Here is a 57671-nt window from a genome sequence, read left to right on the forward strand (position 1 = left end):
GGGTACTATGCGGTAAGGAGACTGCTGTTCCTCTTTCCTGCATCTTTTTTGATAAGCATCCTGTTATATATACCATTCTCCACACTTCTGGGCGATCCGATGTATAAATGGATAGCAAAAAACAGGCATAAATTTCTAAAGAAAAAGTGTGACGATGGAAGCTGTTCTCTGTAAGGGTGAAGCTGAATTTTCCAAGTCGAAATTTTACTGTGAAAAATAATGAAAATCTGTTGACATGGTTCGATAAAATACGGTATGATTCAACCTTGAACGGATACTCTCTTATCCCGAGCTGGTGGAGGGACAGGCCCTATGAAACCCAGCAACCTGCTAAAGGCAATAATCAGCAAAGGTGCTAACCTGACGCAAGGACGTAATTCCTTGAACGATAAGAGTGAAAGGCGCGAATCGATTTGCTTTCAACCTTTTCACTAATGAGAAGGTTTTTTATTTTGCTTATCTAGCTCCAGCACCCAGCTCCTCTATGGTCTAGCCATTCCCTTGCAGAAGGCGACAAACGCCTTCCTCCAAGGCCTGTCTTATGCTTGTCGGAGCTACCCGGGTGCTTACGCTTTTTAACTGGCAATGGGATGAACGGCTTTTGGAATGTACTATTTATGTGAGTTTTTGGCATGCATATGATAAATGGAAACCTGGCATTCCTGCTTGCGCTGTCTATTTTTCTAATAAAAACTCCATGTTTATTTCATACTACTAAGGGAATGAGTTCCGTATCAAACAGAGATCCATGAAATGACAGGGAAAACGCTTCCCCATTTCTTATTTCTCGCTCAATTTTCTATTTATAAGGAGGAAGCCAGATGTCAACAAAACGTCGTTTGTTTACTTCTGAATCAGTTACTGAAGGTCATCCGGATAAAATCTGTGACCAAATTTCTGATGCAATCTTAGATGCGATTTTAGCTAAAGATGCGAATGCCCGTGTTGCTGCAGAGACTTCTGTAACAACTGGACTTGTATTAGTTGCAGGTGAAATTACAACATCTACATACGTAGATATTCCAAAAATCGTTCGTGAAACGGTAAAAGAAATCGGTTATACTCGTGCTAAATATGGTTTCGACTCTGAAACATGTGCAGTTTTAACTTCCATTGATGAGCAGTCTGCAGATATCGCAATGGGTGTTGACCAGGCACTTGAAGCACGCGAAGGGCAAATGAGCGATCAGGAAATCGAAGCAATCGGTGCAGGAGACCAGGGCTTAATGTTCGGTTTTGCCTGCAACGAAACGAAAGAGCTTATGCCTCTTCCGATTTCTTTAGCACATAAACTTTCCCGCCGCCTGACTGAAGTTCGTAAAGAAGAAATCCTTCCATACCTTCGTCCGGACGGAAAAACTCAGGTAACCGTTGAGTATGATGAAAATGACAAGCCTGTCCGCATTGACACAATCGTTATTTCTACTCAGCATCATCCTGAAATCAGCCTGGAGCAAATCCAGCGCAACCTGAAGGAACATGTTATTAACCCGGTTGTTCCGAAAGAACTAATCGATGAGAATACAAAGTACTTCATCAACCCGACTGGACGTTTTGTTATCGGCGGACCACAGGGGGATGCTGGTCTGACTGGACGCAAAATCATTGTTGATACTTACGGCGGATATGCACGCCATGGCGGCGGCGCGTTCTCCGGTAAGGATCCTACAAAGGTTGACCGCTCTGCTGCATATGCTGCACGTTATGTAGCGAAGAACCTTGTAGCAGCCGGCTTGGCAGAAAAAGTTGAAGTTCAGCTTGCTTATGCAATCGGTGTGGCACAGCCTGTTTCCATCTCTGTTGATACATTTGGAACTGGCAAAGTGGATGAAGATGTATTAGTTGATTTAGTAAGAAAGCATTTTGATCTTCGTCCTGCAGGAATTATTAACATGCTTGGCCTTCGCCGCCCAATTTACAAGCAGACAGCTGCTTACGGACACTTCGGACGTACAGATGTTGACCTTCCTTGGGAGCGTACTGACAAGGCAGAAATTCTTCGTTCTGAAGCTTAATAGAAAAGCGGGAGTTGCATTTACTGTGTAACTCCCGCTTTCTTTTTTGCGTCATAATACATAAAGGGTGTAATTCACTTTTCGGTCTTTATGCTCTATAGCCGTTTATAATTTTATGGTATCGTATAAACTTCGGATAATGGCTTAATTTTCCGTACAGAAACATTTTATATTCTGCGTGCTAATTATTAGCGATTAGTGGTAGTATTATAAGGTATGTTTTTTAAGACAAAGGAGCCGTTAAGGCTATATCTAAATATTGAGAATAGAATGGAGTAGGTGACGTACATAATGTGTGGTTTTATTGGTTGTGTACATGAAAAAGCACAAAATTACCGTGACGCAGATAAAGAACAATTCCAAAATATGAATGATATCATTACACACCGGGGTCCGGATGACTCAGGCTACTATTTTGATGATCATATTCAATTTGGCTTCCGCCGGCTGAGCATTATCGATATTGAAAGCGGACACCAGCCTCTGACTTACGAGAATGAGCGTTATTGGATTATCTTTAATGGTGAAATCTATAACTATGTGGAACTTCGTGAAGAACTTCTCAAAGCTGGCTTAAGCTTTGAAACAAGCTCAGATACAGAAGTCATCATTGCTCTATACAGCCATATGAAAGAAAAAGCTGTTGAAAAATTGCGCGGTATGTTTGCGTTTGTCATATGGGATAAACAGGAGCAGTCTTTATATGGAGCCAGAGATCCATTTGGGATTAAACCTTTCTTTTATTACGATAAGGGAGACCGCACGTTCTTTGGATCAGAGAAGAAGAGCATTTTACTGGCACTTCAGAATGATGTATTAAACTATGACTCGCTGCAGCATTATCTGACCTATCAGTTTGTGCCTGAGCCAAGCACGATGTCAGAGGGAATCCACAAGCTTGAGCCAGGCCATTATTTTACTAAAAAAATCGGTGCTCCGATGGATATTAAGCGCTATTGGAAAGCTGCTTTCCATCCAGTGCAGAAATCAGAAGCTGATTTTACAAAAGAAATTAGAGATGTGTTATTCGACTCGGTCAAAATGCATATGCGTGCCGATGTTCCTGTAGGTTCTTTCCTTTCAGGCGGAATTGATTCTTCCATCATTGCGTCGATTGCGAAGGAATTCCATCCTGCTATTAAAACATTCTCTGTTGGTTTTGAACGCAATGGCTTCAGCGAGGTGGATGTAGCGAAAGAAACAGCAGAAAAGCTGGGTGTCGAAAACATCAGCTATATCATTACTCCTGAGGAATACATGAACGAGATTCCGAGAATCATGTGGCATATGGACGATCCGCTTGCTGACCCGGCATGTGTGCCTCTTTATTTTGTTGCAAGAGAAGCACGCAAGCATGTAACGGTTGTACTTTCAGGTGAAGGAGCCGATGAGCTATTTGGCGGCTATAATATTTACCGTGAACCACAATCCCTGGAAGTCTTCAATAAAATCCCTGCCATTGGCAAAAAGCTTCTTCGCATGATTGCAAACATGATGCCGGAGGGGATGAAGGGTAAAAGCTTTATCGAACGCGGTGTCACGCCAATGGAAGAGCGCTACATCGGAAATGCAAAAATGTTTACAGAACAAGAGAAGCGCAATCTGCTTCATGTCTATAAAGACAGCTTAAATTATACGGATATCACGAAACCTTTATATGAAGAAAGCCGAGGCTATGATCCGGTTGACCGTATGCAGTATATCGACATTCATACCTGGATGCGCGGAGACATTCTATTAAAAGCGGACAAAATGACGATGGCGCATTCTCTCGAGCTTCGTGTTCCGTTCCTTGATAAAGAAGTGTTTGAAGTGGCTTCCAAAATCCCTACCAGCCTGAAGACGGCAAATGGCACTACGAAATATATTCTTCGCAAAGCTGCCGAAGGAGTCGTTCCGGACCATGTACTGAACCGCAAAAAGCTTGGATTCCCTGTGCCAATCCGCCACTGGCTGAAGGATGAGATGAATGAGTGGGCAAAAAATATCATCCGTGAAAGCAATACTGATCACCTGATTAATAAAGACTATGTATTGCAGCTGCTTGAAGACCATTGTCAGGATAAAGCGGATAACAGCCGCAAAATCTGGACAGTTCTTATGTTCATGGTGTGGCATCAGGTGTATGTGGAGAAAAAATACTCCTTTGAAAAAGAATACTTGTTAGATAAAGATTTGCAGCCTCTTAAAGGCTAAAATAAAACGTCCATCAGATGAAAACCTGGTGGACGTTTTTATTTTGGGAGATAAGTAATAGCCTGCTTTCCCATCTGCACCCATGCTTTTTCAAAATCGAGTATGGGGGCTTTTTTATTTTTCTCGCCTGTGAGCGGGTCGTTGAAGTACAGGTATTCCTGGTCATAGCCCGTTAGCAGGACAGAATGCTCTTTATAGGTAATCTGGATTTTTCCGCTCGGCGTATGCCAGGTCTGGAAAAAGTCATCAGACAGCTGTTTATAGGCTGTGTTGATAATGACCCATACAGGTCTGCCGTCTGACAAATGGATCTTTAAGTCTTCAAAATCGGATCCGGTAAGATCTTCAATCGAGCCGGGCATGTACTTTTCCGCAAGCTCTTTTACGGGTTCATGATAAACGCCGAGACCGGGATTATCAAAGGAGTACATATCGCCAATGAAGCCTTCATTCGGATGCCCGAAATAGATTTTTCCGTCTTCTATGCGATAAGGCTCAGGATTTTTCTTTATTTCTTTAGCCAGTGTCATTTTATCAGCCTGGATCCCCGCGTGATGCAGGAGCATGGATAAGCTAGTGACTTCACATCCTCTGGGGAGCTCAGGAAACTGATTGATTGCGGGCACATCTATAATTATTTTTTCTTTAATCTTAATTACAGCTGTGCTGTTTCCAAGGAAAGCACTGGCTTTCTCATCTGGTTCAGACAGCCATGATTTTATTTTGTTCACGGGTGAAGGAGGACTGCTTCCTGCAAGGTTGTCATAAACAAATGCTGCAGAAACAAAGATGAAGACCATTAAAAACATGGGTGCCGTTTTTACCATTATTTTTCTGAATATTACTATTAATAATAAGAAAAGAACAATTGCCCCGATATAAATCTTCAATTCCTTCACCTGCCAATTGGTATTGCTTTTTGTTTAATATCGGCCTATTTTCCATTCTATTAAGGCTGGAGAGTTATTTTTGCTTTTTCTGCAAAGACTTATAGTATTGGCCTTTTTCAGCGTATTCCCTGCTGATCCGTTCCATATCTTTTATATCTTCAGGCGTCAGCTCACGGATCACCTTTGCAGGCCTGCCGAACGCAAGCGTATTGGGCGGAATTTTCTTTCCCTGCGGAATAAGGCTGCCTGCACCAATAAATGCTCCCTCCCCGATTTCTGCCTGATCTAAGACAATCGAGCCCATTCCAATTAGAGCTTTCTTGCGGATAATGCAGCTATGAAGGATTACCTGATGGCCTACTGTTACTTCGTCTTCCAGTATAAGCGGGTTATTCGGGCTCTGATGAAGGACGGAATTGTCCTGGATATTGACCTTCCTGCCGATGATGGTTGGTGCTACATCTCCGCGTATGACGGAGTTGAACCAGACACTGGAATCCTCCCCAATTTCAACATCGCCGGTAATGGTAGTAAAATCTGCAATAAATGCGGATTCTGCAATTTTAGGTTCTTTATCTTTATATGGATAGATCATGGAAAAAAACACTCCTGTATGCAGTTTGATTATTTTGATTTTATCATATAAGGCATGGTAAACGTTATTTTGGTAAAAGAGTTTTAATGAGGAGCTGATTCATGAACAATTTTTGCATCTGGGCTATAATATATTTACATGAGATAGTACGTAAAAAGGCTGGGAGGATTGACTATGTGGAAGTGGGAAACTGAAGGAGATGCAAAAGGAGTTATTGTCATGGTTCATGGGGCAATGGAGCATCACCGCCGTTATGGCTGGCTGATTGAAATGTGGCGCTTGGCCGGTTTCCATGTCATTATGGGAGATCTTCCCGGCCAGGGGATGACTACAAGATCCAGAAGGGGCCATATTGATTCCTTTGATGAATATATCATTGAAGTTAAAGATTGGGTACAGGCTGCCTATGAATTTGAATTGCCGGTTTTTCTTTTAGGACACAGCATGGGCGGACTGATTGCCATTCGCCTGCTGCAGGAAGAAAGAATGAATCTCGCTGGAGTGATTTTGTCATCCCCATGTTTAGGTTTGGTTCAGCAGCCTTCGAAATTACTGAACTTTTTATCGCTTGGACTCAATTCAGTGATGCCGGGCCTGAAGATGGATGCAGGATTGTCAGTGGACATGGCGACGCGAAATCAGGATGTCCTTGATGCTGATTTAAATGATTCACTGTATGTAACAAAAGTTTCGGTCAGATGGTACAGGGAACTTGTTTATGCCATAAAGCTTGCCTTTGAGAATCTTGATAAGATCCAGGATGTACCCCTTCTCGTAGTACAGGGCGGCGATGATAAAATCGTGAATAAAACAACTGTCAGAGAATGGTTTAACCTTGCGCCTTTCTCAGAGAAAAGGTTCAAAGAATGGCCAAAGTGCTACCACGAAGTCTTCAATGAACCTGAACGTGAAGAGGTATTTGAATATGCGAAGGATTTCGTGAACAGCCAATTAAAGGCGCTTGGTTATGTGGTTTAAGAGTTACTGATTTACTTAAAATATTCACCAGACCTGATCAAAAGGAGGTTTCTGCTGTCATGAGTGTCCCTTCCATGCCAATTAGTTTAATGTCACATGTCTATCGGAAGGTTCTGCCTGCTGTCCATAAGGAGCTTGCATACTGGAGGAGCCGGGCGGAAGCAATTCCTGATCCGGAATTAAGAAAGCAGGCTCTTGCCAGCATTGAACATAAAACCTTTCACTGTGAAGGCGGAGCTATTATGTCCTTGATGGCAAAGGAAAAATATGAACAAGCGATTAAGTTTATTGTCGCTTATCAGACAATTAGTGATTATTTGGACAATCTTTGCGACAGGAGCACCTCGCTTGATCCCGGAGATTTTGCCGCACTTCATGAGTCAATGGAGGATGCCCTGGATATTGACGCAGCAGTGAAAAATTATTATCGGCTGAGAAGTGAGCAGGATGATGGAAACTATCTTGCAGATTTAGCAGCATCCTGCAGGGAAGTGCTGTCGGGTCTTGAGCAATATCCCCATATAAAAAACCACCTGCTTGAATTATGCCGTTACTATTGTGATCTGCAAATACATAAGCATGTCGTAGTCGAAGAACGTGTACCCCGTCTTCAGAACTGGTTCGACCAATATCGGTCAGATATACCCGAGATGGAATGGTATGAGTTTTCCGCCTGCTCGGGTTCGACACTCGGGATTTTCTGCCTTGTTTCCTACGCACTGAGAGATGATTTTAAAGCGGAGCATGCGGTTAATATAAGAAATGGATATTTTCCATACATCCAGGGACTCCACATTCTGCTTGATTATCTGATTGATCAGGAAGAGGACAAGGCCGGAGGAGACTTGAATTTCTGCTTTTACTATGAAAGCGAAGAGAAACTGTTTTCGAGATTGAAGCACTTTGTTGCAGAGGCAGATAAGCATACGGAAAAGCTGCCTCATAAACATTTCCATAAACTGATTAATCGCGGCCTGCTGGGGGTCTATCTCTCAGATGATAAGGTCCGGAAGCAGCGGAATGTTAGAAAATTAGCCAAAAGTATGATCAAAACAGGCGGAATGGTCAGCTATTTCTTTTATGTGAACGGAAGAGCTTACCGGATAGTGCAGAAGATGATGCCTCCCGGATTTGCAAAAGCCTTTGTGAAATAAGTAAAAGCCTGCAGTTTTTGCAGGCTTTTACATTATATTTATCGCTTTTCAATTGCAATGATAAACGGCGGGTTATTTTTTTGATTAATAAACTGATACTGCAAAACATGGACGAGGCTTTGATCCAGCTGCTTTACATATCGTAGCAGGTAATCGCGTTCAACAGCACCTTCTATATGGCCGTGATAAATCACCAAAAGAATAATCCCTTCCGGAGCCATCAGTTCCAAGAGCTGATCGATGGCAGAAATGGTTGTCTGCGGACGGGTGACAATATCTTTATCGCCCCCGGGCAAGTAACCTAAGTTAAATATGGCTGCCGTTACTTTTCCATGGTGGACAGGAGGTACATTCTCAAGAATGTGTTCATGACTTGTATGAAAAAGGGTAGCCCTGTCTGACAGTTCATGATCAGCCAGGCGTGTTTTTGTATTCAGGACAGCCTCCTCCTGAATATCGAATCCGTAAACTCTGCCGTTAGGTCCCACCAGATCAGCCAGAAATACGGTATCATGTCCGTTGCCCAGAGTGGCATCAATAACGATATCTCCAGGTGATACTGCTTTCTCAAGCAGCTGTCTTGCATATGGTAAGATTCTTTCAAGCTTCATGACAATGCCTCCACTTGGCTTGGATTGTAAAATTTACCTTGCCAGCTGTTTCTTCGCTTTAATTCTGCATCAATGCCATTAAGGACTTCCCACTTATTGACACTCCACATCGGCCCAATCATCAAGTCGATTGGCCCATCACCGGTGATGCGATGTACAATCATTTCCGGCGGTAAAATTTCCAGCTGATCACATACTAAATTTATATACTCATCAAGAGAAAGAAACTCAAGCATGCCCTTTTCAAATTGTTTAACCATCGGGGTTCCCTTTAATAAATGAAGGAGGTGGATTTTAATTCCCTGTACATCCAGCTTCGCAACTTCCCGGGCGGTTTCCATCATCATTTCCGGTGTTTCAAGCGGAAGTCCATTAATGATGTGGGAACAGATGCGGATTCCATGTTTGCGGAGCTTTTTTACTCCCTCCACATAGCACTGATAATCATGTGCGCGGTTAATTAAAAGGGCAGTTCGTTCATGTACAGTCTGCAGGCCAAGCTCTACCCAGAGATAGGTCCGCTTGTTAAGCTCTGCCAGATAGTCAACTACATCATCAGGCAGGCAGTCGGGGCGGGTTGCAATAGACAGCCCGACAACACCTTCCTGATCAAGCACCCTCTCATACATATCACGAAGCACCTCAACAGGGGCATGTGTATTCGTAAAGGCCTGAAAATAGGCCATATATTTTCCATCTTTCCATTTATGATGCATTTTTGTTTTGATTGCATTAAACTGTGTTTCCAAATCATCAGCGCGGTTCCCGGCAAAGTCTCCAGAACCGGCGGCGCTGCAGAACGTACAGCCTCCATATGCGACCGTGCCATCACGGTTTGGGCAATCAAAGCCGCCATCAAGTGCCACTTTAAAAACCTTATGGCCAAATTCATTGCGCAAATGATAATTCCATGTATGGTACCGTTTATTATCGGATGCATATGGAAAAGGATTTACTTTATCCACAATTATCCCTCCTTTTTCAAAGAGTAATTTATGAGGTGAAGAAGTATATATCAGTAGGTAAACTTCCGCTGATTGAAGTTTCACTTTATCTTATCAAATCGCAAAACCTTATTAAAGGGGAATTGGCAGGAAATACAGTGGTAAGGATTACAGAAAAATGAACAAACTAATTCATGAAGCATGCAAGCTTCTAGACCCATTCTTCAAGGAGGGGAACATACAATGGCAACACGTGAATCGATGGATACACTCCTTCAGCAGTGTGAGGATGCAATCCGTTTTGCGCAGGAGCAGTTTGAATCAGGGAGAACGCAGGAGCATTTCAATGATCTCGAATACTCCAATGCACTCCAATCTTTGGAAGCTGCCTATAATGATATAACCCAGATGGCACACAGCGCGAACTCCCAGCAGCGTGAACAGCTTCATCGGATGAGGCTCCAGCTGCAGCAGCTCCAAAATCAGATGATAATTCTTCCTCATTAAGGAGTGATCCACAGATGGTAAAAAAACGTTCAAAACAAAACAATCCGGAACAAAAGACCCGCAACGGCGCCAATAGCCAGGATGTTGAATTTGGCCGGGATTTCGATGCGGTAAAGCAGTCGAAAAAAAATTATGAAAAATCAGGCGGTCAGCCTGTTAAATCTAAATTTCATCCTGAACCGGAACAATCTTCATAAATAATTATGGCAAAGCCCCGATCCCCCGAGGATCGGGGCTTTACTTTATCTGAAATCTTCATAGCAGCTTTAAGTGAAAAAGAAGAAGTATTCTGTCTATTAAAATCGATTGAAAACCTATTGCAAGGACAAGAAAAACCAACTAAAATTATTTTGGATTTCGAAATAGTGTCCGGGAGATAATGTTCCGGCTAAACATAAAAAATACGAAAAAAGGGGCGTTATCTTATGCCGCGGACCTTATGGCTTTTAATTATTGGCATGGCAGTGAATGTAACCGGATCTTCTTTTTTGTGGCCTCTTAATACAATCTACATTCATGACCACTTAGGCAAATCCTTATCGGTAGCCGGCCTGGTTCTAATGGTGAATGCAGCTGCCAGTGTCGCGGGAAATCTAATAGGGGGAAGCCTCTATGATAAAATAGGCGGCTATCGTTCGATTCTTCTTGGAATTGTCATCACGGTAATGGCGCTCCTCGGCTTGACCTTTTGGCATGGCTGGCCTGCATATGTGGTGTTCCTTACCTTTGTCGGATTTGGATCCGGGATTGTTTTTCCTTCTATGTTTGCGATGGCGGGATCAGTCTGGAAAGAAGGAGGACGCAAAGCCTTCAATGCCATCTATGTAGCTCAGAACGCAGGTGTTGCCATTGGTGCTGCTCTTGGCGGTCTTGTGGCCTCGTACTCTTTTCAGTTAATTTTTCTGGCCAATACTGTTATGTATATCATTTTTTTATTGATCGCTGTTTTTGGCTACAGGGGAATAAACACAGTTTCCGGTCAGCAGACCTCCATCCTTCAGGAAAATGGCCTGGTTAAAAATCATACCAAGCTGTATGCACTGCTCATATTATGTGCGGGATATTTATTGTGCTGGGTCGGATATGTACAATGGCAATCGACTATTGCCGCTTATACACAGGAGTTGAACATTTCCTTAAAGCAATACAGTTTGCTGTGGACTATTAATGGAGCCCTGATTGTCTTGGGGCAGCCGGTTATCAGTGCAATGGTAAAATGGTTTAAAACATTAAAGATTCAGATGGTCGCGGGAATGGTTATATTTATTGGCTCGTTTGCTGCTGCGGCGATCGCAGAACAGTTCTCCGCATTTGTCACTAGCATGGTTATTCTTACAGTAGGCGAAATGCTAATATGGCCAGCTGTTCCGACCATTGCCAACCAGCTTGCCCCTAAAGGGAGAGAAGGGTTTTACCAGGGAATCGTTAACAGCACAGCTACAGGCGGAAGGATGATCGGCCCTTTACTGGGGGGGATTCTGGTTGATCTTTATGGAATCTCCATGCTGTTTGCTGTATTAATGGTTCTATTTGTTTTTGCCATTCTGACGACTCTTGTATATGACCGGAAATTAAAGGAGTCTAAAGAATTGGCGCATGCTTCATAAGAATTAGCGGAAGAATGAAACCTGCAGTTTTGAGCTGCAGGTTTTAATGTTTCAAGTAATTAATTTAACCTGCGTCTTCAAGAGAGTTCTCTTTTGGGTTTGCGCAAAATACAACCTCATTGAAGAAGCTTTTCAGAATCAGCCATCTTGCCGGATAAGAATTAATAAAGTCTTCAAGGACCTCTTCAGAATAAAGAAGCAGGATATCCAGCTCTGCTTTCTTTTGCTTCAAATCATACAATAGGGCATGCGGAATGGTGTAATAGTCATTCAGCTGCCATTGATTTAGCTTTACTGTATAAATATTATGGTCCTCAATATAGGATTCCAGTGCCTGTTTTTGCAGCTGAATCCCTTCTTCTTTAGACTTGTTTAGAAATTGCCAGTGAGGATTGATCAGATATATGCCTTTCAGCTGAAACACCTCCCATATCTGCGCGGATTACTAATGGTATGGACAGTAAAAGCAATTAGAATACCTATTGAAATGAATTTGTTGTCAGAAAAATATGATAAAATAGTGTTTATAATATTAGAATGTCCTAAATGAGGGGATCAAAAATGAAAAGTGCATTATTTGATTTGCCTGTTCAAATGGTTGAAACCATTGTAGAAAACGCCTTTGGATGGCTTGTAGTTGTAAATAAAGAAGGAACGATCATTTACATTAATAAAAATTATTGCGATTTTCTTGAGGTGGAGAGGGAACAGGTTCTGGGGAAGCATGTATCCGGGGTTATTGAAAATTCGCGAATGCATATAGTGGCAGAATCAGGAAAGGAAGAAATTGCAGACCTGCAATTTATAAGAGGCAATTATATGATAGCAAACCGCATTCCCATTTTTTCGGATGGCGAAGTAATTGGCGCATTCGGGACGGTCTTCTTTAGAGATACAAAGGAATGGATGCAGATGAACAGCCATGTAAAGAGCATGCTCACAAAAATTCAGAGCTATATCCAGGGAATTGATCCAAGTGTAAAATACAGCCTCGATGATATATTGGGAAGCTCAAGCCAGATTCACAGCCTGAAAGAAAAGGTGAAAATGGTGGCAGCCAGTGATATTTCCGTTTTAATTCGCGGGGAAAGCGGGACCGGTAAAGAACTGTTTGCCCACAGCATTCATCAGCTCAGCAACAGGAGCCATCAGCCATTTGTAAAAATTAACTGCGGAGCCATTCCTGAGCATCTGCTGGAGTCTGAACTGTTTGGCTATGAAGAGGGAGCTTTTACAGGGGCGAAAAAGGGCGGTAAAAAAGGAAAATTTCAGCTCGCAGATGGAGGGACCTTGTTTTTGGATGAAATCGGGGATATGCCGCTTAATATGCAGGTGAAGCTATTGCGTGCCCTGCAGGAAGGCGAGATTGAAAGCGTTGGTTCAACTTCTCCGGTTAAAGTGGATGTCCGGATTATTGCTGCAACTAACAGACCGCTCGAAAAAATGATGGAGGAAAAGCGTTTTAGGGAGGACTTATTTTATCGGATCAATGTGGTGCCGTTCATGGTTCCTTCTTTGCGCGACAGGATGGAAGACTTACCGCTTCTAATTGACAGCTTTATCAAGAAAATAACGAAAAAATCGGGAAAGAGAATAAGTGCAATTGAAGAAGAAGTCATAGAAAAGTTTCATCAATACAGCTGGCCCGGAAATATCAGGGAGCTTGAGAATGTAATCGAGGCATCCATTCACCTGACAAGCAATGAAACTATCAGTACAGAATCATTGCCGGATTATATGAAAGAAACTGCTGTATATCCGGTTGGAAAAAAGAATTTGAAGGATATTCTGGAAGAAACAGAGAAGCGGATTCTGACGCAAAGCTTGAGCAAATATAATAATGACCGAATAGCAGCAGCAAACGCTCTTGGCATCAGTAAATCATCCATGTACGAAAAGTTAAAGAAATATGGAATTGTATAGGTTTAAATAGTCCAGAAATCCGGAATAAATTCCAGAATTCTGGACTTTTTTGATTCTAGGAATCTTTAATGCTGATAACCTTCTGTTAGACGGAATTATCAGAAAACTAGTCTATTAAATTTGAGGACTTGCTCCCTGCCCGTTCCAGATTTCCGGAAAAATAATTCATTAATTGTTCACCATTCCCTTCACCAAGAAGTATTTTATGTTGGCACACTTCTTGCATTAAAATTTCACAGCAAGTGATTTTTCTATTATTTTGCAAACGTTTACAAAAAGGGGGATGACAAGTTTATTTTCTTACATTTAAAACAAAGGGGGAAATGAAATGCTAAGTATGATTGGGTTAATAGGCGGGCTTGCACTGCTGATTTACCTGACGATGCGGGGAATGAACCTGCTGGTGGTCGGTCCGTTATCTGCACTGTTTGTAGCTCTTTTTAGCGGTATGCCTTTATTTCCGCAGCTGGCAGGTGAAGGAGAGGCCAACTTGGTCGGGAACTATATGTCCGGCTTTTCAGGATTTGTCACATCATGGTATCTGATGTTCCTATTGGGTGCTATTTTTGGAAAGGTAATGGAGGATAGCGGTGCGGCTGACAGTGTATCCAAAATGGTCGTGGATAAGCTTGGAATGAAATATGCCGTTCTTGCCATTGTCGCGTCCTGTGCCATTTTAACTTATGGCGGAGTCAGTTTATTCGTTGTTGCCTTCTCTGTATACCCAATGGCGCTGAGTTTATTTAAGCAGGCCAATCTGCCGAGAAGATTTATCCCTGCGGCACTAGCCTTTGGATCTGTAACATTTACGATGACTTCTGCAGGTTCACCTGAAATTCAAAACTGGATTCCGATTGAATTTCTTGGAACAACTCCATATGCGGGCTGGGAAGTCAGCTTAATTGTGGCTGTGTTCATGATGATCTTCGGCTACTGGTGGCTAAAGCGTATGATTACCAAGGCTGTAAACAAAGGAGAAACATTTGAATCCCGCAAGCAGGATCCTGTAACTGAAAATAAGGATTTGCCGCATCCAATTATGGGTGTTGTACCATTAGTTGTCGTTTTAATTATTTCCTTCGTTTTTCATGATTCACTTGCACAATCTGCACTTATTCTTGCCTTGCTGGGTGGAGTCATTGCCACATATCTATTGAACCGAAAGTATTTCACCAATTTCTGGAATGCTGTGTCTGATGGAACATTAGGTGCATTAATCGCTATAGGCAATACGGCTGCTGTCGTAGGGTTTGGAGGCGTAGCAAAAGCAGTGCCTGCATTTGCTACAGCAGTTGATTGGATGACGAGCATTCCTGGCAGTCCGCTGATAGGCGGTGCCATAGCAGTAAGTGTGATCGCCGGGATGACTGGCTCAGCTTCAGGCGGCCAGGCAATCGCACTGCCAATTCTTGCCCCGCATTATATGGACATGGGCGTTAATGCAGAAGCCCTGCACAGAACGGTTGCCATTTCTTCCGGAGCCCTGGACTCTTTGCCGCATAATGGCTATGTTGTTACCACTGTACGGGCAATCTGCGGTGAAACCCACCAGGCTGCATATGGCGCAGTGGCTGCTGTTACGGTAATTGTCCCGCTGATTGGTTTAGCCCTGGCGATTGTATTATTCTCATTCGGATTAGGAATCTAATTATGGCAGGGGCTCATTGAACAGAGCCCCGGCTTTGTTTTTGAAAGGAGCTTATTCATGGTACAAAATAAAGTCGTTTTTATAACTGGTGCAGCGCAGGGGATTGGCTATGAAATTGGCAAGAGGTTTGCTGAACAGGGCTCGAGAATTGTTCTGACGGATATTCAGGAAGCTGCTGTGAAGAAAGCTGCAGAGAACCTGCAGAATGAAGGTTTTGAAGCGCTTGGGCTAAAATGTGATGTGACATCAGAGTCTGATATTCAGGCGGCCATCAATGAAACTTTCAGCCGATTCGGTGCTTTGGATGTGCTGATAAATAATGCAGGGCTGCAGCATGTTTCCTTTATTGAAGATTTTCCCACTGAGAAGTTTGAATTTATGATCAAAGTAATGCTGACTGCTCCATTCGTGGCAATAAAGCACGCGATGCCAATCATGAAAAAACAAAAATCAGGCCGGATACTCAACATGGCTTCCATTAACGGGCTTGTGGGGTTTGCTGGCAAGGCAGCTTATAACAGTGCAAAGCATGGTGTTATAGGATTGACTAAAGTAGCTGCACTGGAGGCTGCTGAACATGGCATTACGGTTAATGCCATCTGCCCGGGCTATGTAGATACACCTCTTGTTAGAAATCAGCTGAATGACCTTGCTAAAACAAGAAATGTACCAATGGAAAAAGCACTGGAGGAAGTCATTTATCCGTTAGTGCCGCAAAAAAGGCTTCTGAAGGTGGAAGAGATTGCAGATTATGCGATTTTTTTGGCTGGTGATGCAGCTAAAGGAATTACTGGCCAGGCGGCAGTTATTGATGGAGGCTATACAGTTCAATAAGAATGCGCATATCAGTTTTTAGAGAGGGCAGAGAATGGCCCTCTTTTTCTCTTGTCCAGTAATGTGAATAAAACCTCTGAAACTATGGGTATATTGTTGATACTGAATTGATGGCAGATAATCGGTGGAGATATTGTGTATTTATTATTGGTTGTACTTGTCTATATTTTTTTTGCCTGGAAATTTGTTGATTGGAATAGATGGAAAGAATACTATCCAACTGTCCAATTTTATATCATTGCCAACCTTCTATATAATTTTTTATTTTATAATCATACTCTTTGGGCTTATAGAGCAGTTACGCTGGATTGGCTGAATCACACGTTGATTGAAATTACCTTCACTTTGGTGATTATTCCAGTCGTCGTCATGATTTACCTTCGTTATTTTCCGGAAAAAAATCTAAAGAAAAAGATTTTTTATATTGTCGTATGGATCGTTTATTTCTCAGTACTTGAGTATTTGTTTTCTAAAAAGGGATTGTTTGTTTATGATAATGGGTGGAATTTCTGGTGGTCTGTAATGTTTAATCTCATCATGTTCATCATGCTGCGAATGCATTATAAAAAGCCGGGAATAGCTATGGCAGTTTCGCTTCCCATTATTGTTATTCTATTATGGCTCTTTCATCCGCATCTAAGTGATTTGAAATAATGGATTGAATGGCTTTGTAAACATTCTGCCCTAAAGAAAGTGAAACATGGTGCACAATTCTTAAAAACATTGCATATTCTAAGTATTAAATTCCTGTCAGGATAAGCCTACTTGCATCCTGGCGGGAAATTTATTACAATAGTCATATTCTTATACTAAAATGCTTAGATAAGGAGCAGTAGTGGTGCAGCAGCCCGTTTTAAGAGAGTTGACGGCAGGTGCAAGTCAGCCGGGCACATCATGAACTCGCCTTTGAGCAGCAAGTGTGAAATACCAGTAATGCTTGCCGTTTTCCGCGTTAAGGATGAATGAAGCGAGTGACATGTTCACTAATGTGGGTGGTACCGCGGGAGATTTATACATAATCCTCTCGTCCCTTTTTTGGGATGAGAGGTTTTTTTATTGTATTAAAAAATGCAGTGCAAATTTTTGAAGTCAGAAAGCAGTCTAGCTCCGTGCGCCATCGGCTTGAGGTCATAAGCCAATCCGTCAAAAAGGTTAAAGAACAACCTTTCCGCCGGCTCGTCTTAGGCTTGAGGCCCGCAGGATGCGGGTCATGCAGACGTTGCCACAGGACGTGGCGGTTTTAGTCTGCGGCCCTTGGATAAGCGGCGCCCTGAGCTTTCTGATAATAGGAGGAAACAAAAATGAGTTTCAATCATAAGGAGATTGAAAAAAAGTGGCAAGGCCACTGGGAAGAAAATAAAACATTTAAAACAACTGAAGATAAAGGCAAGCGCAAGTTTTATGCGCTTGATATGTTTCCTTATCCTTCAGGTGCTGGTCTTCACGTTGGCCATCCGGAAGGATATACGGCAACAGATATCCTTTCCCGCATGAAGCGGATGCAGGGCTATAATGTCCTTCATCCGATGGGCTGGGATGCATTTGGTTTGCCTGCAGAGCAATATGCACTTGATACAGGGAATGACCCGGCAGAATTCACAGAACAGAATATCAACACCTTCCGCCGCCAGATTAAGGCGTTAGGCTTCTCCTATGACTGGGATCGTGAAGTAAACACAACAGACCCTGAATACTATAAATGGACTCAGTGGATCTTCTTAAAGCTTTATGAAAAAGGGCTTGCTTATATCGATGAAGTAGCTGTTAACTGGTGTCCCGCACTTGGAACAGTGCTTGCAAATGAAGAGGTTATTGACGGGAAAAGCGAGCGCGGAGGCCACCCGGTAGAGCGCCGCCCAATGAGACAGTGGATGCTGAAAATTACGGCGTATGCGGATCGCCTGCTTGAAGATCTTGATTTATTGGATTGGCCAGAGAGCCTTAAGGACATGCAGCGCAACTGGATCGGCCGCTCTGAAGGAGCCGAAGTGACATTCAATATTGAAGGACATGACGGCACATTCACCGTTTTCACAACACGTCCTGACACGTTATATGGTGCAACATATGCTGTACTTGCTCCAGAACACGCGCTTGTTGATAAAATCACAACAGATGGGCAGCAAGAAGCAGTTCAGGCTTACATTGACAAAGTAAAGAGCAAGAGTGATCTTGAGCGGACAGATCTTGCTAAAGAAAAAACGGGTGTCTTCACTGGTGCGTATGCGATTAACCCGGTCAACGGCGAAAAAATGCCAATCTGGATTGCAGATTATGTTTTAGTCAGTTATGGAACAGGAGCCATCATGGCGGTTCCGGCACATGACGAGCGCGACTATGAGTTCGCCAAGCAATTTGATCTGCCTATTAAAGAAGTCGTTGCCGGCGGAGATGTTGATAAAGAAGCTTACACTGGCGATGGCGAGCATGTGAACTCAGGTTTCCTTGATGGATTAAACAAAGAGGATGCTATTGAGAAAATGATTGCCTGGCTTGAAGAAAAAGGTATTGGCACTAAGAAGGTTACTTACCGTCTTCGTGACTGGTTATTCAGCCGCCAGCGCTATTGGGGCGAGCCGATTCCAGTCATCCACTGGGAAGATGGCACAATGACTGCCGTGCCGGAAGAGCAGCTTCCATTAGTGCTTCCAAAAACAACGGAGATCAAGCCATCCGGCACTGGTGAGTCACCATTAGCCAACATCGATGATTGGGTTAATGTTGTGGATCCGGAAACTGGCAAAAAAGGCCGCAGAGAAACGAACACAATGCCGCAATGGGCAGGCAGCTGCTGGTACTACCTTCGCTATATTGATCCAAAAAATTGTGAAGCTCTTGCAGATCCTGAGAAATTAAAAGAATGGCTTCCGGTTGATATATATATCGGAGGAGCTGAACATGCGGTACTTCATCTTCTATATGCCCGCTTCTGGCACAAGGTCCTTTACGATGTGGGAGTCGTCCATACGAAGGAACCGTTCCAAAAGCTATTTAACCAGGGTATGATTCTTGGGGAAAACAATGAGAAAATGAGTAAATCAAAAGGCAATGTCGTTAATCCGGATGAAATCGTAGAGAGCCATGGTGCAGATACTCTTCGTCTATACGAAATGTTCATGGGGCCGCTTGAAGCTTCCATCGCCTGGTCTACAAACGGATTGGATGGCTCAAGAAGATTCCTTGACCGCATCTGGCGCTTGTTTGTAGAAGAGACTGGTGAATTAAGCCCGAGAATTCAGGACATTGAAGAAGGCAGCAGCCTTGAAAAGGTTTACCACCAAACGGTGAAAAAAGTTACTGAGGACTACGAAGGACTTCGTTTTAACACAGCTATTTCTCAAATGATGGTATTCATCAACGAAGCTTATAAAGCAGATGTGCTGCCAAAAACTTTTGCAGAAGGCTTTGTTAAAATGCTTTCACCAATCGCTCCTCATATTTCAGAAGAGCTTTGGTCAAAATTTGGCCATGGTGAATCCATTGCTTATGAAGCCTGGCCGGCATATGATGAAGCCAAAATGGTGGATGACGAGGTTGAAATCGTTATCCAAATCAACGGCAAAGTAAAAGCGAAGCTTATGGTTCCGGCCGATGCCAAAAAAGACCTCTTGGAGCAAATCGCAATGGGTGATGAAAAAGTAAAAGAGCAAATTGACGGAAAAACTGTCCGTAAAGTTATCGCAGTACCGGGCAAGCTTGTAAATATCGTTGCAAATTAAGTTATATTGAGATGAAACCACCTCTATTTAAACAGGGGTGGTTTTGTATTTGTTTTAAAGAAACATCTCATTTATCGCAGTCTAACGGGCAGTAAGACACCCACTTCAAGACTCAGAGGAATCAAAGGAGGATAAGTGGGGGTCAAACTCCCCGTAAAGGCCCGAAAGAAGGACAAAGACTAAGAACGCCACATCCTGTGGCAACGTCTTTGTGACCCACTTCCTGTGGGCCTCAGCTAACAATCAGCGGGGAGAAAAGCATCCCCACAGATTGAAGTTTCATTTTATATTTTTCGAGCCATATAGGGTATTATAGGAGTGGCAGCACTAGCAGATGCAAAGTGCTATATAAAAAGTTTTCAGGAAAGGGTGTCAGAATTGGACCATATTGAAGAGATTACCACAGATGAATTGCAAAAAAAGCTGGAGGCTGGAGAGAAGCTCGAGCTTGTAGATGTTAGAGAAGATGAAGAGGTGGCATCCGGAATGATTCCTGGAGCCAGACATATCCGCATGGGCACGATCCCTGAGAATCTTGATAAATTTGATAAAGACACTGAGTACATTATTATCTGCCGCTCTGGCAATCGCAGCGGAAATGTTTGTCATTACATGCAGGACCAGGGATATAAGGTGCGCAATATGGCTGGAGGCATGATGAACTGGCAGGGAAAAACGGAATAATATTCAAACGGGGCCAATTATGGCTTCGTTTTTTTTTTAGCTTTTCAATTTTAAAAATTCGGAAAATTGACCAAACTAATAAAAAACGCTGGGAGGAGAATTCCTGTGATTAAGGTAAAATTATTCGATCACGAGCATGAAAAAGACCTGGAAAAGGATATGAATCATTTTCTGGAGAAGATTGAGGAGAAAAAACTGCTGGATATAAAATATAATGTGGCCGCAGTGCAGGAGGATGAAGACGAACAGATTTATTGTTTCTCTGCCATGGTTATATATAGAGCCTGATGTCTCTAGTGCATCAGGCTCTATCTTTATTACACGGTATGTGCAGCTGCAGCTGCGCTTAATCCGGCAAGCCTGCCTGTTACAAGTGCAGAAGTGATATTGTATCCGCCTGTGTAGCCATGGATGTCCAGGATTTCTCCGCAGAAGAAAAGACCTTCCATCATTCTTGAAGCCATTGTCTGCGGTTCGATTTCTTTGACGGAAACACCTCCGCCTGTAACAAAGGCTTTATCCAGAGGAAGCGTCCCATTTACTTTAAACTGAAAAGATTTGCAGCCTTTAACAAAGCTTCTGATTTTTTCATTGGAAATAGCAGCCCCTTGTGCAGATGGATCAATCCCGTTCTGCTCAAGAAGAAACAGAAGATATCTTTCTGGAAGCAGTCCTTTTAAGAGGTTTTTAATGATTTTTTTAGGTTCTTCTTTAATCTTTTTGGACACTTCCTGAAAAAGAGGTTCTTCCTTTGTATCCGGGAGTGCATCCAGGTTCATGGTTACTTCTTTCAAGTTCCACTTCTTCATCGCTTTCACAGCATACTGGCTGCAGCGCAAAACCGCCGGGCCGCTAATGCCGAAATGGGTGAAAATCATATCCATCCGATGGGTTATGAGTGCTTTTCCTTTAGGATTTAAAACACTAAGTGCCACACTCCGCAGCGACAATCCCTGCAGCGCTTTTTCTTTAATAAAGCTCTCTGAAGATGTCAGCGGAACCTCAGTTGGAAAAAGCTCTGTAATCGTATGGCCTGCTTTTTCCGCCCATGCATAGCCGTCACCGGTTGAGCCGGTGTGAGGAACTGATTTTCCTCCTACGGCAATCACAACAGAGTCTGCTTCATAAACATCGCCTGTTTTTAATTCCACCGATTTCACCCTGCCATTTTCATAGTGAACATCCTGGATCGGGCTGTCTGTTTTAATATCGACTTTCAGTTCCTTCAGCCTTGAAATTAAGGCATCAACAACCGATTGCGCTTTGTCGGTAACGGGGAACATTCGCCCGTGATCTTCCTCTTTCAGCTCAATTCCCAAATTCTCAAAGAAGCGGATAATATCTTCATTGCTGAAGATGGAAAATGCACTGTACAAAAATCTCCCATTGCCGGGAATATGCTTAATAATTTCATCTACTGGAAGCCTGTTTGTGACATTGCACCGGCCACCACCGGAAATGGCAAGCTTCCTTCCAAGCTTGTTTCCTTTGTCAATCAGCAGAACCTTTGCCTTCTTTTCCGCAGCACCGATTGCTGCCATCAATCCCGAAGGACCTCCGCCTATCACTATTACATCATATTTCATGTTTTCACCAACTTATCTTAATTCGCTAAATAAACAATAGCTTCATTATAAATCAAATATCCTATTTCTAAAAATAATGCCCCATTATACGGTATTGCAAGTGGAATTTCCCCGGCAAGAAGAGTACACTACAAATAGTGTGTCTAAAAAGATAGAAAATTGACGAACTTAGCTATGGCATTCATATACTTTTATAGTTTGCATGCTGCAGTTTTCTTAATAAGAAAGAACGCTTTGAAAGTCAATAATTGTCTAGCTCCACAAGTAACACTTCGACAGCTTTATCATCGCACGACTAAAAGCGCTAGCTTTTAGGAGGAGCGCCTACCTCCTCGAGGTCACAAGCTTGTCTAGTTGCGGCTCCTAGGGACTTGGGGTCATAAGCCGTTTCCTTTCAGAAGAGAAAACACCTTCTTACAGGAACCGCCTTATGCCTGTCGTCCCTGGGCAGTCGCCTCCACATTTCGGGCAATCCTCCCAAAAGGCAAAGAACGCCTTTCCGTGAGGATCGTCTTGTGCTTGTCGGGGTGGTCAAGGCGCTTCCGCATTTCATAAAGGAAGGGATTATATGTCATCTAAGCTTTTAAAGGGAACCTTCATCCTTACGCTTGGCACCATTATCTCGAAGGTTCTTGGTTTGTTTTATGTTATTCCTTTTTATCAAATAGTCGGGAAGGAAGGGACAGCCCTTTATTCCTTTTCGTATACACCTTATACAATCTTTATTAGTATCGCAACTGCAGGGGTTCCGCTGGCAGTTTCAAAGTTTATCTCTAAATATAATGCAATAGAGGAGTATGCTGTCGGCAGAAAGCTGTTCAAGTCAGGTTTGGTGATCATGACAGCAAGCGGAGTCATTTCATTCCTGATCCTGTTCTTCCTTGCTCCGGCTGTTGCCGAAATGACTCTGGCAGGGAAAGATGTGGAGGTAAGTGTTGAAGATGTAACAACCGTAATCAGAGCGGTATCCTTTGCCCTGATTATTATTCCCTTCATGAGTCTGATAAGAGGATTTTTCCAGGGGCATCAGTCCATGGGGCCTACTGCGGTTTCACAGGTGGTGGAGCAGATTGTCCGCATCCTGTTTGTGCTTGCAGGTGCATATGTTGTCTTAAATGTGATGGAAGGCTCGCTCACTGCAGCAATCAGTGTTGCGACCTTTGCAGCTTTTATTGGCGGACTCGGAAGCCTCGGGGTGTTATTCTGGTATTGGTATAAACGCAAACCGCATTTGGATAAAATGCTTGAAGAAGATAAAGGAACAGTGGATATTTCCCTCAGGGAAATTTATAAAGAAATCATTCTTTATGCTGCACCTTTTGTGTTTGTAGGTCTTGCTAATCCGCTCTTTCAGTTTATTGATCAGATTACATTTACAAGAGCGATGGACGCTATTGGCGAAGCAGGCAATGCTGTAGCAGCATTTTCTGTCCTGAACTTCGAGACCCATAAGCTGGTCATCATTCCTGTCTCACTTGCCACAGCCTTCTCGCTGACGCTTGTGCCGAGTGTGACGAAAGCATTTATGGAAGAAGATCGGGCAGACTTAAACCGCCAGCTGAACCAGACGTTCCAGGTGCTTCTATTCCTGACTCTTCCGGCCGTGGCAGGCTTGTCTCTGCTTGCGGAGCCAATCTTTACCCTATTTTATGAGCATAAAGATTTGGGTACTGAAGTGTTGAGGACTTATGCACCAGTGGCGATCCTCTTTGCTTATTTTTCGGTAACAGCAGCCATTCTGCAGGGTATCAATGAACAGCGTTTCACAATATTGAGTTTGCTGACAGGCCTGCTTGTAAAGCTGTCATTGAATATTCCGCTCATAAAACTGTTCGAAACACAGGGAGCCGTATTTGCAACTGCACTAGGCTATATTGCGGCGATCTTAATTAACCTTTATGTAATAAAAACATATGCAAAATATCCATTCAAGCTTGTCTTAAGACGCGGTATGCTGATTGTATTATTTACTGCATGCATGTACATTGCTGCAGGCCTGGTTTATCAGATTACCACCAGCTTCTTATCGCCTGCATCCAGTGTCCAGGCAGTAATTATTGTCATCATCTGCGCAGCAGCAGGTGCGGCTGTCTATTTCTACCTAAGCTTCAGAACAAAATTAATCTATCTCCTGTTCGGCTCAAGGGTTGATAGAATGCTGAAGAAATTAAGACTGAAAGCATAAAAAATAAAAGGTCTCCCTGATGGGGGCCTTTTTAAAGCGGAAGTCTGTTAAAACTTTCGCTCACTCAAAACTATTTTAGAGGAGGGGCAGTCATGAGAATAGACAAAATGCTCGCCAATCTCGGCTACGGCAGCCGCAAGGACGTTAAAAAGCTATTAAAAGATGGAGCAGTAACCGTTAATGATGAGAAAGTAAAGGATCCAAAACACCATGTGGATCCTGAACAGGATGCCGTTGTCATCAACGGCGAAAAAGTTGAATACAAGGAATTCATTTATTTAATGATGAACAAACCGCCTGGCGTCATTTCGGCAACAGAGGACTCACAATCTGAGACCGTGGTGGACCTGCTAGAAATGGAAGACCTTGTGTTTTCTCCTTTTCCGGTAGGGCGCCTCGATAAGGATACAGAAGGGCTTTTGCTGCTGACAAATGATGGCCAGCTGTCCCATCGCCTGCTTTCTCCAAGAAAGCATGTCCCCAAAACCTATTTTGCAGTCATAGACAGTGTAGTTACAGCAGAGGATATAGCCGCATTTCAAAAAGGGGTTATATTGGATGATGGCTATGAAACTAAGCCAGGGAAATTAAAAATTCTTAAGTCCGGCATCACCTCTGATATAGAATTAACAATAACTGAAGGAAAGTTTCATCAAGTGAAAAGGATGTTCGAAGCTGTTGGAAAAAGAGTTATTTACTTAAAGAGACTTTCCATGGGCCCGCTCGAGCTGGATGAGACATTGGAATTGGGAGAATATCGGGAATTGACGGAAGAAGAGCTTGATAAGCTGATGAATTATGAAGTGGAATAAGATGGAAAAATCGCCCTGGCAGCAGGGCGATTTTATATTTATTAGGCTGGTTTTGCTTTGAATATTAAGATGACATCTTTACTTTCTTTTGAGTAAGAGTCCATTTGCCTCTGCTCGGACTCTTAACCAAGTCATTGTAGGCGAGGACATTTAAATCTCTTTGAATGGTGCGAGGAGTGATGCCAAATTCCTCTACAAGCTCCTGAGTTGTTACAGTTCCGCGCTTACTTATAAACATGTAGACGGATTTTACACGGTTTAACATCCGGTTAGTCGAAGGTTTCAAAAAACCACTCCCTATCCTTTTTTCAAACCCCATGGCAATTTTCTGCAACCGACAGCTACATTGAAGGTTAACCTTCAATCGTATGTAGTTTTCTTTTCCCCAGACAACCCCTTTATACTCTTGTATTTAGTCAAGATGTCATACCTCTGACTATATTGTAACGCTATTATCTGATTATTTCTACTTTAAGGCTAAAATTTTACAAAATATTTATAATGGTGCTTCTGTATTTAGTCTTTACGTTCCCCTCCTTTTTAATGTATGTTTAATTCCCTAAATTTCCGCGATTAAACTTTGATGGGAAAAGGCACTGTTACTATACCTTATGGCAGGAGGGGTTTGTAATATGTACAGAAAATTCAAAAATATTTTCAAGAAATTTCCCTATATCCTAAAATTTGTTTTTTGATTATAATCAATTGGTATATTTAAAAGATTGAAAGGAAGAAATTTTATGGAAACTCACTCGCTGAGAGATCGCCTGGTATACCCGAAGGAAAGTATTTATTTTGCATTTGTTGCCTTATTCAGTATCGTGTCTTATATTTTTCTCGCATTTTCTATTATAGGGATTGTTATTATTTTAACTTTGATCCTTATATCTCTCCTGTTCCATGGGATTATGATGGGCGGCATCAGAAGAAACGGAGTAAGAATAAGTGAGAAACAGTTTCCGGAAATTTATGAAAAAGCCGTACTGACTGCGAAGGAAATGGGTTTACAGGATCTTCCCGATATTTACGTAATTGAGTCTGAAGGGGTCTTAAATGCCTTTGCCACCAGATTTTTCAGAAGAAATATGGTTGTCTTATATTCTGGTATTTTTGAGTTGGTTGAGCGGGGAGCTGAAAAGGAAGTGCTGTTCGTCCTGGCCCATGAGTTCGCTCATTTAAAAAGAAAACATGTTATCATAAGTCTCCTGCTCCTTCCTGCTATGTGGGTTCCATTCCTGGGTAATGCATACCTGAGAGCATGCGAGTATACATGTGATCGTTATGCTGCCTATTATATAAATTCTTTTGAAGCATCAAGGGATGCTTTAACCATGCTTGCCATTGGAAAAGACCTCTATCCTAAGGTTAATAAACAGGCATTTATGGAGCAGCTTCAAACAGAAACTGGATTTTTTGTCTGGCTGAATGAAAAACTATCCACGCATCCGCACTTGCCAAAAAGAATATATGCCCTATCGAAGTTTTTTGCCAATGAATCTACAGTTGAATTAAAAGAACCGAAGGGCAGAGTTTGGATTGGAGCAGCAGTGACAGTCCTGTCTTTGACGATTTTATCCGCAGGACTCTGGTTTGGTTTTAAAACACTTGAAAAAATGGATTTATGGACTGAAACGGTTATGGGGATTGAAGGTGCTACCGCACTAATGAACGCAGCGAGCGAAAATGATACTGACATGATTCACACATTATTGACTGATGGTGCGGATATTGAGGAAACGGATGCAGACGGCACTACTGCATTACACTGGGCTGTTTCTTATGGCCAGTATGATAGCGCTGCTCTTCTGCTCGAAAATGGGGCAGAGCCTAATACGGCAGATAATTATCAAACCACTCCTTTAATGGGTGCAGTAATTAATGAGGATGCTGAAATGGTCATGCTTCTTCTGGAGTATGGTGCTGATCCCGCTGTGAAAGATGCCGAGGGTTATACAGCCTATGATTACGCAAAGGACTTTGAAAATATAGAATTAATGGAAATCCTGCAGCCATAATGAAACTGCCTCTTTGAAGAGGCAGTTTTTATTATGGCTTTAAAAATTTTAAATAAGAGCAAACTTTTTCCAGTGATATTCGTATGTATAGCCAGGAGGAGAAAAAATGAACTTATTAAACGTTGAAATTGCATCAGCAGGCTATGAAAATGAAAAACCGATCATACATAATATTCGATTTGATTTACATGAAGGGGAATTGATCGGCCTTATAGGGCCCAACGGCGCAGGAAAAAGCACAACGATAAAAACAATTCTGGGATTGCTGGATCATAAAAAGGGGGAAGTGGAATTTAAGCAGGGAATTAAATATTCCTATATCCCGGAACGGCCTATTTTTCATGATGAGCTGACACTGTGGGAACACTTGGATTTTACAGCAGCAGTGGAGGGATTGCCGGAATTGCATTATAAGAAGAGAGCGGCGGAGCTCTTAAAAGAGTACAATCTGACTGAACACGCTCACAAGTTTCCCGGGACCTATTCAAAAGGAATGCAGCAAAAGGCTATGCTGATTCTTGCGATGATTGCCGATCCGGATGTCTATATCATTGATGAACCGTTTATTGGGCTGGATCCTAATGCAATGAAACTGTTTCTGGAATCAATTGATCGGGAAAGGCAAAGAGGCGCAGGCATTCTCATGTCCACGCATGTTCTGGATACGGCAGAGAAAGTATGCAGCCGCTTCTTAATTGTGCATGAGGGGCAGCTGAAGGCTTCAGGCACATTATCTGATATTAGGCGGCAATGCGGTCTTCCTGCTGGGTCACTTTATGAATGTTTTCATCAGATCGCAGAGGGGAACCGCAATGAAAAGTAACTCTCTCTTTCTCAGAAGGCTAAAAAACAGCTGGAGTTATCAGTTTGGTATTTTCCGTTCCATTGCAGATTGGACCATCATGGTCTATCTCATTGTTCCGGGAACTGTCATCTTTGGAATGACCTATCGCTCCTGGTGGCTGGAAACTCCGGAATGGATTGCTGGCCTGCCATTGTTTATCCTTTTCTATCTGTTCTATATTTTTTCATGGATGGGAAATCTTCGTCCATTTGTATTAGAGGCAGATAAGGTATTTCTGGTAAAAAATAAGACCCTCTTTATGGGAATGAGAAAATGGGGATTTGTTTACTCACTATTCTTTCAGGCAATGGGTACAGCCGCAATAATGGCTATTTTTCTTCCTTTTTTAAAGAATAGATACTTTTTGGAATGGAGCCAAATCGCTGCCTTGCTGCTCTTTTTCATCTCACTTAAATGGTCTATTATGATAGTTTCTTATTTTTTGAAAAGGATTGAAGGAAAATTAAAAAGATATGTGATCACCTTTGTGCTGTTTGTATTATTAAGCTGGTTCAGCCAGCTTGTATATTCACTCTGGTCTATCGGTGCAGACTTTCCGGTTATAATTGCATCAGCAGTGCTGCTTTCCGGCGCATTAATAAGAGCTTCCCAGCTGCTGAAAAAAATCTCGGCATTAGAATTTGATGTTATGCTTGAACAAGAAGAAAAAACAAAGTATATAAAATGGATTTTTATGATGGCTCCTGATCTGGAAAAGCCAGTTGTTTCAATGCGGACAAAACCGCTATTATTCAAAAACTCCAGACGGATCTTTAATAAGAGAACACCCATAACGGGACTGGCGGAATTATTTTTAAAGATTTTTATTCGAAACCCCTCGTATATTTTCAGTTATTTTCAAATCATTTCCGTAAGCGCTGCCGGCATTCTTCTTATACCGCCTTTATGGATAAAAGTGATTGTATCAGGTGTCTTTCTTTTCCTGATGTATTCTTGGCTCTCCCTTACTTGGGACAAAGCCATTATGTCTCATCCCTTTACTAAAAAATACAGTGAAAAGGATTTTTACTTTACTGCGAGAAATAAGACCGTCTTAGCCCTTTTCCTCTTCGCCATTTTACTCTTAGGGCTGTTTTTAAGCTCATCAACGCTCATCTTGGCAAGGTTCAGCTATCCTGGTGCATAATAAATGTATGTTTTATTAAACTATCCCATAAGCAAATGGCGGACAAAATGGGTTATAATGGGGAAATCATAAATGTTCAAGTTAAGGAGGCAACTGTATGAACGTATTGGATTGGCAAAAAGAGGTTAATAAGAGAAAAGATGATTTAATTATGGATACTCAAAAACTTTTGAGAATTAGAAGTCTGCTGGACGAAGAGAATGCAACAGAAGATGCTCCCCTTGGTGAAGGTGTAAAAGAAGCACTCGATTTCATGCTTGCACTTGGTGAAAAGGATGGATTCACTGCAAAAAATGTCGGCAGCCTGGCTGGTCACCTGGAATTCGGCGAAGGTGAAGAAATTGTTGGAGTACTTTGTCACGTTGACGTGGTTCCGGAAGGGGATGGATGGACGAGTGACCCGTTTGGTGCAGAGATTCGCGATGGAAAGATCTTTGCCAGAGGGGCGATTGACGACAAAGGTCCAACAATGGCTGCTTATTATGCCATGAAAATTGTGAAGGAATTGGAGCTGCCTTTAAGCAAGCGGGTCCGAATGATTATCGGAACAGATGAGGAAAGTGACTGGCGCTGTGTAGAGCATTATTTCAAACACGAAGAAATGCCTTCAATTGGATTTGCTCCGGATGCAGATTTCCCAATTATCTATGCCGAAAAAGGCATCTCTGATTTTGATCTTGTCCAGACGGGATATACCGAAGAAGCAGACAGAGAAGTATTGGCAGAGGTTGTGCATTTCCAGTCAGGAAGAAGATATAACATGGTTCCTGATTTTGCAAAAGCCAGTCTTGTGGTTCACCTTGAACACACTGAAGTGGTGCAAAGGTATATAAATTTCCTGAAAAGTACAGAGCTTGAAGGCAAGTATTACATAGACAATGGTGAACTTATCCTGGAACTTCAAGGGATTTCGGCTCATGGAATGGAACCTGATAATGGGAAAAATGCTGGTATACTAATGGCGTCATTCCTGGCTTCCCTTCAGCTGGATGAGAAGGCATGCCAATATTTTCAGTTTATATCAAAATACTTATGTGATGATTCCAGAGGAAGAAAGCTTGGCATCGCCTGCACGGATGAGATTACAGGCGACTTAACCATCAATGTCGGCAAACTTTCATATACGAAGGGAAATGGAGGCCGTTTAGGCTTTAATGTACGCTATCCCGTTACAAATGATATGGGGGAAACGAAAAACAAGCTAGAGTCTCTAATCGAAAACGAACATTTCAGATTGGAGAATTTCTCAGATGCCAAGCCTCATCATGTGGAAGAAAATGATGTTTTGATTCAAACACTGAAAAAAGTATATGAACAGCAGACTGGCGAAAAAGCAGAGCTTTTATCCATTGGCGGGGGGACATATGCACGCTCATTAAAGTCAGGAGTTGCATTTGGTCCGCTATTTCCAGGCAGGGAAGACGTCGCACATCAAAAAGATGAATATATGTTTATTGAGGATTTGTTAAAAGCTGCAGCCATTTATGCACAGGCGATTTATGAACTTGCGAAATAACTTTGAAACCTGATATGATGGCTTAAAGATTTTACATACAGATGAAGATAGACAAATAAATCATATACAGGGAGTGTGGGGAAATGGAATATGTCATTTTGAATGGTGACTTGATCGAACGCTCAGAAGCGAAAGTCGATATTGAGGATCGGGGCTACCAATTTGGTGATGGCGTCTATGAAGTAATCCGCGTCTATAACGGAAAAATGTTTACGGCAGATGAGCATCTTGAAAGGCTGCTTGACAGCGGAAAGAAAATAGAGCTGAACATTCCTTATTCCAAGGATCAGCTTAAACAGATGCTTTTAGAGATGATTGCGAAGAATCAGCTTGACCTTGGAATCGTATATATGCAATTTTCCAGGGGGACTTCTCCAAGAAATCATGCTTATCCTGGTGCAGATGTTGCACCAGTGCTTACCGCCTATACCCGTGAAACCACAAGACCGGTTGAATCAATGAGAAATGGCGTTAAAGCTATTCTGATTGAAGACATTCGCTGGCTGCGATGTGATATAAAGAGCCTGAATTTGCTGGGCAACATCATGGCCAAGCAAAAAGCAGCACAATCCGGCTGCTTTGAAGCCATTCAGCATCGCGGGGATACGGTGACTGAGGGGAGTTCTTCCAATATAGCCATTGTAAAAGATGGGACACTATATACACACCCTGCAACAAATCTGATTTTAAATGGCATTACCCGCCGCAAGATCAATGAGATCTGCAGGGAAAATGGAACAGCACTTGAAGAATCTGCTTTTACTAAGGAAGATTTGCTGGCCGCAGATGAAGTCTTTATGTCCAGCACATCAGCTGAAATTACTCCGATTACAGAGATTGAAGGAAAGCCGGTTGGTAATGGAAGTCCTGGTCCCATCACAAATAAATTACAGAACCTATTTGAAGAGGCTATTGAAAAACAGTGCGGCAGTTTAACGGTAAAAATTAATTAATTCAAAAACGAAAGACCCGAGGAACTATTCCTGGGGTCTTTTAACTTACTTATTCAAACTGAAACAGATCGCTTGAAAGATATCTTTCTCCAGTATCGCAAACGATGAATACGACAACATCGTCCGGCTTTAGTCTTTTTGCAACCTGGATGGCGGCATAGCAGGCAGCTCCTGAGGATGGACCGACTAATATTCCTTCTTCTCTTGCCATTCTGCGTGTCGTATCATATGCTTCTTCATCTTTGATTTGATGGATTTCATCATAAACATCCGTATTGAGAATTTCCGGAACAAATCCGGGACTTGTGCCGACAAGCTTGTGCCTGCCAGGCTTTCCTCCCGATAGGACGGGCGAGCCTTTTGGTTCCACTACATGCACTTCCAACCCGGGATAATGCTCTTTCAAAACTTCACCAGTGCCAGTAATCGTGCCGCCCGTACCTGCCGTGGCAACGAAGGCAGACAATGGTTTGCCAATTTCCTTCATAGCCTCAATAATTTCGACGGCAGTTGAATGGCGGTGTGCATCAGGGTTAGCGTTATTTTCAAATTGCATCGGCACAAAGCTGTTTGGAATTTCCTCAGCCAGTTCATTTGCTTTATCAATAGCACCGGGCATTTTGTCATCTCCAGGAGTCAGGACAACTTCTGCTCCATATGCTTTCAAAAGGTTGATGCGCTCTGCCGTCATAGTATCAGGCATAACCAGAATGGCCTTATAGCCGCGTGCTGCTGCATTCATTGCCAGCCCGATGCCGGTGTTCCCGCTTGTTGGTTCAATAATGGTTGATCCTGGTTTTAGTTTGCCTGCTTTCTCGGCTTCGACAATCATATTATATGCTGCGCGGTCTTTTACACTGCGGCTTGGATTGTAGAATTCAAGTTTTGCATAAATGCTTGCGCCATTTTCAGGTGCCAGCTTATTTAATTTTACAAGAGGAGTATCTCCAATTAAGTCCGCAAGATTGTTGACAACTTTCATCTGACTCTTCCTTTCGAATATGACTTTATTTAATAACAAGGAAGTTTAAAATATAGAACTATTATCTTTGTTATTTTATGTCCATCTGTTTAATTTCATCCTGATAAAGGAAATCTATAGCTATCCGTTATATCCATCATACTAAAACTGACTATTCCAATCAAATCAAAAGGAATTGAAAGGAATACGAAAATAAGAGGACAAAGAGAAAGTATCTGCCAATTTTAACAGATGTTTGTTAAAATAAGTGGGAAATATGGAGGGATATCAAGTGTCCAAACAAATGAATGCACATTTTTTCTTTGCGGTGAAATTGCCGGATGAAACAAAGAAAAAATTGAAGGAATATATGGAATATGTAAGTCTCAAACTGCCTTTTAGCCGCTGGGTCCATCATGAAGATTATCATATAACTTTAGCATTCCTTGGATCGGCCCCCGAAGAAAAACTGCAGAAAGCATCCAGGCTTATCGCTGATTCCATCAGAAACGAAAAAAGTTTTCCGCTGTACATCTGCAAACTTGGCGTATTCGGAAAACAAGACGCGCCAAGAATTTTCTGGTGTGGAACACAGCATGACAAACATCTTCAAGACTTAAGATTGAAAGTATATTCAGCCTGTCAGGAAGCGGGCTTTGAGTTGGAGACAAGACCATTTAAGCCTCATATCACCATGGCAAGAAAATGGGCCGGTTCTGGTCCTTTTCAGCAAAGTCTGCTCGATGTTAACAATCCTTTTAAAGACGGGCACCTCGAGTTTGAGGCTTCAGAAGTTGTTCTATATCAGACTCATCTGGATAAAACGCCGAAATATGAAAGCATTGCCATCTTTCCGCTTTTGGCGGAATAAAATAATTACATACTTAAACAGTAAATGATAGATAGAAAGTTATTTACGAAAGCAGGGCTAGGAGAATGGGACAGTTAATAAAATTGCAGGATTATGTATCACGTTACCAGCAGGACATTTTTGTATATCCTTCCCGTTTTGTCAGGCTGAAAAAACAGCAATGGGCTAAATGGCATAAAGCATGGGAAACAAATGAATCCTTCAAACCTCAATCCCTTCAGCATTATACAGCCGGCACAGCGGACTGGTCCGATGAAGAAAGAGAGCCGCTGATGGAAAAGTTAAAGGGGTTATTAAAACGGGGCAGGAATGAAGAAATTAAGGAATATGATGCTGTCGGAAATGAAGGGAAAAAGGAGGAAGATGTGTTTGAATTTGCAGCCTCGTTTGCTGTACGTCCAGAAACAATTGAAAATCTAAAACATCAGTTCCTGGACCAGCTCTACCGGTTCCAGATGAAATGGGCAACCTCCACATTAACTGAAAAATCATTTCCCGATAAGCATTACTATTATGATGAAAAGCTAAAGTATTTTCTGCAAAGATATCCGGATACGTATCTTGTCATGTATAATCCGATCTTTTTATTGAAAAGGGCTCCGGTTGAAACAGAAATTATTGTCATAGGTCCGACGGAAGTATGGTGCATCAGCTTTTTGGAGGAAGAAGATTCAGCCATATTCACAGGTTCAAAAGATAGATTCTGGACAAAAAAGGGAAAAGGGGAAGAAAAAAAAGTCCTGAATCCGCTGCTTGCATTAAATAGAACAGAAAAAATTATCCGAAAAATATTTGAAATTCATTCTATTGTATTGCCGGTTAAAAAAGCTGTACTTACACGAAATGGCTATATTGATTATCCTGCAGCACCGATAGATGTGCAGCTGGTCGAGAAAAGGAACTATGATCAATGGTTTCAGGCAATAAGAAGTCAGCGTTCTCCCCTCAAGCATGCCCAATTAAAAGGAGCACAGGCACTGCTTCAATATTGCCAGACTGCATCAGTCAAAAGACTGGAGTGGGAGAATCGGAATGAATCATGAAAAGTTCCCCGGGGATAAAGCACTTAAGTTCATTATTAATCCGCAGGCGAAAAATGGTTATTGCCAGAAAGTCTGGGGAAAGGTTGAGCAGATGCTGAAAGAGGAAAATATCTCTTACTCTGCAGTCAGGACAGAATATCGCGGTCATGCCAGGGAATTGGCAAAGATTTATACAAAACAGGCAGGCGGACAAAGATTATATCTTGTTGCTGTGGGCGGAGACGGAACGGTCCATGAGGTGATGAATGGCGCTGCGGGGCATCAGAATGTGACTGTCGGGTTTATTCCAGGAGGGTCCGGAAATGACTTCTCGCGGGGCTTTAATATCCCTAAAGACCCTGAGGAAGCTTTAACCGCAATACTTAAGGGAATCAGTCATTCTGTGAAGGCTGATCTCGGAATGATTAGACACACAGATGGGAAGAAAACATATTTTATTAATAATATGGGTGCAGGATTTGATGCACTGATTTCCCGGAAAGTAAACAGTTCAAAGATCAAGGGTATCTTGAATCAGCTTTCTCTGGGCAAATTTGTATACGCTCTCTTTCTTGTAAAAGAGCTGTTTTTCTATAAATGCTCTGATATTGAAATCATTATTGACGGAAAAAAACAGCAAATAAGGTCAGCCTGGTTTATCACTATTACCAATCAGCCTTTCTACGGTGGCGGTATGAAGATTTCTCCGGATGCAAACCCTTTTGATGGAATTCTAAATGTTACTGTAGTCCACAATATATCCAGGATTAAACTTTTGTTTGTATTTGCCTCTGTCTTCAAGGGGAGACATATAGGATTTAAAGAAGTCGCAGTTCTTCAGGGGAAAAATATCAGCATTCGCTCTTCACACCCCATCCCTTCCCACGCAGATGGCGAGGCTCTGGGCAGCACACCGATTTCAGCATCTGTTTGCCCGGAAGCCATTCCAATAATTGGCGGTTTTGTTAAAGAAGGGTGATGATTTTTAGGAGAGGGCTGCTCTTAAATTACCGTCCGACTAAGTAAAGGAGCTGAGTTCGGAATGATAACGATTGAACGGACTTTTAATGCATATCTGGACGAAATGCGCATCATTACGATTCTACTTCCTTTCAGCTATTATCAGGGACGTTCTTCCGGTTTCTCTCTCCTTTCAGACGTGGAGGAAGAGTTTCCTGTAGACATATTGCAAAGCAACCCGATTGAGGACGCCGTTAAATATACATGCAGATTAGACCATGATGTGGAATTCGGAAAACAATACTGGATAGTGGATGAATATGGCGGAAAAACAGATCTGCAAATCGGAGCGGTGATTAGAACAAGTGATTTTGATGAGAAGTTCTATTATGACGGACCGCTGGGTATATCGTACAGCAAAGAAAAGACGTACTTTAGGCTCTGGGCTCCGACAGCCGCAAAGGTAAAGCTGAAGTTAAAAGGAGCATTGGAGGAGGAAGCGGAGCTTTTTCCGATGGCAAGAGGCGAGAGGGGAGTCTGGAGCTGTGAAGTAACCGGCGACCTCGACCGTTTTCTTTATTCTTTCCTGGTATGTATTAACCTGGAGTGGAAAGAAGCGGTAGATCCATATGCAGTGTCCTCGGCTATGAATGGTGAATATGGTGCTGTCGTCAATCTGGATAATACAAAAATAAAGAAGCCGGAGCTTCCGCCGCTTCATCAGCCGACAGATGCCATCATATATGAAACCCATATTAGGGATTTTACCATTCATCCCGGAAGCGGCGCACAAAAGAAAGGCCTTTATCTGGGAGCGGGCGAGACAAATACTGTTGGCAGTGACGGGGAGCCGACATGCCTGTCATATGTCAAGCAGCTAGGTGTAACTCACATTGAGTTTCTGCCTGTCCATGACTTTGAAGGTGTAAATGAAAAAAATCCAAAAGAAGAATATAACTGGGGTTATAATCCGCTCCATTTTAATGTCCCGGAAGGAAGCTATTCTGCTGATCCTCTGAATCCCTATTCACGGATTAGAGAGTTGAAAGCTTTGATTCAGGCTGTTCATTCCCAGGGACTTAGAGTCATAATGGACGTAGTCTATAATCATGTATATATTCGTGAGCATTCTTCTTTTGAAAAAATCGTACCGGGCTATTTCTTCCGGCATGATCAATATGGAATGCCCTCAAATGGCACCGGAGTTGGAAATGATTTTGCTTCTGAGCGCCTGATGGCCAGGAAATTTATTACTGATTCCGTATCATACTGGATAAAGGAATATCAAATTGATGGATTCAGGTTTGATTTGATGGGTATCCTCGATATCGAAACGATGAATGAGGTTCGCAGAATTGCGGAATCAATTGACCCTTCTGCCATTATTATTGGAGAAGGCTGGGATTTGAATACCCCTATACCGGAAGACCGGAAAGCAAGCATCCGCAATCAGGAAAAGCTGCCGGGAATCGGCCAATTCAATGACTGGTTCAGAGATTCCATCAAAGGCAGCACGTTTAATTTATATGATAAAGGATACGCGTTAGGGAATGACCATTACTATGATGCGGCAAAGCAGGTATTGGCCGGAAGCATTGGCCTTGAAAAAAAGGAGAAAGGGATCTTCCTTTCCCCATCGCAATCAGTAAATTATGTGGAATCTCACGATAATCACACTCTATGGGATAAAATCCTGGTTTGTTCTGAAAATGCGGATTTGATTACACAGCAAAAAAAGCACCGCCTGGCAACCGTAATGGTACTCCTGTCACAGGGAATTCCATTTTTGCATAGCGGGCAGGAATTTTTTCGTACCAAAGGCGGGAATGGAAACAGCTACCGTGCTCCAGACTCAATCAATCAACTGGACTGGGAAAGGAAATCACGTTATTTCAATAATGTTGAATATATTAAAGGGATGATCAGCATTAGAAGGTCAATTCCTCTTTTCAGGCTTGCCGATGAAGAATTAATCCGGAATTCCATGCGGTTCATGGATATTAAAAAGCCGCTAATTGGTTATGTCTTGACCAGCTCTGATCAAAATGCCGAGTGCAGCCATGCAGCGGTTATTATCAATCCCTCAGCTGCGGAAGAAGAAATCCTGCTTCCGGAAGGGGATTGGGACCTTATTGCGGATGAACATACCGCCGGCAATTCCACCAAACGCAAGATAAGCACCAAATTGGCAATTCCGCCAATAAGTTCATATGTACTGGTTTGCAGGAAATAGAAAAAATCCGACAAGCACACAGGCTGTTGCTTTTTTCTGCAAACATTACCCTTAATTAGAAAATACTGATGTAAAGACCTAAAAAAACATCATTTTTCCTGATGATATTCCGTAAACCTAAATAGATGCACTTGACGAAAAAAGCCAGTAAGAATAAAATTTATAAAGATGGCTATTGTGAGGAACTTACATCAATAGCTCTTTTTTTATTTTAAGTTCCCAATACACGGATGGTTTTATATTTGCCTGATTACCTTGTGCGGTATAAGCACTTTACTTAATTAACCTGATAAACAACTTATATTTGTGAAAATGCATTATAATCGATTAATAAAATTTATCGTTACAAAGCAACGGCCATTTTATCGGCCATGGCAAAATAAGTCTTGCTTTAAAAAAACAGGGCTTATTTTTCAACTCAAGCTATTTTACAACCAATGGCTTATTAAATTGCAGGTGAACAATTTTGGAACATTTATTTGGACATGACTGGGAGATTGTTCCCGCCGGAGGGGCGACAGGGGAAGCTTTTTATGCAAAGAACGATGAGCAGAGGCTTTTTCTAAAAAGAAACTCTTCTCCTTTCCTGGCGGTTCTATCTGCGGAAGGAATCGTCCCGAAACTTATCTGGACAAAAAGAATGGAAAATGGGGACGTTATAACTGCCCAGCAATGGCTTAATGGACGAGAGCTGAAAGCTTCTGACATGAACCGGGAAAGCGTCGCAAAGCTTTTGAGAAAGATCCACTCTTCAAAGCCGCTGCTTGGTATGCTGACAAGAATGGGGAAATCGCCGCTGCAGCCTGAAACTCTTCTGCATTTGATAGAGGAAGAGCTGGATTGTGATCTGAAGGAGCAGACTGCTGTTATTCAGTCAGTCGATTTCCTGAAAAAAGAAGTTTCGCATATCCGCTGTGAAGAAAATACGGTGTGCCACTGCGATGTGAATCATAACAACTGGCTGCTTGCGGAAAACAACCAGCTGTACTTGATTGATTGGGATGGAGCCATGATAGCAGATCCCGCAATTGATCTGGGCATGCTGCTTTACTGGTATATTCCTAAAGAGGAATGGTCCAATTGGCTTGAGCGGTATGGCATTCAATTATCAGATGATTTGCTGCTCCGCATGAAATGGTATGTGATCGCACAGACTTTGACATCTATCCAATGGCATAAAAATAAATTCAGATTCCAGGAAATGGATAAGTGGCTTTCTTACCTGGATGAGCTTCTTTGAGATTTACGAAAATTGATCAATATCCTGTACCCATTGTGATAAATCATTCTGATGGGATTCAATGTGGGTATCCAATCGGGAAGAATTGATTCCGTGCTGACTGTATTCATAAATTTCTTCTAATACTGTTTTTACGTTTTGATTAATGTTTCCGTTTATCATTAATGATTTTACCAGGCGTTCCAATTGTTCACATTCTGAAATAGAGCCACAGCAATCTGTCTGATGATTGCTTAAAATATCTTTTAATAAATTTAATTGATCCTGGGGTCCAAGCGGCATGAATAACACCCTTTCTATTGAATCTGAAAATAAAAGCAAAAGGAATTCACTTTTAGGTTGTGGATTCCTTTTTTATTTATTCATGTGCGGATGTCATTTAAGTGTTTGAATGCCATTGGATTAATTGCAAGCAAGGGATGAACTATTTAACAGATCTCCATAAAAAATAAAGTTGCATCACCGGGATGGGCATGATATTGTTTGAACGATATTAATTTTTAGGAGTGTCAATATGCGACAGCGAAATAAACCTTGGGCAAAAGATAAATTAGCCGAATATCCTCAATATGTAATTTCAGAACCAGAAAAACATAAAGGCAAGTGGAATGAAGCATTCGATAAAGATCAGCCCCTTCATATAGAAATTGGGACAGGCAAAGGCCGCTTCCTAACTGGTATGGCAAAAGCAAACCCGGATATCAACTATATTGGAATCGAGCTGGCTGAAAGCGTAATTGTCACCGCCTTGGATCGTATCATTGAGGAGAAGCTTCCAAATATAAAGCTTTTGAATGTGAACGCAAATGATCTTCGGGATTACTTTGAAAAGGGAGAAGTCAATCGTGTCTACCTCAATTTTTCAGATCCTTGGCCGAAGAAGCGTCATGCAAAACGCAGGCTGACTTTTAGAAGCTTCCTGGAGATTTATGAAGATATTCTTGTGGATAAAGGGGAAATCCACTTTAAGACAGATAACCAGGGATTGTTTGAATCTTCTCTTATGAGTTTTTCCGATTATGGCATGCTGCTGACATTTGTCAGCCTCGACCTTCACAATAGTGATTATGAAGGAAACATCATGACCGAATATGAAGAAAAGTTTTCATCAAGGGGCAGCCGTATATTCCGGTGTGAAGTGCAATACAGATAATTCAGTCTATCCATATGGATAGGCTTTTTATTATTTGTATTGCACATGAATAGTTTAAATATTTCTACAAGTAAGCGCTTAAATGTTATGATGAGGTAAATGGAAAGCGAGCGCTTGCTCAGAAATATTAAATGGAGGAGATAATTATGGAAACATTGAAGTTAAAGAACATAAAGCTGTCCTGGCTTCGCGGCGGTGTCACATATCTTGACGGCGGAGCCATGTTTGGAGTAGTTCCGAAGCCTTTGTGGTCAAAAAGATATCCATGCAATGAAAATAATCAGATCGAACTGAGAACAGATCCTATTCTTATTCAATTTGATGGTAAGAATATCTTAGTCGAATCGGGTCTGGGGAACGGGAAACTGAATGAAAAGCAGAAGAGGAATTTCGGAGCGCTTGAAGAGTCTTTTGTTGAGCAGGATTTAGCCAAGCACGGTTTGTCCCCCCGGAATATCGATTATATCCTTATGACGCATCTTCATTTTGATCATGCCTGCGGACTGACAACACCGGAAGAAGGAAAGTTCTCTTCTGTATATCCTAACGCCAGAATCATCACATCACGGGTGGAATGGGAAGAAATGAGAAATCCTAACATCCGCTCAAGAAATACATATTGGAAAGAAAACTGGGAGTCCATTCAGGATCAGGTGGAAGTTTTTGATGGGGAGTGGACGCTCGGCCCTATTAAAATGGTTCATACAGGCGGCCATAGTGATGGACATTCCATCCTTGTTATAGAAGATGAAGACGATACGGTCATTCATATGGCTGATATCATGCCAACGCATGCTCATGCAAATGTTTTATGGGTCCTCGCTTACGATGACTACCCGATGGATTCCATCAGCGCCAAGGAAAAATGGATGGAATACGGCATGAAGAAAAATGCATGGTTCACTTTTTACCACGATGCTTTTTACAGGGCAGTCAAGTGGGATGAAGCAGGAAATGTGCTTGAGAAAGTAGAAAAGAATAAAAACTAAAAAATCCCCATCCGGGGATTTTTTAATACAATTCAGCTGCTGATGGTCAATGAAGTGGGAATACGTCCAAAATGGTTCCAGTCTCTGCATCGGCAATGAACTCATACTGCTCGGCTTCTTCACCGGAAAATCTTGAAATGCCGCCCTTATAAACCTGATATTTTAAATGGCCCTTTTCATAAGGTTCAGCTTTCATCTGAATCCATGATCCGCTTATCGGACCTTCCTGTTTAAATGCATCCTTTGCATTAGCTAAAGCTCTTTCCGGAGAAACAGCAGTTTTCTGCGAAAGCAATTCCCTTGCTGCGTATCCGCTTGCCAAACCAACTCCTACACCTAACATAAAAGATTTCCAATTCATAATTGCACCTCCCCAGGCTGATGATATAAGCAATTCATTATTAAAATTTTCTGTTTTCCAAATCTATCTTACCAAAAATAGGCTGGAACTAAAATAAATATTGCATTTCGTCAGTCGAAATTTCCTGTCTGAAATGGTGGAAAGACGTATGAAAGTTCTGTAAAATGAGATTATCGCAGTCTAACGGGCAGTAAGATCTCCCGCTTCAAAACTCAGATGAATAAAGGAGGATAAGTGAGGGTCAAACTGCCCGTAAAGGCCCGATTGGTTCAACTAACAATCAGCAGGGAGAAGAGCACTCCCTACTGATTGAAGTTTCACTTTATACATATCAGCATTGACAATTTATTGATTATAAAAAGGAGAAGAATAGATGAACGAAAATACTTTGCAGCTTTTTAAAACATTGACAGAGTTGCCGGGGGCACCTGGAAACGAGCATTTAGTCCGGAAATTCATGCGCGAACAAATCAGCCAATATACAGATGAAGTTGTCCAGGATAAGCTGGGAGGCATCTTCGGAGTTAAAAGAGGCGATGAAAGCGGCCCGACTGTAATGGTAGCAGGACATATAGATGAAGTGGGATTCATGGTCACCAGCATTACAGATAATGGCATGATCCGTTTTCAGACACTTGGAGGCTGGTGGAGCCAGGTTTTACTGGCACAAAGAGTACAAATTATTACAGATCATGGACCTGTGACAGGAGTTATCGGTTCCATTCCTCCGCATCTTTTAGACGAAGCCAAGCGCTCAAAGCCAATGGAAATTAAGAATATGCTGATTGACATTGGGGCGGATGACCGTGAAGATGCCAAAAGAATAGGCATTAAGCCAGGACAGCAAATTCTGCCGATTTGTCCATTCACACCAATGGCCAATGATAAGAAAATTCTTGCAAAAGCATGGGATAACCGTTATGGATGCGGCCTGGCCGTGGAGCTCTTAGAGGAAGTCCAGAATGAAACTCTTCCCAATATTCTTTATTCAGGAGCAACTGTTCAGGAAGAAGTTGGCTTAAGAGGTGCCCAGACAGCAGCGAATATGATTAAACCTGATATTTTCTTTGCGTTGGATGCAAGCCCTGCCAATGATATGACAGGGGATAAAAACGAGTTCGGACACTTAGGCAAAGGAGCTCTGCTGCGGATACTGGACCGTTCCATGGTAACGCACCGAGGCATGAGGGAATTTGTACTGGATACAGCCGAAACGAACAAAATCCCATATCAGTATTTCGTCTCACAGGGAGGAACAGATGCCGGAAAAGTTCATGTATCCAATGAAGGTGTTCCAAGTGCAGTAATCGGCATTTGCTCCCGTTATATTCATACTCATGCATCCATCGTTCATGTCGACGATTATGCAGCGGCAAAAGAATTGCTTGTTAAACTTGTAAAATCTTGTGACCGTTCAACAGTAGAGACCATCCGTCAAAACAGTTAATCAGATGAGACAGCAGGTGCTGTCTCTTTTTCCTGTCAAAAGAAAGGAGCATTTATGAAAATCATCATTGGTTCAAAAAATCCTGCAAAGATTTCGGCAGTACAAGCTGCCTTTAGTGATTATGAAGCAGACATAATGTCCAAAGATGTGCCGTCAGGAGTGGACGATCAGCCATTTTCGGATGAAGAAACCATTAAAGGGGCCATCAACAGAGCTTATGGAGCACTTGAAATATCAGGAGAACAAATCGGTATTGGATTAGAGGGCGGTGTGCAAAAAACAGAATATGGGCTTTTTCTCTGTAATTGGGGGGCTCTGGCGGAAAAAGGACAGCCTCCGATTATTGCAGGCGGAGCCAGAATTCCTCTTCCAGAAGCTGTGGCAGAAAGGCTATTAGCTGGCGAAGAACTGGGACCTGTAATGGATGATTACGCCAAAAAAGAAAACGTCCGCAAAAATGAAGGGGCAGTTGGAATTTTTACAAGTGGGCAGATTGACCGTGCTGACATGTTCTCACATGTCATGAAGCTTCTTATCGGGCAATATGAATATAGAAAAAGGGGATAGCATAGCGCTAACCCCTTTTTCTATTCGGTTTCGAAGATGTACGACAAAACTTTTAATGCCTGGCTGACAGTTTCAACAGTAACATTTGCTTTGCTTGAAAGCTCTTTTAGGGGATGGTGAAGTTCCTTTGGACGGATAAGGATCAGCGGCTTTCCAAGAGCGGCGGCTGCGCTTGCATCCATGGCGGTGTTCCATTGCTTGTACTTCTCACCAAATAATGCAATCACCAGGTCTGATTTCTGCATTAGAAGCTGTGTTCTTAAGTTATTAATGCTTGAAGCAGCTTCATCCCGAAGTATTGCATCCGGCTGCTTCCCGAGAATTTCCTCTCCAATCAAGTCAGAACGTTCATGATTTTCCATAGGACCTGTAAAATGAACCGGCAGCTGAAGTAATTTCGCTTTCTCCTTTATTTCATTGCGCCAATTGGAATGTATTTCACCTGCTAAATAGACGGTTATTTCCATTCTTTTTTCCTCCTTTATGCAATATTCTTATATTTTAACATTTCTTCTAGGAAGTAACGCAGTGAAAAGGCTGCCAATCCTGATATGAAGGGTTGTCAGACTATTGAGAAGAAATGTATGATAGGGAAGGATATGAGAATCCTTGCAAGGAGGGGACAATAGAATGAGTAAAAGATTCACCGCAGCCTTGCTCTTATTTATTTCATTTATACTGCTAAGTGCCTGTTCAGCATCGTTGGAAGAAGAGCAAACCGCCGCAAAGAATGCTGCAGAGGAAGCATTTAACCAATCACCTGAAAAGACAAATCATAAGTTTGAAGATATAGAATATTATTTGCCTTTCGGCTACGAAGTAGAAGAGGAAAGCCCAAATAACATCATTTTAAAAAATGGCTCGAAACGATATATCCTTTTTTACAATCAGCATGAAGGCTCGGACAGCAAGATCGTTTATGATGCTACCTTAAAGCAGAAAGATGAATTTGAAGTTAAAGAGACGTTTACAAAAGATGGACATAATGGCTTCCTATTAATCAACAGCGGAAAAAGAGACGAACATGAAATGGTCGTCGGGATTGGCGGCGTAAAATTATCAACGCAGGCTAAAACCAGAAACTTATCCTCTGACGCCGCTGCGATGATGGAAATAGCTAATTCTGTTCAAATGAATAACTAAAGCGAGGGGCGCTGCCCTTCGTTTTTTGTTTTGCCTTTATAAGCAGCTGAATTTTCTATTGGTATAATAGAAAGCTCCTATTAAAAGAACAATAAGAATACAGAAGATTTTATATTACAAGTGTCTTTACATATGTTATCTTATAAAGTGAAACTTCAATCAGTGGGGAATGCTTCTCTCCCCACTGATTGTTAGTTGAACCAATCGGGCCTTTACGGGCAGTTTGCCCCCACTTATCCCTCTTTGATTCCTCTGAGTCTTGAAGTGGGGGTCTTACTGCCCGTTAGACTGCGATAAATGCAGAACTTTTACATAGGGGGAAAACAATGAGAGCTTTTCTGGATAGAAAAGGGGTTACCCTTTCAGCTAAAGTTTATTTTATAGATGCCCTGAGCAGCATGGCGCTGGGATTGTTTGCTTCGCTGATCATCGGGCTGATTATCAAGACAATTGGCGAACAGACTGATATCAAATATTTGCAGGATATGGGTATTCTTGCTATGGGGCTGATGGGCCCTGCTATTGGAGTGGCAGTTGCATACGGATTGAATGCTCCGCCGCTGGTTGTCTTTTCAGCCATTGCAAGCGGGGCTGCAGGTGCGGCTCTTGGGGGTCCGGCAGGGAGCTTTGCTGCAGCCCTTATTTCCACAGAACTTGGAAAATTGGTCAGTAAGGAAACAAAAGTGGATATCATTGTAACACCGCTTGTAACCATTGCATCGGGTTATGTCGTATCAACATTTATTGGTCCCGGAATTGATTTTGGAATGAAAAGCTTTGGCAGCCTGATCATGTGGGGAACCGAGCAAAGGCCGATCCTCATGGGGATCATTGTGGCGGTATTAATGGGACTTGCCTTGACGGCTCCCATCTCTTCAGCTGCCATTGCGCTTATGCTTGATCTGCACGGAGTTGCAGCAGGAGCTGCCACGATTGGCTGTGCAGCACAAATGGTCGGCTTCGCTGTGAGCAGCTACAGGGAAAATAAAATGGGCGGTTTAATTGCGATAGGAATTGGAACATCCATGTTGCAGGTGCCTAATATTATTAGAAACCCGCGCATCCTTATTCCGCCTACAATCGCAGGGGCTATACTCGCGCCGTTTGGCACGACCATCTGGCTAATGGAAAACAATGCTGCAGGGGCAGGGATGGGTACAAGCGGGCTTGTTGGCCAGATTATGACTTTTACCACGATGGGCTTTGGCCCGGACGTTTGGATGAAGGTCATCGTCTTGCATATTATTGGACCCGCTCTCATCAGCCTGATATTATCTGAATATATGAGGAAAAAAGGCTGGATCCAATATGGAGACATGCATATCAGCACAGGGGGCGTAAGAAAATGAAAAAATTGGAATCAATGGAGCAATTTGACGAGATGCGCAGCAGCGGGAAACACATTTTCATGTTTTCAGCAGACTGGTGTCCTGATTGCCGGGTGATTGAACCGGTATTGCCTGAAATTGAAGCAAAATATAGTGATTATAATTTTATTTATGTAGACCGCGATCAATTCATTGATCTTTGCATTGAGCTTGATGTCTTTGGCATTCCGAGCTTCATTGGATACAGGGACGGCCAGGAGCTAGGCCGCTTTGTCAGTAAAGACCGCAAAACACAGGAAGAAATCGAGAACTTTATTCAGACTCTGGAAAACTAGGCCTGTGTTCATTTAGTGTTCATATCTCTGCTTTGATAACTGTCTAGCGCAAGCAGCCTACCCCCAGAGGCATCGGGGGTGGGCAGGCTTCCGCTTTTAGACCCTCCTGCATCTCCTTTGAGCAGGAGGGTTTATTAGTGTAAAATGAATTCTGAAATGAATCCCCATAAGGAGGGGCTTATATATGAAAATGGATAGCAAAAAAATGAAAAATGAATTGGAGCAGCGTTTAGCAAAAGAAAATCGGACTTTTTCTTTTGACAGGGAAAAAGACCAGCTCAGAATTGAAAATAGAGACACTGGAAAAGGAATTACCATCACTCTTCCGGGCATAATTGCAAAATGGCAGGAGCAAAAGGAGAAAGCAATTGACGAGGTCGTATATTATGTCGAGGAAGGATTAGAAGCAATGGCGGAGGATGCCCATTTATCCGGGCATGAAAGAAACATTTTTCCGGTCATCCGATCAGCCTCTTTTCCGGGTGAATCTCAGGAAGGCGTTCCTTTTCTGACTGATGAACACACGGCTGAAACCCGGATTTATTATGCCCTCGACCTCGGTAAAACGTATTGCCTTATTGATGCACAGCTAATGGAAAAAGAGGGCTGGGATCCGGAAAGAATTAAAGAAACTGCTCTATTTAATGTAAGATCTCTCTCGACAGATATGAAATCGGATACTGTAGCAGGAAATACTTTCTATTTCTTAAATAAGAATGATGGATATGATGCAAGCAGGATACTGAATGATTCGTTCATCAAAGAAATGAGCAGAAAAGCAGAAGGAACCATGGCAGTGGCAGTGCCGCATCAGGATGTACTAATTATTGCAGATATTAAAAATGAAACAGGCTATGATGTTCTCGCCCAGATGACTATGAGTTTCTTTGCGAGCGGCAGAGTGCCCATCACTTCCCTTTCATTTCTATACGAAAATGAAGAGTTTGAACCAATATTTATTTTGGGTAAGAATAAAAAGAAATAGCTTTTTAGGGTCACAGCAATGTGGTCCTTTTTTTGTTAACCGTTCTGACCCATTCTGAAAAAAGGGAAATAAACCCCCAGGAGTGATTATTTGTTTTCGAATTATATAACAATCAATTATTTCTATTAAAAAGTAAAACAGTACTATGAAAAAAGTCAGATGTCTGTACAAATGAATGTTTTAACTGCTCTGAGTCGAAAGTATGTCTGCAGCCTTTGGTTTGTTTGTAAATTTACCCATTCTGCCTTTAAAAGGACTCATTCTCGGATTTCTTATTCAAAATCTGTGAATAACTGCTAAAATAATATAGATAGGCTAACAAAGTTTTTGATAGAAAGAGTTGATATAAATGAGCTGGATTAAGAAGCTGTTCCATATGTTTAAAGATAATGATGAAGAATATGAGGAATTTGAAGATCATGCGGATGAGCGATACCAAGAGAAACAGCGTGCTTCTCAAAATACAAAAGAAAGTTCAAGAGATGTAGATGCTAAAGTAGTTTATCAATACCCTAAGGGCCAATTCCGTTTTCCGGTCATACCTGACCATGAAGCAGCACGGGAAAATAAAAGGCAGCAAAAACAGGATCATACCCGAGGGCAGACCGTTAAAGAAACACCTGAAAAACGGCAGCCAAGGGTAAGAGAAACGGAGCGGCAGAGAAAACCAGCAGATTCCCCATTCCCTGAAAAAAGGGTGCCCCGTTCCGCAGAAAGGGAGCGGCAAAGAAAGACTGCGCCGCCACCTGCAAGTGAAGAAAAAGTACTGACCCGCAACGAAAGAGAAGCAGCCAATAAGAAAAGGCCTTTCCAGCCAACAGAAATTCCATCACCGATATATGGATTTAAGAGACCAGGTTCAAACACTCCGAAGGATCAATCAGAGAAGGAGCAGGAAAATAACCGCAGGGAACTTACATACGATGAGGTTATGCGCAAAATTCAGCAGACTCCTCCTAATCGGCCGAAGATGACTGCGGCTGATCCATTAAAAGATAGAGAAACCGTCCTTTCCGATAAGCTGGAAGCTTTCCAGGGACAGTCTGCTGCACTGGAAACAGAGGAACCGGCAGCAAAAAAATATAAAATAGGTGAAGCATCTGAATTAATGTTTGAAGTTCCGGAGGAAAACCAAGAAAAAGAAACTTATGAAGTGGAAAAAAATGCAGCATGGCAGGATGAGCTGGGACCTGACAGCCATCCTGGTTCTTCCAAATCAGCCGGCAATGAGTTTTCAAACCATGCAGAGAGCATTGATCATGAAAAAAAATCTGAAGTCAGCAGATCACTCGCAAATATGATTGAAGAGGCTCTTCATGAAGAAGAAACAGAAGAAGAAGCAGGAGAATGCACAGAAGACAAAGCAGAACTTTCCGGACAGGATGATTTGAATTCTTATGCGATCCCTGAGCCAGAGGCTGAAGAGGTCCCAGAAGAAAGTCAATTAGTTCAGGAAATAAACATAGAATCAGAGAATGAAGATGGGTCAAATCCAGTGCAGGAAAAAAAAATTCAAGAAGAAAAGCCTGCTTCCAGAGGGTCAATCCCATTCAATGTCATTATGCTGAACAATGACAGAAAAAAAATGAACCAGCAGGGGAAAGTATCAAAGCCGGCAGATGAAAAAAAAAATAATATCGCGATGTTCCCATCTGAAAGCATCCAGCAGTCCGCTGCTTCAGCAGAAAGGATTGAAGATTATTCGCCTTCACCGGAATCGGACAGAATGAAGGAACAGCAGATATATCCGGCGGAAGATGACATTTCGTATTACCAATTTCCTTCCCGGACATTACTGACACCGCCGGTAATCATGGATGAAGCATCTGATTGGCTTTACGAACAGGAACAGATGTTAAACTCTACGCTTCAGAATTTCAATGTCAGGGCCAGAGTAGTCAATGTTACGCAAGGACCTTCTGTCACAAGATTTGAAGTGCAGCCTGAACCGGGGGTCAAGGTGAATAAAATCACGAATCTCTCGGATGATATAAAGCTTAGTCTGGCAGCAAGGGATATTAGGATCGAGGCTCCAATACCAGGAAAGCATACAATCGGAATTGAGGTTCCAAACCAGAGCAGCCGTCCGGTATTTATCAGTGAAATCATAAATACACCGGAGTTCCAGAATGGCAGTTCCCCATTGACGGCGGTGCTTGGACTGGATATCTCAGGAAAGCCGATTGTGACGGATTTAAGGAAAATGCCGCACGGTTTAATTGCCGGTGCAACGGGATCAGGGAAGAGCGTCTGTATCAACACCATCCTGGTAAGCCTTTTGTATAAGGCGAGTCCGGATGAATTGAAGCTTCTTCTGATTGACCCGAAAATGGTCGAACTTGCACCATATAATCGAATTCCTCATTTAGTCAGCCCGGTTATTACCGATGTAAAAGCAGCAACAGCTGCCTTGAAGTGGGCTGTAGAGGAGATGGAGCGCAGATATGAATTATTTGCCCATGCCGGTGTGCGGGATATCAACCGTTTTAATGAGCTGGCTGAAGAGCATCAGCAATATTCAGAGAAGCTTCCATTTATGGTCATTGTGATTGATGAGCTGGCAGACCTGATGATGATGGCGCCGGCCGATGTGGAAGAAGCCATTTGCCGGATAGCACAGAAAGCCCGTGCATGCGGAATGCATCTGATTATCGCAACCCAGCGGCCTTCCGTAGATGTTATTACCGGCTTAATCAAAGCGAATGTACCAACAAGGATTGCATTCTCCGTGTCATCCCAAATTGATTCAAGAACAATCATCGATATAAGCGGAGCGGAAAAGCTCCTGGGCCGGGGAGATATGCTTTTCCTTGAAAATGGATCCTCAAAGCCGGTTAGGCTCCAGGGGACATTTGTTTCAGACAAAGAAATTGATGATGTCGTAGCCCATGTACGCAGGGAGCAAGAACCTGATTACTTATTTGAGCAGGAAGAACTTCTGAAAAAAGCCCAGGCCATTGAAGAAGAGGATGAACTGTTTTTTGAAGCTTGCGAGTTTGTTGTTGATCAGGGATCTGCTTCCACTTCAAGTCTGCAAAGAAGATTTAAAATAGGCTATAATAGGGCAGCCAGGCTGATTGATATGATGGAAAAACAAGGGTTTATTTCAGAAAATAGAGGAAGCAAACCAAGGGATGTCCTTATTACTGTTGCTGATCTTGAATCCATACAAGACACTAGTACATTAAATTAATCCATGGTATTCTTTACTTGCATGTTTAAAATAATATGAATAACTACTACGATAACGAAGAAAGCATTCATAAGCTGGCGTCCTGCCGGCTTAAAGGCCTGCTCCTTGCAACGCCAAGTCTGCAGGCAAACCTGCTTTCTTTCATGTTTGTAAGGAGCTTGGGATGAAGGAAATTGAAATGAAGGTTAAGGGAGAAATAAAGCGTTTGACAAACCAGACTTTTAAATTTGATGAACGTGTAAGAGATGGCTGGTTTTCAGCGGTTTACTTCCTAAAGACCAGAGAAATTGTTAAGAAATATCACGTGGATAAAATAGTAACCATGCAGTTTTTTCAAAAGAGTCATGCCGTTCTATGCGGGACGGATGAAGTCATTGCGCTATTAAAAACATTTGCGGACCGTCCGGATGATCTGGAAATCCATTCATTAAAAGATGGTGACAAGATTTCACCTTTTGAAACAGTATTGACCATAACAGGAAGATATCAGGATTTCGGCTATCTCGAAGGGATCATTGACGGCATATTGGCCAGAAGAACTTCTGTTGCCACAAATGTCTATAATGTGGTAAAAGCAGCAGGAATCTCCGGTGTTCAAAAACAGGTCATATTCATGGGGGATCGGGATGATCATTATACCACCCAGGCGGGTGATGGATATGCAGCCTATATTGGGGGTGCAACAGCCCAGGCTACACATGCGATGAACGAATGGTGGGGCAAAAAGGGCATGGGGACAATGCCGCATGCGCTGATTCAAATGTTTGAGGGAGATATCGTCGCGGCTGCCGAAGCTTATCAGGAGACGTTTCCTGAAGACGATTTAGTTGCTCTGGTAGATTATAACAATGATGCAATCACTGACTCACTGAAAGTCGCAAGGGCTTTTGGCGATGAACTTAAAGGTGTTCGGGTTGACACATCAAGGACAATGATTGATCAATATTTCTTAAGAAACCAGCATGTCCTGGGAACGTTTGACCCGCGCGGAGTCAATGCTGAACTAATATTTGCCTTAAGAAAAGCGCTTGATGATGAAGGCTTCGGCCATGTGAAGATTGTGGTGAGCGGAGGTTTCACCGAATCCCGAATCCGAGATTTTGAAGAAAAGGGTGTTCCAGTTGATACTTATGGTGTGGGAAGCAGCCTTCTTAAGATCACCACTGGGTTTACGGGAGATAATGTGATGATAGACGGCAAGCACGCAGCCAAGGCAGGACGCCGTTACCGCCCCAACCCCCGCCTTGAAAAGGTTGATTAACAGAGCAATGGAATAAATAGCTGGCAATACGTTACATAGTTTTTAAAATTGATTAATGATATAATGATTCAATACATTAAAGTGTAATAATATAAATGACAGCGGAATAGCTTAGCAGCACAGTCATGGAAGCAAGTCTCCTAAGGGGATATGCGCAAAACTAGATATATGTCATATACTGTTTTACAGTTATACGATGGTTGGAGGTTCTTTATATGACTATTTACCATTTCGTAGGTATTAAGGGGTCCGGAATGAGTGCATTGGCACAAGTTCTGCATGATATGAACTATCAGGTTCAAGGCTCCGATTTTGAGAAACACTTTTTTACGCAGGTGGCACTTGAAAAATCCGGAATAAAAATCCTTCCCTTTCAAAAGGAAAATATACAGCCGGGCATGACGGTAATCGCCGGGAATGCATATCCGGACACGCATGAAGAGATTGAGGAAGCAATGAAGCTTGGCTTGCCTGTTGTGCGCTATCACCGCTTCTTAGGTGATTTTATGAAGAACTTTACAAGCATTGCAGTGACAGGAGCACATGGAAAAACATCCACTACAGGCTTGCTTGCACATGTTATGAGAGGTGCAAAACCAACTTCATTCCTTATTGGAGACGGTACGGGCAAAGGGGACGAAGAAGCTGAGTATTTTGTTTTTGAAGCTTGCGAATACAGAAGACACTTCCTTTCTTACTACCCGGATTATGCGATAATGACGAACATCGATTTCGACCACCCTGACTACTTTGCCAATGTTGAAGATGTTTTCTCTGCTTTTCAGGAGATGTCTTGGCAAGTGAATAAGGGCATTTTTGCATGCGGTGATGACGAACAGCTGCAAAAAATACAGGCTAAAGTGCCTGTAGTATTTTACGGTTTCGGAGAAGAAAATGATTTCCAGGCACGCAATGTTGTAAAGACAACTGAAGGGACAACATTTGACGTTTTTGTCCGCAATACCTTCTATGAGACGTTCTCAATTGCTGCCTATGGAGATCATAACGTCTTGAACTCTTTAGCTGTCATCGCTTTATGTCACTATGAAGAGATCGATGCGAAGATTGTTCAGGAACAGCTTCTTTCCTTTGAAGGGGTGAAAAGAAGATTTTCCGAGAAGAAAGTGGGCTCTCAGGTAATTATTGATGATTATGCCCACCATCCGACAGAAATTAAGGCAACTGTAGAAGCTGCCAGACAAAAGTATCCTGAAAAGGAAGTTGTCGCCGTTTTCCAGCCTCATACATTTACGAGGACTCAGGCATTTCTTGAGGATTTTGCATCAAGCCTCAATTTGGCTGACAAAGTTTATCTATGTGAAATCTTTGGCTCTGCCCGGGAAAACCATGGAAAACTCACTATTAATGATTTAAAGGATAAAATTCCTAATGCACAAATTTTAAATGAAGAAGAAACGGCTATCCTAAGAAATCATGAAGAAAGCGTAATTATGTTCATGGGTGCTGGAGATATCCAAAAATTCCAGCAGGCATACGAAAACCAAATATAATTCATAAAAAAGGATGCTCCGCTCAGGAAGCATCCTTTTTTACTTTAGACTTGCAGCTCCTATTTTAAATTCTCTGGATTTAACGCTTCCAGTTCAGCAATGACGAATCGTCCGTCTTTACGGATTAATACATCATCAAAGTAGATTTCGCCTCCGCCATAGTCAGGACGCTGGATGTTGACCATATCCCAGTGGATATTAGATTTATTGCCATTATACGCTTCGTCATAGCATTGTCCCGGTGTAAAGTGGAAGCTTCCGTCAATTTTCTCATCGAACAGAATATCCTGCATCGGATGAAGAATGTATGGATTAACTCCGATGGCGAATTCACCAACATAGCGTGCACCCTCATCCGTATCAAAGATTTTATTGATGCGTTCGCTGTCATTGGCTTCTGCTTCAACAATTTTACCGTCTTTAAATGTCAGCTTAACATTCTCGAATGTAAAACCATGGTATGGGGAAGGTGTGTTATAAGTGATAACACCGTTCACAGACTCACGTACAGGGGCAGTATAAACCTCTCCATCAGGAATATTCATCTGGCCGGAGCATTTGATTGCCGGAATATCCTTAATCGAGAAGGACAGATCTGTACCAGGGCCGGTGATTCTGACTTTATCGGTTTTATTCATTAATTCCACCAGGCTGTCCATCGCTTTATCCATCTTGCCGTAATCCAAATTGCAGACATCAAAGTAGAAATCTTCAAATGCCTCTGTGCTCATTTTAGCAAGCTGGGCCATGGAAGCATTTGGATAGCGCAGGACTACCCACTTCGTTTTTGGCACGCGGATTTCTCTATGTACCTTTTGTCCAATTGTTGAACCATGAATTTTCATTTTTTCATCCGGCACATCAGCCTGCTCATTGATGTTGTCTCCGGAGCGCAGTCCTATGTATGCATCCATTTTGCTCATAACATTTGCTTCAAATTCAGCCATCATATTAAATTGCTCTTCTTGTGCTCCTAAAAGCAGGGAACGATCAACCTGATGATCTTTTAAGGAAACAAACGGGTATCCTCCAGCTGCATATGCTTCCTTAACCAGCGCGGTCACCAATTCCTTCTGCAGTCCAAAATTTTCAATAAGGATTTTTTCGCCTTTCTGAAGACGGACTGAATAGTTAATCAAATTTTTTGCGAGTTTTTCAATACGGGGATCTTTCATGGATAGATACCTCCATTAAATTTATTTTTCCGACAACTATTATTGTACCCGAAATGAATGGTTTTGTTTAACCTTTTCCAATTATGCTAATATTTACTTTAACTAATGAAAATACCCGTCTGAGAAGGAATTTGGACTTTACAAGTTGAATCTATTAATGTACTCCTGGTTTAGAGGCAGTGCATCTGGGTAAAAAGTTAGTATACAGACAACCGGAGGTGTAGGAATTGGAAATAATTTTATACTTAAGTGTAGCAGTCATTGCTATAGCATTCCTTGTTTTGGTCATTTATTTGGCAAAAACCTTAAAATCCTTGCAAGGGACATTAGATAACGTATCACACACATTGGCAGGTCTTGAAAGGCAATTAGATGGTGTCACGAAGGAAACAACAGTCCTGCTGCACAAAACAAATTCACTTGCAACAGATATTCAGCAGAAGTCTGAAAACCTGAACAGTGTCGTAACTGCGGTAAAAGAAGTTGGTGACTCTGTCCGCAAATTTAATGGATCCATTCAGAAAATCACATCTTCTGTTAACACACAGCTTGAACAGAATAAAGATAAAATCTCACAGGTGGTTCAGTGGAGCAATGTTCTCCTTGAAATCAAGGATAAGTGGAAAATGAGAAAAGAAGACCCTTATCAGTACAATGTAGGCGAGAAACAAATGCTTCCGCCCGAACGCCAGAGAGAAAGAGCAAGATACTAGAATTAAAGGAGGAAAAAAGAGAATGAATAGCCAAGACCGTACTCAATTTGATTCAAACCAGGCAAAAACAGAGGAAAATATCAATACGAAAGATTTTATGATTGGTGCACTTATAGGAGGAATGGTTGGCGCAGCTACTGCTTTATTCCTGGCCCCAAAATCAGGAAAAGAGCTTCAGAATGATTTAAGTGAAAAAGCGGCCATCTTAAAAGAAAAATCAGGACAGTACCGCGAAACAGCTATGACAAAAGGCACTGAACTGGCTACTGCTGCTAAAGAGAAAACAAATGTGCTAACTCAAACAGTGACCAAGCAATCCAATGAGCTTGTAAATAAAGTGAAAAATTTAAAAGACTATCAAAATGGACAAGCTTCTGCAAACGGCACAGCCGAAGAAGAGGGAGAGGCTATTAATAACGAAACATTCCAGACTGAAGGAAACGCGCCAGTCAATGATGCGGAAATCCAAATGAAGCTGGAAGAAACGAAAAAAGCTTTTGACGAAACCGAGCAAAAGTATAATTAATATTATTTGTTTAAACAACGGTGGAGTGGTACGATTACTTCACCGTTGTTTAAATTTTATAGAGCGAGGCTTTGCCTGGCTTAGTTGGGGAGGCAAGAAAAAATGAAAAAATTTGATAGTCATGAAGCATTTGATCAAGCAGTAGAATCAGGCGGGCAGCTGCTGGTTTTAAAACACAGTTCCACATGCCCGGTGAGCGGAGCGGCATATGAAGAATATGAAAGCTTTGTAAAAGAGCATAAAGATGTAAATGCTTATTACTTAGTTGTTCAGGAGGATCGCCCTTTGTCCAATCACATTGCAGAAGCTTCTCATATCAAACATGAGTCGCCTCAGGCAATTCTGTTTAAGAATGGAGATGTGGTATGGCATGCATCACATTGGAAGATTACATATGACTCTCTTTTGAATGCAGTCAAGGAAAATAGATAAAACCCATCCAATCGGATGGGTTTTTAATTTCTAGCTATATTTAATAGTTGAATGCTTATTATTTATGGCAGGCCACACAATTTTGAGGTGATCACCAGGCTCTACTGATTCATGAAAAGATGTTTTTTCCCCATTTTTCAAAAGTACGAAGCCTCCGGAAGAGGAAGCAGGCATATCAACATTAACATGGCTGAAAATATCCTGGAAAATAAAGGGAGACCTTGGTTTTTTCAGGATTGTAATCGCATCTCCAGCAGAAATCACGTCATCTTCGGTGAGGATAGCTCCTTCTCTCTGAAATTCAAGTATGCCACGGGACAGTTCTATTTTCTTGCCGTTAAAAATGACCGGGATGCTCTCCTGAAGTTCCAGCTGCTTAATATCTGCTAATTCCTTTACGGTCAGAGTGCTTCTATTTTCAATTCGAAGATTGTCACCATTATCTATTATGCTGTGGCAATTCACCTCAAGGCCGTTTTTATAAATCTTTCCGGAATGGCGCGGGAGAAAAGTCTCTTTTCCGTTAATGCTGATTCGATAAGGCTTCAGCTCGTTTAATAAATTATTTAGATTTAAAATTGTTAAGATTTCTTCAGCTGTTTCCGGAACCTTGCACTCTACTGTATCCCGATCAGCAAGAATCTGCTCGAGCGATGCAGCTGTTTGATTACAAGTAATGGCAGGATGAATTGTGTACTGCTTTCCGTTAATAGTAATAGATTTTTCCGGAACTTCATCAATTAAATCCTTTATGCAAACTTCAGCAGGCAATCCGTCATGCCCTTTTGAAACCGTTATGATATCCCCGGATTTGATTTCTTCATCCAAAGCACTTGGGAGGCTGTTGCGTGTAATGACAGGAGCTTCTCCATGGCTTCCCGGGATCGTAATGTTTTGCCCATTTAAATTGATAATCATGGCAAGTCCGGGCTTTCCGTAAAGCTTATTCATTTTAATGCCTGCTGAGAGCAGACAATCCCCGACTGTCAGGTTTTTCACCTCAAATAGCCGCACAGGCTGATCGTTGACGTAAACAGTACAATATTGGACCGGCGCTTTTTTAGCGGCAATTGCGATTCCTATTGGGGTGACTAACTCAGGGCCGCGGTCTGTATTATCCGGTAAATTTAGGCCGCTGATAGCATCAATCCCCCTAATTGCAACTCTGTTTGCCGGAAGAGCCAATCTATTCGTTATCCTTTCAGGAAGTCCTGGTGTTAAGCTCCCGCCGCCTGCAAGCATGACGGCTTTTGGAGGCCTGTTGTTCAGCCGCAATATTTCCTCGCAGATGGAATTTGTCAAACGTTCAAGCGCTGGAGAGATTTTTTTAATTGTCTCTTCCCTGCTGATTTCTGATTGGAAGCCGAGAATATCCGTGACAGTAATCGTATCGGATACATGCAAGTCTCTTTTTGCCTTTTCGGCTAGAGGGAAGTCCAGCAGAAGCTGGTCACTGATGGCTTCGGTGATCTCGTCCCCTGCTACAGGCACCATTCCAAATGCAGTAACTGTGCCCAAATCTGTTATGGCAATATCGGATGTTCCGGCACCGATATCAACAAGTGCCACATTCAGCCTTCTCATTGAAGGAGGGATAAGGACATTAATAGCTGCGATTGGCTCCAATGTTAAAGCTTCCATTTCCAGGCCAGCTCTTTGAAGAGCTGAGATGAGTGACTCCACCACAACTTTGGGCAGGAAGGTAGCAATGATTTCGACAGATGCCTCATCCCCCTGCTGATCAATCAGGCTTCCGATTTCTTCACCATCAAGGCGGTAGTATAAAACCGAATATCCCACACAATAGTAATAATAGCTTTTTTCAGTTGCCTGCTTCTCTGCAGCGATTGCCTGCGCCTGCTGAACTGCACTTAATTCAAGGTGAAGTATATCCTGCTTTTT

General features: G+C 42.2%; 53 protein-coding genes, 1 riboswitch and 1 other annotated feature (1 of these 55 running past the window's edge). Of the genes, 40 read left to right on the forward strand and 13 right to left on the reverse strand.

Annotated elements, in window-relative coordinates; translation table 11 throughout:
• Nucleotides 1–279 precede the first annotated feature (279 nt).
• Nucleotides 280–395, forward strand: a riboswitch (SAM riboswitch).
• 426 nt (nucleotides 396–821) lie between these two features.
• The gene (gene metK / locus NYE23_RS00005) at nucleotides 822–2015 is read left to right on the forward strand and encodes a methionine adenosyltransferase (RefSeq protein ID WP_009333385.1); all 1194 of its coding nucleotides are present in this window, start codon (nucleotides 822–824) and stop codon (nucleotides 2013–2015) included.
• A gap of 291 nt (nucleotides 2016–2306) precedes the next feature.
• Complete coding sequence (asnB, locus tag NYE23_RS00010; RefSeq protein ID WP_341074640.1) at nucleotides 2307–4211, forward strand: asparagine synthase (glutamine-hydrolyzing); 1905 nt, start codon at nucleotides 2307–2309, stop codon at nucleotides 4209–4211.
• A gap of 38 nt (nucleotides 4212–4249) precedes the next feature.
• Here the strand turns inward: asnB and NYE23_RS00015 are convergent, their stop codons facing one another.
• Nucleotides 4250–5101, reverse strand: a complete 852-nt coding sequence (locus NYE23_RS00015; protein WP_341074641.1) for a C39 family peptidase — start codon at nucleotides 5099–5101, stop codon at nucleotides 4250–4252.
• 73 nt (nucleotides 5102–5174) lie between these two features.
• The gene (locus tag NYE23_RS00020) at nucleotides 5175–5696 is read right to left on the reverse strand and encodes a gamma carbonic anhydrase (RefSeq protein ID WP_341074642.1); all 522 of its coding nucleotides are present in this window, start codon (nucleotides 5694–5696) and stop codon (nucleotides 5175–5177) included.
• Between the two features lie 174 nt (nucleotides 5697–5870).
• Here NYE23_RS00020 and NYE23_RS00025 point away from each other — a divergent pair, with 174 nt between their 5' ends.
• Together NYE23_RS00025 and NYE23_RS00030 are read left to right on the forward strand one after the other, a co-directional pair.
• Nucleotides 5871–6674: an alpha/beta hydrolase gene (locus NYE23_RS00025; protein ID WP_341074643.1), complete on the forward strand. Its 804-nt coding sequence runs from the start codon at nucleotides 5871–5873 to the stop codon at nucleotides 6672–6674.
• A gap of 59 nt (nucleotides 6675–6733) precedes the next feature.
• Nucleotides 6734–7828, forward strand: a complete 1095-nt coding sequence (locus tag NYE23_RS00030; RefSeq protein WP_341074644.1) for a tetraprenyl-beta-curcumene synthase family protein — start codon at nucleotides 6734–6736, stop codon at nucleotides 7826–7828.
• A 38-nt stretch (nucleotides 7829–7866) separates the two neighbouring features.
• Here NYE23_RS00030 and NYE23_RS00035 read toward each other — a convergent pair whose 3' ends face one another.
• Both NYE23_RS00035 and NYE23_RS00040 read right to left on the reverse strand, forming a co-directional pair.
• Nucleotides 7867–8439, reverse strand: coding sequence for a class I SAM-dependent methyltransferase (locus NYE23_RS00035; RefSeq protein ID WP_341074645.1), 573 nt, complete (start codon nucleotides 8437–8439; stop codon nucleotides 7867–7869).
• Complete coding sequence (locus tag NYE23_RS00040; RefSeq protein ID WP_341074646.1) at nucleotides 8436–9404, reverse strand: TIGR01212 family radical SAM protein; 969 nt, start codon at nucleotides 9402–9404, stop codon at nucleotides 8436–8438. The genes NYE23_RS00035 and NYE23_RS00040 overlap by 4 nt, the downstream gene beginning before the upstream one ends.
• A gap of 222 nt (nucleotides 9405–9626) precedes the next feature.
• Between NYE23_RS00040 and NYE23_RS00045 the strand changes: the two genes are divergently transcribed.
• From NYE23_RS00045 to NYE23_RS00055, 3 genes are all read left to right on the forward strand, one after another.
• Nucleotides 9627–9890 carry a YtzC family protein gene (locus tag NYE23_RS00045; RefSeq protein WP_341074647.1) on the forward strand — a complete coding sequence of 88 codons (264 nt, stop codon included), beginning with the start codon at nucleotides 9627–9629 and terminating at the stop codon, nucleotides 9888–9890.
• Nucleotides 9891–9904: 14 nt separating this feature from the next.
• Nucleotides 9905–10087 (forward strand): hypothetical protein, encoded by a 183-nt coding sequence (locus tag NYE23_RS00050; RefSeq protein WP_035330391.1) that lies wholly within the window; start codon nucleotides 9905–9907, stop codon nucleotides 10085–10087.
• Between the two features lie 228 nt (nucleotides 10088–10315).
• The gene (locus tag NYE23_RS00055) at nucleotides 10316–11497 is read left to right on the forward strand and encodes an MDR family MFS transporter (RefSeq protein ID WP_341074648.1); all 1182 of its coding nucleotides are present in this window, start codon (nucleotides 10316–10318) and stop codon (nucleotides 11495–11497) included.
• A 64-nt stretch (nucleotides 11498–11561) separates the two neighbouring features.
• Here the strand turns inward: NYE23_RS00055 and NYE23_RS00060 are convergent, their stop codons facing one another.
• Nucleotides 11562–11921: a hypothetical protein gene (locus NYE23_RS00060; RefSeq protein WP_341074649.1), complete on the reverse strand. Its 360-nt coding sequence runs from the start codon at nucleotides 11919–11921 to the stop codon at nucleotides 11562–11564.
• A gap of 137 nt (nucleotides 11922–12058) precedes the next feature.
• Here NYE23_RS00060 and NYE23_RS00065 point away from each other — a divergent pair, with 137 nt between their 5' ends.
• The 7 genes from NYE23_RS00065 to NYE23_RS00095 all read left to right on the forward strand — a co-directional run bounded on the left by NYE23_RS00065 (nucleotide 12059) and on the right by NYE23_RS00095 (nucleotide 20593).
• Complete coding sequence (locus tag NYE23_RS00065; RefSeq protein ID WP_341074650.1) at nucleotides 12059–13420, forward strand: sigma-54 interaction domain-containing protein; 1362 nt, start codon at nucleotides 12059–12061, stop codon at nucleotides 13418–13420.
• Between the two features lie 328 nt (nucleotides 13421–13748).
• A complete protein-coding gene (locus NYE23_RS00070) occupies nucleotides 13749–15068 on the forward strand; it encodes a GntP family permease (RefSeq protein ID WP_035330386.1) in 1320 nt (439 codons plus the stop codon).
• 57 nt (nucleotides 15069–15125) lie between these two features.
• On the forward strand, nucleotides 15126–15902 hold the full coding sequence (locus NYE23_RS00075) for a 3-hydroxybutyrate dehydrogenase (protein ID WP_341074651.1): 777 nt from the start codon (nucleotides 15126–15128) through the stop codon (nucleotides 15900–15902).
• Between the two features lie 135 nt (nucleotides 15903–16037).
• Nucleotides 16038–16556 (forward strand): CBO0543 family protein, encoded by a 519-nt coding sequence (locus NYE23_RS00080; RefSeq protein WP_341074652.1) that lies wholly within the window; start codon nucleotides 16038–16040, stop codon nucleotides 16554–16556.
• 156 nt (nucleotides 16557–16712) lie between these two features.
• Nucleotides 16713–16937, forward strand: a binding site (T-box leader).
• A 266-nt stretch (nucleotides 16938–17203) separates the two neighbouring features.
• The gene (gene leuS, locus NYE23_RS00085; protein ID WP_341074653.1) at nucleotides 17204–19621 is read left to right on the forward strand and encodes a leucine--tRNA ligase; all 2418 of its coding nucleotides are present in this window, start codon (nucleotides 17204–17206) and stop codon (nucleotides 19619–19621) included.
• Nucleotides 19622–19999: 378 nt separating this feature from the next.
• Nucleotides 20000–20305, forward strand: a complete 306-nt coding sequence (locus NYE23_RS00090; protein ID WP_341080549.1) for a rhodanese-like domain-containing protein — start codon at nucleotides 20000–20002, stop codon at nucleotides 20303–20305.
• Between the two features lie 105 nt (nucleotides 20306–20410).
• Nucleotides 20411–20593, forward strand: coding sequence for a sporulation protein Cse60 (locus NYE23_RS00095; protein ID WP_009333366.1), 183 nt, complete (start codon nucleotides 20411–20413; stop codon nucleotides 20591–20593).
• Nucleotides 20594–20622: 29 nt separating this feature from the next.
• Here the strand turns inward: NYE23_RS00095 and NYE23_RS00100 are convergent, their stop codons facing one another.
• Nucleotides 20623–21891 (reverse strand): BaiN/RdsA family NAD(P)/FAD-dependent oxidoreductase, encoded by a 1269-nt coding sequence (locus NYE23_RS00100; RefSeq protein ID WP_341074654.1) that lies wholly within the window; start codon nucleotides 21889–21891, stop codon nucleotides 20623–20625.
• Between the two features lie 568 nt (nucleotides 21892–22459).
• On the opposite strand from NYE23_RS00100, the gene NYE23_RS00105 reads away from it, so the two are divergent.
• Entirely contained in the window at nucleotides 22460–24076 is a 1617-nt protein-coding gene (locus tag NYE23_RS00105; RefSeq protein ID WP_341074655.1) for a putative polysaccharide biosynthesis protein, read from the forward strand.
• Nucleotides 24077–24168: 92 nt separating this feature from the next.
• Nucleotides 24169–24888 carry a pseudouridine synthase gene (locus NYE23_RS00110; protein WP_341074656.1) on the forward strand — a complete coding sequence of 240 codons (720 nt, stop codon included), beginning with the start codon at nucleotides 24169–24171 and terminating at the stop codon, nucleotides 24886–24888.
• Nucleotides 24889–24952: 64 nt separating this feature from the next.
• Here NYE23_RS00110 and NYE23_RS00115 read toward each other — a convergent pair whose 3' ends face one another.
• Nucleotides 24953–25174: a DeoR family transcriptional regulator gene (locus tag NYE23_RS00115; RefSeq protein ID WP_341074658.1), complete on the reverse strand. Its 222-nt coding sequence runs from the start codon at nucleotides 25172–25174 to the stop codon at nucleotides 24953–24955.
• 454 nt (nucleotides 25175–25628) lie between these two features.
• Here NYE23_RS00115 and NYE23_RS00120 point away from each other — a divergent pair, with 454 nt between their 5' ends.
• The 5 genes from NYE23_RS00120 (at nucleotide 25629) to dat (ending at nucleotide 31363) form a co-directional block, all read left to right on the forward strand.
• Nucleotides 25629–26903, forward strand: coding sequence for a M48 family metallopeptidase (locus tag NYE23_RS00120; protein WP_341074659.1), 1275 nt, complete (start codon nucleotides 25629–25631; stop codon nucleotides 26901–26903).
• A gap of 106 nt (nucleotides 26904–27009) precedes the next feature.
• The gene (locus NYE23_RS00125; RefSeq protein WP_341074661.1) at nucleotides 27010–27726 is read left to right on the forward strand and encodes an ABC transporter ATP-binding protein; all 717 of its coding nucleotides are present in this window, start codon (nucleotides 27010–27012) and stop codon (nucleotides 27724–27726) included.
• Nucleotides 27716–28894, forward strand: a complete 1179-nt coding sequence (locus NYE23_RS00130) for an ABC transporter permease (RefSeq protein ID WP_341074662.1) — start codon at nucleotides 27716–27718, stop codon at nucleotides 28892–28894. Before NYE23_RS00125 ends, NYE23_RS00130 begins: the two co-directional genes overlap by 11 nt.
• Nucleotides 28895–28991: 97 nt before the next feature.
• Nucleotides 28992–30410: a dipeptidase PepV gene (gene pepV, locus NYE23_RS00135; protein ID WP_341074663.1), complete on the forward strand. Its 1419-nt coding sequence runs from the start codon at nucleotides 28992–28994 to the stop codon at nucleotides 30408–30410.
• 83 nt (nucleotides 30411–30493) lie between these two features.
• Complete coding sequence (gene dat / locus NYE23_RS00140) at nucleotides 30494–31363, forward strand: D-amino-acid transaminase (protein WP_341074664.1); 870 nt, start codon at nucleotides 30494–30496, stop codon at nucleotides 31361–31363.
• A gap of 49 nt (nucleotides 31364–31412) precedes the next feature.
• Here the strand turns inward: dat and cysK are convergent, their stop codons facing one another.
• Complete coding sequence (gene cysK, locus NYE23_RS00145; protein WP_341074665.1) at nucleotides 31413–32345, reverse strand: cysteine synthase A; 933 nt, start codon at nucleotides 32343–32345, stop codon at nucleotides 31413–31415.
• 271 nt (nucleotides 32346–32616) lie between these two features.
• Here cysK and thpR point away from each other — a divergent pair, with 271 nt between their 5' ends.
• From thpR to NYE23_RS00170, 5 genes are all read left to right on the forward strand, one after another.
• Nucleotides 32617–33195, forward strand: coding sequence for an RNA 2',3'-cyclic phosphodiesterase (gene thpR / locus NYE23_RS00150; protein WP_341074666.1), 579 nt, complete (start codon nucleotides 32617–32619; stop codon nucleotides 33193–33195).
• Between the two features lie 65 nt (nucleotides 33196–33260).
• Nucleotides 33261–34238 carry a nuclease-related domain-containing protein gene (locus NYE23_RS00155; protein ID WP_341074667.1) on the forward strand — a complete coding sequence of 326 codons (978 nt, stop codon included), beginning with the start codon at nucleotides 33261–33263 and terminating at the stop codon, nucleotides 34236–34238.
• Nucleotides 34228–35196 carry a diacylglycerol/lipid kinase family protein gene (locus NYE23_RS00160; RefSeq protein ID WP_341074668.1) on the forward strand — a complete coding sequence of 323 codons (969 nt, stop codon included), beginning with the start codon at nucleotides 34228–34230 and terminating at the stop codon, nucleotides 35194–35196. Before NYE23_RS00155 ends, NYE23_RS00160 begins: the two co-directional genes overlap by 11 nt.
• A 63-nt stretch (nucleotides 35197–35259) precedes the next feature.
• Nucleotides 35260–37410: a type I pullulanase gene (gene pulA / locus NYE23_RS00165; RefSeq protein WP_341074670.1), complete on the forward strand. Its 2151-nt coding sequence runs from the start codon at nucleotides 35260–35262 to the stop codon at nucleotides 37408–37410.
• A 466-nt stretch (nucleotides 37411–37876) separates the two neighbouring features.
• Nucleotides 37877–38650: a phosphotransferase family protein gene (locus NYE23_RS00170; RefSeq protein ID WP_341074672.1), complete on the forward strand. Its 774-nt coding sequence runs from the start codon at nucleotides 37877–37879 to the stop codon at nucleotides 38648–38650.
• A 3-nt stretch (nucleotides 38651–38653) separates the two neighbouring features.
• On the opposite strand, the gene NYE23_RS00175 is transcribed toward NYE23_RS00170, so the two are convergent.
• Nucleotides 38654–38932 carry a YtzH-like family protein gene (locus NYE23_RS00175; protein WP_341074675.1) on the reverse strand — a complete coding sequence of 93 codons (279 nt, stop codon included), beginning with the start codon at nucleotides 38930–38932 and terminating at the stop codon, nucleotides 38654–38656.
• Between the two features lie 232 nt (nucleotides 38933–39164).
• Here NYE23_RS00175 and trmB point away from each other — a divergent pair, with 232 nt between their 5' ends.
• Together trmB and NYE23_RS00185 are read left to right on the forward strand one after the other, a co-directional pair.
• Complete coding sequence (gene trmB / locus NYE23_RS00180; RefSeq protein WP_341074677.1) at nucleotides 39165–39803, forward strand: tRNA (guanosine(46)-N7)-methyltransferase TrmB; 639 nt, start codon at nucleotides 39165–39167, stop codon at nucleotides 39801–39803.
• 146 nt (nucleotides 39804–39949) lie between these two features.
• The gene (locus tag NYE23_RS00185; protein ID WP_341074679.1) at nucleotides 39950–40792 is read left to right on the forward strand and encodes a YtnP family quorum-quenching lactonase; all 843 of its coding nucleotides are present in this window, start codon (nucleotides 39950–39952) and stop codon (nucleotides 40790–40792) included.
• A 46-nt stretch (nucleotides 40793–40838) separates the two neighbouring features.
• Here the strand turns inward: NYE23_RS00185 and NYE23_RS00190 are convergent, their stop codons facing one another.
• Nucleotides 40839–41153 carry a PepSY domain-containing protein gene (locus tag NYE23_RS00190; protein WP_341074680.1) on the reverse strand — a complete coding sequence of 105 codons (315 nt, stop codon included), beginning with the start codon at nucleotides 41151–41153 and terminating at the stop codon, nucleotides 40839–40841.
• Between the two features lie 373 nt (nucleotides 41154–41526).
• On the opposite strand from NYE23_RS00190, the gene NYE23_RS00195 reads away from it, so the two are divergent.
• Nucleotides 41527–42600: a M42 family metallopeptidase gene (locus NYE23_RS00195; RefSeq protein WP_341074682.1), complete on the forward strand. Its 1074-nt coding sequence runs from the start codon at nucleotides 41527–41529 to the stop codon at nucleotides 42598–42600.
• A 54-nt stretch (nucleotides 42601–42654) separates the two neighbouring features.
• Nucleotides 42655–43167 (forward strand): DUF84 family protein, encoded by a 513-nt coding sequence (locus tag NYE23_RS00200; RefSeq protein WP_341074684.1) that lies wholly within the window; start codon nucleotides 42655–42657, stop codon nucleotides 43165–43167.
• Nucleotides 43168–43187: 20 nt separating this feature from the next.
• Here NYE23_RS00200 and NYE23_RS00205 read toward each other — a convergent pair whose 3' ends face one another.
• Entirely contained in the window at nucleotides 43188–43634 is a 447-nt protein-coding gene (locus NYE23_RS00205) for a YtoQ family protein (RefSeq protein ID WP_341074685.1), read from the reverse strand.
• 163 nt (nucleotides 43635–43797) lie between these two features.
• On the opposite strand from NYE23_RS00205, the gene NYE23_RS00210 reads away from it, so the two are divergent.
• The 7 genes from NYE23_RS00210 (at nucleotide 43798) to murC (ending at nucleotide 52923) form a co-directional block, all read left to right on the forward strand.
• A complete protein-coding gene (locus NYE23_RS00210) occupies nucleotides 43798–44310 on the forward strand; it encodes a hypothetical protein (RefSeq protein ID WP_341074686.1) in 513 nt (170 codons plus the stop codon).
• Nucleotides 44311–44636: 326 nt separating this feature from the next.
• Entirely contained in the window at nucleotides 44637–45659 is a 1023-nt protein-coding gene (locus tag NYE23_RS00215; protein ID WP_341074688.1) for a PTS transporter subunit IIC, read from the forward strand.
• A complete protein-coding gene (locus tag NYE23_RS00220; protein ID WP_341074690.1) occupies nucleotides 45656–45973 on the forward strand; it encodes a thioredoxin family protein in 318 nt (105 codons plus the stop codon). Before NYE23_RS00215 ends, NYE23_RS00220 begins: the two co-directional genes overlap by 4 nt.
• 184 nt (nucleotides 45974–46157) lie before the next feature.
• Nucleotides 46158–46958 carry a DUF1444 domain-containing protein gene (locus tag NYE23_RS00225; protein ID WP_341074693.1) on the forward strand — a complete coding sequence of 267 codons (801 nt, stop codon included), beginning with the start codon at nucleotides 46158–46160 and terminating at the stop codon, nucleotides 46956–46958.
• Between the two features lie 349 nt (nucleotides 46959–47307).
• Nucleotides 47308–50151: a DNA translocase FtsK gene (locus NYE23_RS00230; protein WP_341074696.1), complete on the forward strand. Its 2844-nt coding sequence runs from the start codon at nucleotides 47308–47310 to the stop codon at nucleotides 50149–50151.
• Nucleotides 50152–50314: 163 nt separating this feature from the next.
• On the forward strand, nucleotides 50315–51412 hold the full coding sequence (locus NYE23_RS00235; RefSeq protein ID WP_341074699.1) for a nicotinate phosphoribosyltransferase: 1098 nt from the start codon (nucleotides 50315–50317) through the stop codon (nucleotides 51410–51412).
• A 215-nt stretch (nucleotides 51413–51627) separates the two neighbouring features.
• Nucleotides 51628–52923, forward strand: coding sequence for a UDP-N-acetylmuramate--L-alanine ligase (gene murC, locus NYE23_RS00240; protein ID WP_048010834.1), 1296 nt, complete (start codon nucleotides 51628–51630; stop codon nucleotides 52921–52923).
• Nucleotides 52924–52982: 59 nt separating this feature from the next.
• Here the strand turns inward: murC and NYE23_RS00245 are convergent, their stop codons facing one another.
• Nucleotides 52983–54098 carry an aminopeptidase gene (locus NYE23_RS00245; RefSeq protein ID WP_341074702.1) on the reverse strand — a complete coding sequence of 372 codons (1116 nt, stop codon included), beginning with the start codon at nucleotides 54096–54098 and terminating at the stop codon, nucleotides 52983–52985.
• Nucleotides 54099–54325: 227 nt separating this feature from the next.
• Between NYE23_RS00245 and NYE23_RS00250 the strand changes: the two genes are divergently transcribed.
• The 3 genes from NYE23_RS00250 to ytxJ all read left to right on the forward strand — a co-directional run bounded on the left by NYE23_RS00250 (nucleotide 54326) and on the right by ytxJ (nucleotide 55769).
• Nucleotides 54326–54811, forward strand: coding sequence for a DUF948 domain-containing protein (locus NYE23_RS00250; RefSeq protein ID WP_035330351.1), 486 nt, complete (start codon nucleotides 54326–54328; stop codon nucleotides 54809–54811).
• Nucleotides 54812–54833: 22 nt separating this feature from the next.
• Entirely contained in the window at nucleotides 54834–55337 is a 504-nt protein-coding gene (locus tag NYE23_RS00255) for a YtxH domain-containing protein (RefSeq protein WP_341074704.1), read from the forward strand.
• 102 nt (nucleotides 55338–55439) lie between these two features.
• Nucleotides 55440–55769 carry a bacillithiol system redox-active protein YtxJ gene (ytxJ, locus tag NYE23_RS00260; protein WP_341074706.1) on the forward strand — a complete coding sequence of 110 codons (330 nt, stop codon included), beginning with the start codon at nucleotides 55440–55442 and terminating at the stop codon, nucleotides 55767–55769.
• 30 nt (nucleotides 55770–55799) lie between these two features.
• Here the strand turns inward: ytxJ and pilM are convergent, their stop codons facing one another.
• Nucleotides 55800–57671 carry the 3' portion of a pilus assembly protein PilM gene (gene pilM / locus NYE23_RS00265; RefSeq protein WP_341074709.1) on the reverse strand. Its footprint extends 306 nt past the window's final position, so only the last 1872 of its 2178 coding nucleotides appear in the window; the start codon falls outside the window, past its right edge; its stop codon occupies nucleotides 55800–55802.

This window comes from Cytobacillus sp. FSL H8-0458 (assembly GCF_038002165.1).
Lineage (GTDB): Bacteria > Bacillota > Bacilli > Bacillales > Cytobacillaceae > Cytobacillus.

What these genes read in the sequence shown, in the direction of transcription:
- NYE23_RS00160 (WP_341074668.1), top strand. Translation starts at nt 34,228, where the DNA reads ATGAATCATGAAAAGTTCCCCGGGGATAAAGCACTTAAGTTCATTATT.
- NYE23_RS00105 (WP_341074655.1), top strand. Translation starts at nt 22,460, where the DNA reads ATGTCATCTAAGCTTTTAAAGGGAACCTTCATCCTTACGCTTGGCACC.
- NYE23_RS00195 (WP_341074682.1), top strand. Translation starts at nt 41,527, where the DNA reads ATGAACGAAAATACTTTGCAGCTTTTTAAAACATTGACAGAGTTGCCG.
- NYE23_RS00125 (WP_341074661.1), top strand. Translation starts at nt 27,010, where the DNA reads ATGAACTTATTAAACGTTGAAATTGCATCAGCAGGCTATGAAAATGAA.
- murC (WP_048010834.1), top strand. Translation starts at nt 51,628, where the DNA reads ATGACTATTTACCATTTCGTAGGTATTAAGGGGTCCGGAATGAGTGCA.
- NYE23_RS00220 (WP_341074690.1), top strand. Translation starts at nt 45,656, where the DNA reads ATGAAAAAATTGGAATCAATGGAGCAATTTGACGAGATGCGCAGCAGC.
- trmB (WP_341074677.1), top strand. Translation starts at nt 39,165, where the DNA reads ATGCGACAGCGAAATAAACCTTGGGCAAAAGATAAATTAGCCGAATAT.
- NYE23_RS00070 (WP_035330386.1), top strand. Translation starts at nt 13,749, where the DNA reads ATGCTAAGTATGATTGGGTTAATAGGCGGGCTTGCACTGCTGATTTAC.
- NYE23_RS00120 (WP_341074659.1), top strand. Translation starts at nt 25,629, where the DNA reads ATGGAAACTCACTCGCTGAGAGATCGCCTGGTATACCCGAAGGAAAGT.
- NYE23_RS00175 (WP_341074675.1), bottom strand. Translation starts at nt 38,932, where the DNA reads ATGCCGCTTGGACCCCAGGATCAATTAAATTTATTAAAAGATATTTTA.
- NYE23_RS00230 (WP_341074696.1), top strand. Translation starts at nt 47,308, where the DNA reads ATGAGCTGGATTAAGAAGCTGTTCCATATGTTTAAAGATAATGATGAA.
- NYE23_RS00155 (WP_341074667.1), top strand. Translation starts at nt 33,261, where the DNA reads ATGGGACAGTTAATAAAATTGCAGGATTATGTATCACGTTACCAGCAG.
- NYE23_RS00020 (WP_341074642.1), bottom strand. Translation starts at nt 5,696, where the DNA reads ATGATCTATCCATATAAAGATAAAGAACCTAAAATTGCAGAATCCGCA.
- NYE23_RS00065 (WP_341074650.1), top strand. Translation starts at nt 12,059, where the DNA reads ATGAAAAGTGCATTATTTGATTTGCCTGTTCAAATGGTTGAAACCATT.
- NYE23_RS00205 (WP_341074685.1), bottom strand. Translation starts at nt 43,634, where the DNA reads ATGGAAATAACCGTCTATTTAGCAGGTGAAATACATTCCAATTGGCGC.
- NYE23_RS00050 (WP_035330391.1), top strand. Translation starts at nt 9,905, where the DNA reads ATGGTAAAAAAACGTTCAAAACAAAACAATCCGGAACAAAAGACCCGC.
- NYE23_RS00200 (WP_341074684.1), top strand. Translation starts at nt 42,655, where the DNA reads ATGAAAATCATCATTGGTTCAAAAAATCCTGCAAAGATTTCGGCAGTA.
- NYE23_RS00025 (WP_341074643.1), top strand. Translation starts at nt 5,871, where the DNA reads ATGTGGAAGTGGGAAACTGAAGGAGATGCAAAAGGAGTTATTGTCATG.
- NYE23_RS00235 (WP_341074699.1), top strand. Translation starts at nt 50,315, where the DNA reads ATGAAGGAAATTGAAATGAAGGTTAAGGGAGAAATAAAGCGTTTGACA.
- metK (WP_009333385.1), top strand. Translation starts at nt 822, where the DNA reads ATGTCAACAAAACGTCGTTTGTTTACTTCTGAATCAGTTACTGAAGGT.
- NYE23_RS00210 (WP_341074686.1), top strand. Translation starts at nt 43,798, where the DNA reads ATGAGTAAAAGATTCACCGCAGCCTTGCTCTTATTTATTTCATTTATA.
- NYE23_RS00215 (WP_341074688.1), top strand. Translation starts at nt 44,637, where the DNA reads ATGAGAGCTTTTCTGGATAGAAAAGGGGTTACCCTTTCAGCTAAAGTT.
- pulA (WP_341074670.1), top strand. Translation starts at nt 35,260, where the DNA reads ATGATAACGATTGAACGGACTTTTAATGCATATCTGGACGAAATGCGC.
- asnB (WP_341074640.1), top strand. Translation starts at nt 2,307, where the DNA reads ATGTGTGGTTTTATTGGTTGTGTACATGAAAAAGCACAAAATTACCGT.
- NYE23_RS00225 (WP_341074693.1), top strand. Translation starts at nt 46,158, where the DNA reads ATGAAAATGGATAGCAAAAAAATGAAAAATGAATTGGAGCAGCGTTTA.
- NYE23_RS00130 (WP_341074662.1), top strand. Translation starts at nt 27,716, where the DNA reads ATGAAAAGTAACTCTCTCTTTCTCAGAAGGCTAAAAAACAGCTGGAGT.
- cysK (WP_341074665.1), bottom strand. Translation starts at nt 32,345, where the DNA reads ATGAAAGTTGTCAACAATCTTGCGGACTTAATTGGAGATACTCCTCTT.
- NYE23_RS00055 (WP_341074648.1), top strand. Translation starts at nt 10,316, where the DNA reads ATGCCGCGGACCTTATGGCTTTTAATTATTGGCATGGCAGTGAATGTA.
- NYE23_RS00075 (WP_341074651.1), top strand. Translation starts at nt 15,126, where the DNA reads ATGGTACAAAATAAAGTCGTTTTTATAACTGGTGCAGCGCAGGGGATT.
- pepV (WP_341074663.1), top strand. Translation starts at nt 28,992, where the DNA reads ATGAACGTATTGGATTGGCAAAAAGAGGTTAATAAGAGAAAAGATGAT.
- NYE23_RS00045 (WP_341074647.1), top strand. Translation starts at nt 9,627, where the DNA reads ATGGCAACACGTGAATCGATGGATACACTCCTTCAGCAGTGTGAGGAT.
- NYE23_RS00110 (WP_341074656.1), top strand. Translation starts at nt 24,169, where the DNA reads ATGAGAATAGACAAAATGCTCGCCAATCTCGGCTACGGCAGCCGCAAG.
- ytxJ (WP_341074706.1), top strand. Translation starts at nt 55,440, where the DNA reads ATGAAAAAATTTGATAGTCATGAAGCATTTGATCAAGCAGTAGAATCA.
- NYE23_RS00245 (WP_341074702.1), bottom strand. Translation starts at nt 54,098, where the DNA reads ATGAAAGATCCCCGTATTGAAAAACTCGCAAAAAATTTGATTAACTAT.
- dat (WP_341074664.1), top strand. Translation starts at nt 30,494, where the DNA reads ATGGAATATGTCATTTTGAATGGTGACTTGATCGAACGCTCAGAAGCG.
- NYE23_RS00255 (WP_341074704.1), top strand. Translation starts at nt 54,834, where the DNA reads ATGAATAGCCAAGACCGTACTCAATTTGATTCAAACCAGGCAAAAACA.
- NYE23_RS00030 (WP_341074644.1), top strand. Translation starts at nt 6,734, where the DNA reads ATGAGTGTCCCTTCCATGCCAATTAGTTTAATGTCACATGTCTATCGG.
- NYE23_RS00185 (WP_341074679.1), top strand. Translation starts at nt 39,950, where the DNA reads ATGGAAACATTGAAGTTAAAGAACATAAAGCTGTCCTGGCTTCGCGGC.
- NYE23_RS00190 (WP_341074680.1), bottom strand. Translation starts at nt 41,153, where the DNA reads ATGAATTGGAAATCTTTTATGTTAGGTGTAGGAGTTGGTTTGGCAAGC.
- leuS (WP_341074653.1), top strand. Translation starts at nt 17,204, where the DNA reads ATGAGTTTCAATCATAAGGAGATTGAAAAAAAGTGGCAAGGCCACTGG.
- NYE23_RS00100 (WP_341074654.1), bottom strand. Translation starts at nt 21,891, where the DNA reads ATGAAATATGATGTAATAGTGATAGGCGGAGGTCCTTCGGGATTGATG.
- NYE23_RS00035 (WP_341074645.1), bottom strand. Translation starts at nt 8,439, where the DNA reads ATGAAGCTTGAAAGAATCTTACCATATGCAAGACAGCTGCTTGAGAAA.